Origin of the sequence: Xylanibacter rodentium (genome assembly GCF_013166575.1) — a bacterium.
In the GTDB taxonomy this organism is placed as follows: Bacteria; Bacteroidota; Bacteroidia; order Bacteroidales; family Bacteroidaceae; genus Prevotella; species Prevotella rodentium.
This window is the reverse complement of the sequence record NZ_JABKKE010000004.1, coordinates 1-57,671: the sequence shown is the minus strand read 5'-3', so window position 1 is coordinate 57,671 and position 57,671 is coordinate 1. Positions and strand designations below refer to the sequence as shown.

Genomic DNA, 57,671 nt, shown 5'->3' with positions numbered 1-57,671 from the left:
CTCAAACAGAATCCGGGTTATTAATATATAAAAATGTATAAGAATATGAACAAGATATTTTCAAACATAATGTTATTTGCGGCAGGAGTACTCTCGATGACTTCCTGCAGCGATGACCGCGACTCAAACCCGACACTGCTACAGCCCACCGAGTTTAAGCTCAACGCTCCTTCCGTTGCCAACGGCACTGTTGACCTGTCGCGCACAGAAAGCATCAACCTAACATGGTCACAGCCGCAATACACTGCCGACAATGCACCTGTCATAGCCACATATTATGTCCAGGTATCCACAAAAGGAACTTTCGAAAAGGTATACGACATTGCTGCCGAAGACAACACAGGTGCCGACTACGTCACTCTCGAAGAGACAACTACAGAATGTAAGACCGGCATCTTGGCGACATCCCTCGCCAAAGCCCTACAGCAGCTCAATGTATGGGAGGAAAATGCTGTTCCGGGAAAGGTGGAACTCAGCATCCGTTTGAAGGCGGCCGTAATTGACGCCGGTATGAACGCTTTTGGCGAAGTGGTGTCAAACGTGATCAAGATCAACGCCATTCCTTACTATGTAGAGCTTAAGGATGCCGATCCCGACTGGTGGTATCTTATCGGTGGTGACATCGCAGACGGCAAGTGGGCCGATGACGTACCTACAAGTCTCTTCCCGATGCAGCCACAGAAAGACTACGAATTTGACAAGAAGACCGGCGACGGCGAACTTGTATGGACCGGTTACCTCGCAGGCAACGGCTTCAAACTCAAGAAAGCTCCCGGCGACTGGGATCATCAGTGGGGTATGAACGGAAGCGACTTTGTAGAGAACGACGGAGGCTCGGGCAACATCACAATGGCTCCGGGATATTACACCGTAACTCTTAACACTGGCAAACACGAACTGAAGGTCGAGCCTTATGCAGAGAGTGTTACGACAAGAGCACAAATGTATATTCTCGGTGACTTCAACGGTTGGTCACAAGACACACCGATGAATCCTGTAACAACGGTTGCCGGCGCAGACAATCACGACTGGTGGATCGAGATGGAACTGCCGGCCGGTGGTGTAAAATTCAACCAGGGTGACTGGGACTTCAACATCGGCGGTCCGGTAACGACTCTCAGTGACGGCTTCTACGGATACGGAACACACAACGGTGAAAACATCACAATTGAAACTGCAGGCAAATACCTCATCATCCTCAATGATATCACCGGCTACTACCGTTTCATCTTAAAATAATTCAATAAAAACAGATTTTTATGATTAAGAAAATATTATTCGGATTTGCCTTTATTGCCACTGTAGCATCATGCACAGATGATGACTACACTGACTGGGCACAGCCACAAGCCTACCCGGAAACAGAGGCTATAACATTTGGAAACGGCAGCGTTTCCGAAGTCACCCTCATCGACTTTGCCACAATAGCCGAAGAGCAGCAGAACGTGAAAGTGTGCAATGTTGTGGCTCCTACAGCCACAGACGAGGCTTACTCAAAAGTGACATACCGGCTGAACATCGGTTCCGCAAGCTACAACATGACAGCCGACGGCGAGATGGCAACAGCCGACCTCAAGAAGTATGTCGAAGACAACTTCGGCAAGGCTCCCGTAGAGCGCGACATGACAGCCACTGTCGAGCAGTGGCTGTCAAACGGCGAGACAACCGTCAAGACCGCCACGTCGGGCGAGTTTGCCATCAAGGCCAAGCTAACGGCTCCCGACATCTCCGAGCATTACTACATCATCGGTCAGCCGTCGGCATGGGAACCCGCATGCACCACTCTCCCGTTCACTCACAGCGAACAGAATGTTTACGACGACCCGATATTCACCGTGATGTTCGACGCTTCATGCGTAAACGCCGAAGGTGACATATGGTTCGCCATAACCGACGACAAGACTGTTGCCTCCAACGACTGGAGTATGGTACTCGGCATCAAGGAAGGCAATGGCAACAACAAGCTTGGTGAGGCCGGATTCCTGGCACGCCGCAACGAACTCACCGATGACGGTTCGTTAAAGGTACATCCCGGTGACGCACGCTTTGTGAAAGTGACCCTGAACATGATGGAAGGCACATACGTCGTAGAGCTTATCAACTTTCAGGAATATCTCTACGTGGCAGGTTCCGGCAACGGATGGAGCCAGAACGACGTCATTTCCTCACAGGCTTTCGACGGCAATTACAAAGGCTTCATGTGGCTCGGCAACGAGTTCAAACTCTGCTCACAGCAAAACTGGGACGGCCTCAACTATGGCAAAGACTTCTCCACTGCCGGTGATGCCGCCAACATGACTCTTCCTGAAGGAATCGGTGAAGGCTACTGCATGCTTGAGGCAAGTCTGGTTGACAAGACCATCACGGTCACTCCTATAACAACAATCGGTGTTATCGGTGACGCGACCGCCGGCGGATGGGACGCAAGCACTCCTCTTGAATATAACAAGGACAAGCGTTGCTGGGAAGGCGATGTGACCTTCACCTCAGGAACTTTCAAGTTCCGCGCCAATGACGCTTGGGCCATCAACTGGGGCGGCCCCACGGAAAACCTGACAATGGGAGGTGACAACATCACGGTGGAAGCCGGAACATATCACGTCGCTATCTATCCTAATTGCCCGGGGAAGGCCATGTGCACTCTCGAGGCTAAATAACATTGGAAGACAGATATTGTAATAGCTTTTTAAGGCCGTGTCAAAATCCGGCCCATCAGACTTGCAGGGACATATTCTTGTATTTGTCCGTTTTTATAACATGTTGATATTCAACATTTATTTGGCGGCCAAATACAAGAATATGTCCCAACTTCATGTAATATTCATATTCTGACACACCATCCTCATTGTTGTCTTCGCAGTCGGATTTTTCCGGTCCGGCATAAAAGTTTTGGAACCGGATGCAATCGTTTGCGCAGCAATATCCTGATGATTCACAACAATACACGAAAAAGATAACAAATAATGATGTATCTTTGCATAAGATAAACTACACTCGGCAATTTGAAAACAAGTTTTCATTGCGCTCGTTTGTACTATCTTTGCATAAGATTGATTTAATAACTAAAACTTAAAACATGAAGAAATTTTTATCACTCTTTGTTGCACTCATCACAACAATAAACATACAGGCGCAGGGATGGCCGGCACAATATGGCGGAGTGATACTGCAAGGATTCTCCTGGGACAGTTACGACTACTCACAATGGACAATACTCGAGTCACAAGCCACCGACATGAAAGGATTCATCGACTTCGTATGGGTGCCGCAAAGCGGCAAATGCCTGGAGACGACACAGGTGATGGGGTACATGCCTTACTACTACTTCCGGCACGACTCCAGTTTCGGAACAGAAACCGAGTTGCGTTCCATGATCAAGACCTTCAAGGAAAACGGTATCATGACCATGGCCGATGTTGTGGTCAATCACCATCAGACTGACGGATGGTTCGATTTCCCCGCCGAGACCTACAACGGTGTCACATACCAGTTTATGAGCACTGACATCTGCAAGAATGATGACGGCGGCAACACGCTGAAACAGGCCAACGCCCAAAGCGTCAGCCTCAGTCCGAACAACGATGAGGGCGAAGACTTTTCGGGTGGCCGCGACCTCGACCACAAGAGCGAAAACGTGCAACGCATCGTCAAGGCCTACGTTAAATATCTGAAAGACGATCTTGGCTATGAGGGGTTCAGATATGACATGGTGAAAGGCTTCGACGCCAGTCACGTAGCCGACTATAACGACGCTGCCGGCATTGAATATTCTGTAGGCGAACACTGGAGCAGTGTGTCGGAAACATCATCATGGATAAAGGCTACCGACTACAAGAGTGCCGCTTTCGACTTTCAGTTCCACTATGCCATGACCAATGCCATCAAGCAAAGCAACTGGCAACAGCTCAACAACCACAAGACGCTGATGCACGACGCAGACTTCAGGCGTTACGCAGTGACTTTCGTAGAGAACCACGACATACAGGACCGTGGTGTGCCCGACGGGCAATACAACACCAAAGATCCCATCGCCGAACCGTACATCCTCGCCGCCAATGCCTATCTGCTGGCCATGCCCGGCACACCGTGTATATTCCAGCCTCACTGGAGAGCATACGAGCAGGAACTGAAGAGCATGATCGAAGCCCGCAAACTGGCCGGTATCACCAACACGAGCGACTTCGGGTCGTATCTCTCCAACACGGCCTACTGCCAGACATTCGCAAAGGGCGAAGATAACAAGCGGCTTATGGTTGCCGTCGGCGACGAAACGAAATTCTCTGTACCGAACAACTACACCCGTATATTGGGTGGAAGCCACTACGCCTATTTCCTTACAAAGAATGCCGAGACGGCATGGACAAACAAGCCTTCGGGCACATACGGCGAGGCGTTTGACGTCACGCTGACGGCTGTGAGTGAAGACGCCAACGCGAAACTGGTGTACACACTCGACGGCACTGACCCCAAGGCGAACAGCACACAGGTGAACAGCGGCGCCACTGTCAGAATAGACAAAGCCTGCACCTTGAAGGCGGCTCTGCTGACAGGAGGCAAGGTGACGGGCTTGACAACAAAGGAATATGCCATCAAGGCGTTCGAACCTTATTCGTTCAAGGTGTACGTAAGCACGGACCATGTGGGATGGAAAGACATCAACTTCTATTCGTGGGGAACCAACAGCAAAAACAGTTCTGCCAAGTGGCCTGGCGACAAGATAACCACCACGGAGACCGTCAACGGCAAGACATGGTACTGCAAGGAATACTACATCGACAGCAAAAACGATCTTGTGAACTTCGTATTCAGCACCGGTTCCGGCTCACCGCAGACAGTAGACAAGACCGGGATCAACAAGACTGCCTATCTTGAGATTTCCACTACCATGAGCAATGGCAAATACACCATAAACGATGTGACCAAAGATATGACCACCGGCATTCATGCAACGGCCATCGACACCTCCGGCAACGACAACGGGTGGTATGACATCAACGGAAGACGCTACAACAAACGTCCAGCCAACCGCGGACTATACATCCACCAAGGCAAGAAATACGTCATCAACTAACCAACCGGCAAAATAAAACAACTCATGAACAAGAACATCAGAAACATTCTGGCAACAGCATTGCTCATTGTGGGCAATGCTGTTGCCGTTTCGGCACAGAACAAATATGTGGGTGGCGACATTTCACTGCTGCCCACCAATGAGACTTGGGGCGCCCGCTATCTTGACAAGGACGGCCGGGCCATCGACGACCTTCTCTCTTTCTTCAAGCAAGAAGGAGGCATGAACGCCATGCGCGTCCGACTGTTTGTGGCACCGGAGAAATATAATGGTTCCGACAAGGATGCAAATGCCTGTCAAGACCTGGAATATGTAAAGGCACTGGGCAAGCGCATAAAAGATGCGGTGCTTGACTTCATGCTCGACTTCCACTACAGCGACACGTGGGCAGACCCGGCCAAGCAGTGGACTCCGGCCGACTGGGCACAGCTCTCCGATGACGAGTTGCAAACCAAGATCTACGAATACACCAAAGAATGTCTCACCACCCTGAAGGAAGCAGGTGCCGAACCGGACATGATTCAGACTGGCAATGAGATAAGCTACGGCATGTTGTGGGGACCGTATCAGGCCGACGAGTCACAACTCAAGAAATGCTACACCAACAGTCCTGCCGCCAACTGGACACGCTTCACCAATCTGCTGAAACAGGCAGGAAAGGCCTGCCGCGAGGTGTGTCCGCAGGCCAAAATCATTCTGCACACCGAGCGGGCTACGCAAGTGAACGTATTGACCAACTTCTATGACATGATGAAACAGGCAGGCGTAGATTACGACATAATAGGTCTGAGCTACTACCCCATCTGGCACAGTACGATAGCAACTCTGGAAACAGCCATCAGAACTCTCGAAACGAAATACGCCGACAAGCAAATCATGGTAGTGGAATTAGGGTGTCCTTATTCCTGGTTGCCTTCCGACAAGGAATATACTCCCGCTTACGATGCCACGGAAGCAGGCCAGCAACAATTCACCAGCGACCTTATCACCATGCTGAACAGACACACCGGCGTGACAGGCTTGTTCTGGTGGTGGATGGAATATAACGCTTATCCGTGGGAGACTACCCACAGAAACAACTGGTGGTATGCCCCGCTCTTCAACAGCAACACAGGCAAGGCAATGCCGGCTTTCTACGAGATGAAGAACTTTTCTCCCAATACAGCCAATATCCAACAGTTATCCTACACCTCCCGACCGGATGACTGGTACACATTCGACGGCATGAGACTTTCGAAGAAACCTATCAAACGTGGATATTACATTAATAACAAGATGAAGGTGGCTGTCAAATAGCCATCTTTTTAGTTAAACCAAATGAGGGGCTGTGTCAAAATCCGGTCCATTTTGCTTGTAGGGACTTTACCTTTTGCAATATCTATATTTTGACACAGCCCCATGGCGAGAAAACGGGGAATGAAATCCAACTTTCAGCTTCATCAATCTGTCTTCAAATCCACGACCCGATATTCATGGCCTGTTGCCGGTACGACTTTACCGAGCAAATCGCCCAACAGCAGCTTCAGGGTAGCCGTGTTCACACAAGGATGACAACCGATGAAGTCCGATGACAGTAAATCACGGTCAACGACCGGCAACACTTTTCCCTGCTTGTCATTAATCAGTCCCATCGGAGATACTGCACCGGGATGTATGCCAAGCAATTCTATCATGTGGCTCTCATCGGCAAAAGACAGACGGGCGCAACCTAATTCAGATGACAGATATTTAGTCTTGAACACCTTGTCACCGGGAAGCATCAACAGATAAAACTGTGTATGCTGTCTGTTGCACAGAAACAAGTTCTTGCAAACCGGTGCTCCGAGATGCTTCTCCACCACGGCACATTCGTCCATGGTAAACGCCGCGCCATGGCACAGTGTCTCATACATGACACCGCGTCTGTCAAGAAAATCATACACACTCCGCTCCACATCGCTCATCACCGCTGTATATGGCGGATGTCCTGAGAATAACTCCATTGGCTTCATAAATTCAATACAACGTATTTATCACACGTCAACATTAATTATATTCAGTACAAAAGTACATAAAAAGCATGAGTTTTTACACCGGCATAATAAAGAAATCATTTTTTCTTTAAAGGAAAGAAATCTATTTCATACGAGAATCCAACATAAGTTGGTTAATAAAATTAAATTGGCCAACAAGATTAAGTTGGCCAACAAGATTAAGTTGGTAAACAAGATTAAGTTGGTAAACAAGATTAAGTTGGTAAACAAGATTAAACTACATTATTGTCCTGGCATAGGATGGATGCGCCTTGATGGATGCGCCTTGAAAAGGCAGCAAGCACATAGCCCGGGGCAGAGCGAAGCGGCACCCCGGGAACAACACGATTGCACGCATTCGCCCTGTAGGGGCAAAAGCAGTAATTATCAGATATTTACGGTTTCATATTGTATATATATTTATGCTTTTGCCCTTGCAGGGCGCGGGGATTGTCAATGTATGATTCCCGGGGTGCCGCTTCGCTCTGCCCCGGGCTATGTGCTTGCTGCCTTTTCAAGGCGCATCCATCAAGGCGCATCCATCCTATGCCAGGACAATAATGTAGTTTAATCTTGTTGACCAACTTAATTTTGTTGACCGACCTAATCTTGTTGACCGACCTATTTATCCAGGCTTTATTTGTAACTGTCCGTCAGAGGCGGTTAAAGTCAAATGATTGACAATCAACGGGTATTAAACGTTGTCAATAGCGTATTCAATACCAATCAACTGATTTAAATGGTTTCCTAACATTTTTATAAGATACAATTTGCTGAAAATCAGATTCGATTGTCCGCTGAACAGTTAGCGTTAATTTGCCTTTATGTGAAAAGTCCCGAGGCTTCACAGCTTCGGGACATTTTTATACTATAAATAGTAAGTAATAATGATTATATATGTAGTCAGTAGTTGTTTTTTCTTTTTTATAGTTATCTCGGCAGATTGAAAGCCTTTGTCATCTCGGCCATCTGTCCGTCGCTCATGCCCTCGGGCTCATACCCCATGCACTTTGCGTTGATGTAAATCTTTGCGCTCTTCGAAAGCACATCGATTTGGTCGAAAGCATCCATCACGTCAAGCCCCTTGGCAAACACGCCATGCTTTTCCCATAGCACCACGTCATAATCCTGAAGTTCCTTCAGAGTGGCATCAGCCAATTCGTTCGAACCGGGCAGAGTGTAAGGCACTATGCCAAGCCCTAACGGACAGAAAGCCTTTGTCTCGGGAATCATCGACCAAAGTATCTTCGTCAGCACATCCTTGCCAAGGAACTCACGTTTGTGGCTCATGGCCACAAGCTCAATGGGATGGGTATGCACCGTTGCCGTATATGGCGAGCCGCTCTCAATCAGGTTGGCATGTACTGTAAGATGTGAAGGCAACTCACTGGTAGGCATCACAGCATTGTCGGCAATGATAACATAACTTGCACAGTCGTCAAGAATGCGTATCACGGAGCCGTTGTCCATCGGCCGGCGGGCCAGGTCGCGCATACGTTTGCCTGTACCCTTGCAATAGAAGTAGCAACCCTTCAGTTGCGGCAGTGTAACACCAATCTGCTTCACCTCGCTGATAGCCGGCATGGTGCGTATCTCGTCGTCGACATGAGCCGTCACATTAACCGTTATATTACCACCGTTACGCTCAGCCCAACCGTTCTGCCAAAGATATCCGGCTACTTCCGCTATCTTCTCCACCTCTGCGGCAAGCGCAGGGCGGCCTTCCAGTATACTTTTCATTATATTGTGATGTATTAAACTTTCGATTGCAAAGTTATACTTAAATATCGGTAAAAAACATTATTATTTGATTTACGAACCAATATAAATGACAAACTTATTGATTTAAATCAATTTTTCGTTAATCCGGCATGTATCTCTTAATTCTTATCTATATGATATACACATAAATACAGATGTTTCGTGCCTCGTACTCGGCAAACAATCCGCTTTAACATACCACTACCTGCAATGCGGCTTAAATCCATCAGAGGCTATAGGGAGATGTAAATCCCTTAAAATTCCGCAACCCTAAAAAAACATTACATTAACATATGTTAAGCGGGACCCAAACCGCAAATTCCACACCAAGGTCCAAAAATCGCGTTTTTTACTTCAAATGGGAAGCGCTGACAGTCAGCACGTTACAACGGAAGAACTTTGTCAAGAAAGCAGAGAGGGCCGTTTCGCCTTGCAATAAGGCCGTTATTGCAAGGCGACGGCGGCCTTATTGCAATGCAAAACGGCCGTTGCGGGAGTGTCGGGAGGCCCTTACGGCGGGTTGACACCCCAAAAAATGCCTGTAAAGAAAGCAGAGAGGGCCTAACGGCTTTTCTATTTCGGAAAAAATAAAAAGCGTTTTTTTCAGAATAAATCTTACTTTTCATCACACGGCATATACCCGCCTTGCGAAGCCGCTTTGGTGATGCGGCTTTGCTATGTGACTCCAGAACCAGCGCCATCAATAAATGCAATCAACCGTATACCCGCCATCCTTGCGTTTCCAAATATAAACTAATTTTGTCCACTTAATTATAATTAATGTAGCATTAATTTTGCCGTTCAGCCGAATTGCACTATCTTTGCAATTATGAACAGCTTTGAGAAAAAAGATAAATGGAGCGGAAATGTGATACTTGTCGACGCCGACTACGCTGACAAAGTAGCATTCGACCTCATTGTAAACTTCGAGCGGATGATAGGCCGACGCATCCCCAAGGCCGATATGGCGCGATGGCTGGAATGCGTGGCACTCGACGGCGGGCTGCGTGAGGGACAGCACGAGACACAGGTGGTGCTGATTCACGGAAAGGGAAAGACACGGATGGAAAATTTCACCCCCGGCGAATATGCCTCCGAGCTCGACGGCAAGGCTTTCTACGGAAATCTGGGAGAGTTCACCGTCAGTTCGCTGCCCGTGGAAGAAGACATGGTGACGGCAGCCGACCTGTTCACCGACGCACTCGGAGTCATCTGCAACAGCAAGGACGTGAAACGCCTGATGGTAATCCCCGATGCCGAGACCATATACGACAAGGTGCGCTCCACGCTGCGCCGCTTCGACTGCGGTGAAAAGACTGTCACTGTCTTTGCCATGCAGCCTATGCCGGGCGGCAATTTCCGTCAGGAGATACTCGGCTACTCGCTCATGCAGGCACTCGGCATAAGGGCCGACGAGATAAAATGAAATACGGGACATCCCAAGACCGGAAACAGACATTAATAACAAAAAAACGATAAAGACAAGACAATGGGAAAAGTATTGATGATTGGCGCAGGTGGCGTGGCCACCGTAGCCGCATTCAAGATTGCACAGAATACCGACGTATTTACCGACTTCATGATTGCGAGCCGTCGCAAGGAGAAGTGTGACAAGATAGTCGAGGACATACACAAAGCCGGACTGACCATGAACATCAGCACGGCACAGGTGGACGCCGACGATGTCGAGCAGCTCAAAGCTCTCTTCAACGACTACCGGCCGGAACTTGTTATAAACCTTGCCCTGCCCTATCAGGACCTTACCATCATGGATGCTTGTCTGGCATGCGGATGCCACTATCTCGACACGGCCAACTACGAACCGAAGGACGAGGCTCACTTTGAGTACTCGTGGCAGTGGGCATACAAGGAGCGCTTCGAGCAGGCCGGACTGACGGCCATACTCGGCTGCGGGTTCGACCCGGGCGTGAGCGGCATCTACACAGCCTATGCCGCCAAGCACCACTTCGACGAGATGCACACGCTCGACATCGTTGACTGCAACGCAGGCAACCATCACAAGGCTTTCGCCACAAACTTCAATCCCGAGATAAACATCCGGGAGATTACCCAGAAAGGCCTTTATTACAAGGACGGCGAGTGGCTCGAGACAGAGCCGCTGTCAGTGCACAAGCCGCTCACCTACCCCAACATCGGCCCGCGCGAGAGCTATCTGATGCACCACGAGGAGCTGGAGAGCCTGGTGAAGAACTATCCGACGATACGTCAGGCACGCTTCTGGATGACTTTCGGACAGCAGTATCTCACTTATCTCGACGTGATACAGAACATAGGCATGTCGCGCATCGACGAAATGGAATACGAAGCCCCTCTGGCCGACGGTTCGGGAAAGACGGCACGCGTGAAAATAGTCCCGCTACAGTTCCTAAAGGCCGTGCTGCCCAATCCGCAGGACCTCGGCGAGAACTACGACGGCGAGACGAGCATCGGCTGCCGCATACGTGGCGTGAAGGACGGCAAGGAACGTACATACTACGTATACAACAACTGCAAGCATCAGGATGCCTACAACGAGACGGGCATGCAGGGCGTGAGCTACACCACGGGCGTGCCGGCAATGATTGGCGCAATGATGTTCTTCAAAGGCCTGTGGAGCAAGCCGGGCGTGTGGAACGTGGAGGAGTTCGACCCGGATCCGTTCATGGAGCAACTCAACAAGCAGGGGCTGCCGTGGCACGAGGTATTCGACGGCGACCTAGAGCTGTAATACCGCGCCGGCGCATCGCATATAATATTATAATATAATGTATAACAGATGAAAGCTGTGTCAAAACTTGTAGGGACAAATCTCGTATTTGTCCGCTTGTAAAATGCCGATATTCAACATTTATCGACCGGACAAATACAAGATATGTCCCTACAAGTTTCATGAGTTTAATTTTAACACAGCCACATCACTTAAAACCAAATACTATGGCAAAGAAAGAAGAGACAGGAGCCGCATTGTCTCCCAACGAGGAGAAACTGAAAGCATTGCAGGCTGCCATGTCAAAGATAGAGAAGGACTTCGGCAAAGGCTCGATAATGAAGCTCGGTGACGAACATATAGAGCAGGTGGACGTGATTCCTACAGGAAGCATCGGACTGAACGCCGCACTGGGCGTGGGCGGATATCCGCGCGGACGCATCATCGAGATTTACGGTCCGGAGTCGTCAGGTAAGACAACACTGGCCATCCATGCCATCGCCGAAGCACAGAAGGCCGGCGGCATAGCTGCCTTCATAGACGCAGAGCACGCTTTCGACCGATTCTATGCGGCCAAACTTGGCGTGGACGTGGACAACCTGTGGATTTCGCAGCCCGACAACGGTGAGCAGGCACTCGAGATAGCCGACCAGCTGATACGCTCGGCGGCCATCGACATACTCGTAGTTGACTCGGTAGCGGCGCTCACCCCGAAGAAGGAGATTGAGGGCGACATGGGCGACAACGTGGTAGGCTTGCAGGCACGGTTGATGAGTCAGGCTCTGCGCAAGCTCACCAGCACCATCAGCAAGACCAACACCACGTGCATCTTCATCAACCAGCTGCGCGAGAAGATTGGTGTGATGTTCGGCAACCCCGAAACAACTACGGGTGGTAACGCCCTTAAGTTCTACTCGAGCGTGCGTCTCGACATCCGCCGCGTGACGAGCATCAAGGACGGTGACAACGTCATCGGCAACCAGGTGCGCGTGAAAGTGGTCAAGAACAAGGTGGCTCCACCGTTCCGCAAGACGGAATTTGAGATTACTTTCGGCGAGGGCATCTCGAAAATCGGCGAAATCGTCGACCTCGGCGTGGAGTACGGCATCATTCAGAAGAGCGGCTCGTGGTTCTCGTACAACGGTTCAAAGCTGGCGCAGGGCCGCGATGCCACAAAGGCGCTGCTGCGCGACAACCCCGAACTGTGCGAGGAGCTGGAGGGCCTCATCATGCAGGCCATCGCCGACAGGGAGAAATAAAGCATAACAATATAGCCAAATACCAGTTCATATAACTCGTAGGAACATATTCTTGTATTTGTCCGCTTGTAACATTCTGACGGACAAATACAAGAATATGCCTATATCATGAATCGGATTTTGATATGCCACACACGTCAAAAATCTCCAGCGTGTGTACTGACCGTGATGCCGCACCGCGACACGCCCGTTTTATCGGGATGGTATGCTGGCAACGGTCTGTATGTAAAAGTACAACTAAAAACGGCTGAAAAACGCCCAAGAAACAGCAAAAAACCTTGTTGCTTACAGAATTATGCGCTGTCTTTCCTCCATAAAAGATTTTTTATATCCTTCCGGTGTATGAATCTCACGATTTTTTCCGTATATTTGCATCAATCATTCAAAAAACCCGAAACATACTGTGCGACATGAACATCAACGAAAAATACATCCGTTTCGACTGGGCCGCAAAGCGCATCCTCCGCGACAAGGCCAACTTCGACGTGCTTGAAGGTCTAGTCACCGTGCTGCTAAACGAGCGCATACACATCATCGAGATTCTCGAGAGCGAGGGCAACCGGGAGACGGCCGAAGACAAGTTCAACCGCGTGGACATCAAGGCGCGTAACAGCAAGGACGAGATTATCATCGTCGAGATACAGCTCACCCGCGAGATTTACTACCTCGAGCGCATGCTCTACGGTGTAGCCAAGACCATCACCGAGCACATCTCCCTCGGCGACAAGTACGACAAGGTGAAGAAAGTCTACTCGATAAACATACTCTACTTCGACCTCGGCAAGGGCAGCGACTATCTGTACCACGGACAGACGGTGTTCCGCGGCGTACATACCGACGACACGCTCGTGATAAACACCAAGGAAAACGATGCCATACGTATGAAAACCCCTACGGAGGTGTTCCCCGAATACTTCATCATACGTGTCAACGAATTCAACAAGGTAGCCACCACGCCGCTTGAGGAATGGCTCGACTACCTCAAGAACGGGCATATCAAGGACGACACCACCGCTCCGGGACTCAGCGAGGCTAAGGAGAAGCTGAAGTGCCTCACAATGACACGACAAGAAAAATTAGACTATGAACGCCATCTTGACGCTATTATGATACAGAACGATGTTATCGACACGGCAAAGGCCGAAGGAAGAGCTGAAGGAAGAGCTGAAGGATTGGCTGAAGCGAACATCAGCCATGCTCAAAGCATGAAAGCGCTTGGTGTGAGCAACGAGGTGATATCCACCGTTACCGGATTGTCGTTGGAAGAGATTGAAGGACTGCCATCATCACCGGCAACGCCATGATATAACATAAATACCGTTACTGCATGCCGTTGCCGATTATGCTGCGTGCAAACTCAATTATCGTGTCTTTGCCATCGGCGAAGTCGGCGTCTTTGAGAGCCACCTCGTAATCGGGAGCGATGCCAAACTCAGTAGAACGGCCGCTGCTGTCATACATGGGGCAGGCGGAGAAGCGCACCGCCCATCCGTTGGGCAGCATGCTGCTGAACGGCATTCCGGCACCTCCGCCGGTGCGGTCGCCGACAATCTTCACGTTGGGCAGGCAGCGCATGTACTTCACGAACTCGTTGGCCGCACTGTACACCTTGCGGTTGGTCAGCACACATACCGCTTTCTGCCACCTCAGATTACAGGACGGCTTCAGCCACTGCTCCTCCATCGCCGAGAATGCACTGTGCCCCGGTCCTGTCTTGTGCTGCATATAGCCAACCATCACAGGCCTGTTGACAAAACGTGCTGCAAACCGTTCGGCATTTGTCAGCAGTCCTCCACCGTTGCCGCGAATATCAATTATAATGCCACGGCACAGCATAAAATGGTTAATCACCTCATCAAGATTACCCTCACCTATCCCGTCATTGAAACTTTCATAACGGATATAGCCTATGTTGTCGTCAAGAATCTTATATTTCAATCCTGCCGCAATCTTATAGTCCGTACCAAGATAGCGCCTCAACAATGTGTCGCTGACATTAGACGGATAATCCTCGTACCAGCTCCAGTAGCGTCCGAAATCGTATGATGAGGCAAGATTGACATGACCGTCGCGCAGTTCCGAAAGCATGTCCGACAACACTTCAAACTGTTGTTCGCTTGTCATGCCGTTGTCGATGCGCACACGATACTTGTCATAGACAGCATTCCAGTCGAGTCCATATTCCTGACGCTTATAATCGAAGAAACAATAATGCTCGTCTATAATCTTCCACAGAGCCTCAAAATTGCCTTGTGGTGAATCTTCAAACTCATCCTCGTCAACGCACGATACGGTGGCGAATACGGAAACAAGTGATATTACAATAAGATTGATGTAGATTGGAATGCGTTTCATTGGCGATAATTGATTATACTGAAACGCTTCACTATTCCTATCATGAACCGATGGGAATAGATATGCGATTTCAGATTGTTCACCTTAGCCTGACGATAATCGCCGAGATAGCCGACTCGCAATGCGGTATGCCGGCTCACGCTTATATCAAGCATTATCTGCTGACGGAAATCGGGAGCGCTGACAAATGTTGTCGGCACGATATTGTGATCGTAATTGCCGCGCGAAAAAATCTCATAGTACGACTGCCCGTAATTAGGGCTGAACATAAGGCCGCACAGCGGCAGTTCAAGTTCATAACCTACGGCCATCTGCCGCTGCAAAAGAGAAAAACGCCAAGTTGCCGCCACCGACGGCATTATGTTGACATGAATACGGGCCTGTGCGGGATTGTTGCCGTTGAGAGTGTTGTAAACAAATCCCGCTCCGGCATTCATCATTCCTCCGGCTCTAAGTTGCAGACGGTCGCCGGCAAATGTCCATGTCCGGTATCTGCCCCAAAAGAATTCGTATGCTCCTTCCAGCTCATCGGCATTGCCACTGCGGTCATCTGAAAACGACATACCGGCTTGGTGCTGCATCACCGTACTCCATAGACGGGACGGCCGTTGTCTGTGTACGGCAGACAGGAATGTGATGCCTCCGCCGCTGAAATGCTCCTGCGACAGATATGTGTCAAGGACACGCGTGGGGCCATAGCCTATCGCATACGATGCTGTGGTGATGCAGTGTCCCGTGGCAGCGGCAGAATCGGCCTGTGCCTGCGCTGTCACTACCGTGCCGCACACCGACAAGGCAATGAGCGTTGACGTAATTTTGCGGAATGTATTTCTATTCATTCTCAAACAGTCTTAGCTGACCGGTTATCTCGTCTATCACCTGTTGTTCCGACTTGCCGGCATCCGGATCTTCGTCTTCCGGTGTTCCGGGGGCATCCTGTATGTCGGCATCGTCTTCCGCGCCTTCATCGTCAGCCTGTTCCGGCTGCCTCACAGGCTCCAGTTCCTCTATGCTTTCAACTTGCCACATGGTGATACGTTTGCCTTTGGCCTTGAAACCTTTGACGCCCACAAACTGCTCAGCATCTATCTCCATCGGTTCGCGGGCCGCGTCGCCACCTCCGAATGTAACCATTATGCGCGGATATACCACATCGGTAAGCAGTGCAAGACGGCTTTGCTGATTCTCGCCCAAATAATTCTGCTTGCGCTTGGTGGCCTCCATCAGGAAACGCTTGACGTACGGATATCCGTTGTTGTCGGCATCGAAAAGCACGGCCGTCCATACCTTGTCGGCTTCAAACTTCTCTATGATGCTGATGTTGTCTTCATAATGATTGTTTACGTCGAAGTTGGTCACATAGAAATCTCCGTTGGACAATACCACAAGAATCATGTCGTCGTCATAGAACTCACCGAGCAGACGGCCATGTTCGTCGTAGTTCAGACGGTTCACATCAGGATCGTACCAGACCTTTCGTCCGCCAAGCGTAGAGTGTCCGTGACTCTTCAGTCCGATGCGGGCCACCTGCTTCTTTGTCATGATGTTGCCTTTCGACATTCGGCCCTTGATGGCTATATCCGAGAAATCGCGCTCGAGGAATATGCTTGACTTGCGCTTTGACGAAACCTCCATCGGGTCGAGCGTAATCTTGATTACCTCAGCCTCACCGTTGGAGTTGGCCGTGAAATATATCACCTTAGATCCCGGTGTGCCCTGCGTGATATTATATTCGTGGTCACGGGTGATGCTGGCCACCCAGAAGCGCTTCATATAATAGAAACCTTTCTTTCCGTTGCGGTATACCACATTGTATACTGTACGTCTGTCATTCTTCTTGAACACACCGAGGTATATGATGTTCTTTCCCACGAATATCTTGTCGGCCACGCGCACCACTTTGAACATACCGTCCTTGTAGAATATGATTATGTCGTCTATATCGGAGCAGTTGCATACATATTCGTCTTTCTTGAGCCCCGTGCCGATGAATCCCTCCTGACGGTTGATATACAGTTTCTCGTTGGCCTCTACCACTTTGGTAGCCTCAATGGTATCGAAATTGCGTATCTCCGTGCGGCGCGGATGGTCATTGCCATATTTGTCCTTAAGGAAAGCGAACCAGCGTGCCGTCACCTCCACCATATTGGCAAGGTCGCGGTCGATATCCTCTATCTCAGCCTTTATGCGCGCCATCAGTTCGTCGGCCTTGTCCTTGTTGAACTTCAGTATGCGCTGCATCTTGATTTCAAGCAGCTTCAGTATGTCGTCTTTGGTCACTTCGCGCACCAGCTGCGGATAGAACGGTGTCAGTCTGTCGTCAATGTGGGCGCATACGGCGTCGGTATCAGGAGCCTGCTCGAACTTTCGGTCCTTGTATATGCGCTCCTCAATGAATATCTTCTCGAGCGAACAAAAGTGCAGCTGCTCCATCAGCTCGCCGCGGCGTATCTCCAGCTCGCGACGTATAAGGTCCCTGGTATTGTCCACCGCACTGCGCAGCACGTCGCCCACACGCAGGAACTTGGGCTTGTTGTCCTCTATCACACAGCAGTTCGGCGATATGTTCACCTCGCAGTCGGAGAAAGCATAAAGCGCGTCGAGTGTCTTGTCCGACGACACTCCCGGTGCCAGATGAACCAGTATCTCCACCTCCGCCGCCGTATTGTCGTCCACCTTACGTGCCTTTATCTTGCCCTTCTCTATGGCTTTCAGTATAGAGTCGATGAGCGTCGAGGTGGTCTTTCCGAAAGGTATCTCGCGTATCACGAGCGTCTTGTTGTCTTTCTTTTCTATCTTCGCCCTCACCTTGACTACACCGCCGCGCTGTCCGTCATTGTATTTCGACACGTCGATGCTTCCGCCTGTAGGAAAGTCCGGATACAGCGTAAACTCCTCACCGTGCAAATAGCTGATGGCAGCGTCACATATCTCACAGAAGTTATGCGGCAAAATCTTCGACGACAGTCCCACAGCTATGCCCTCTGCGCCCTGAGCCAGCAGCAGCGGATACTTCACGGGCAAGGTTATCGGTTCTTTGTTGCGGCCGTCATACGACAACTGCCATTCGGTGGTCTTGGGGTTGAACACCGTGTCGAGAGCAAACTTAGACAGCCGCGCCTCGATATATCGCGGTGCGGCGGCACGGTCGCCCGTCAGAATGTTTCCCCAGTTTCCCTGAGTGTCCACAAGCAGATCCTTCTGTCCCAGCTGCACCAGGGCATCGCCTATCGAGGCATCGCCATGGGGGTGAAACTGCATTGTATGTCCCACGATGTTGGCCACCTTGTTGTACCGGCCGTCGTCCATCCGCTTCATTGAGTGCAATATGCGTCGCTGTACGGGTTTCAGTCCGTCTCCGATATGTGGCACGGCACGTTCCAGGATTACATAAGATGCGTAATCCAAAAACCAATTCTGGTACATTCCGCTCAGGTGGTGCACCACCGACGCGTCGAACCTGTCCACCGGCTTGTAGTCGGAGTGCTCTTCACCATCATCGGCCTGTCCGGCGGAAAGTCCGTCTGAAGATTCGTCCGACAGCTCATCTGCGTTACCACCGGCAGGAATCATCTCCTCTTCTTTTATCTCGTCGTCTCTTCTCTCGTCACTCATAGATTGTCATTGCTTTTCGAGCCTCAAAGTTACGGAAAAAATACGAGAATGCAAAATAAACGACGTGTTCGTTAAGTAATGACAGGCAAAAAAGTATTTGCACATATTCTGCCGCACAGAGTTGCCGGATCAAAACATTTCATCGGCTATCGGAAAAAACATCGTTTTTCTGCGACATCTCGAAAAATCATATTTTTACGTAAAAACAAGAAACGTTAACAATCAACAAGTATCAGTTTCTCCACTTAAAGAGCCACATTTTACACAGTAACGACATTGGTGTTAAATCATTTAGTGTCATTTCTCCTTATTCTTGAGGTTATTCCAATATTTATTTGTAATTTTGCATCTATCGGTTTTCTATGTTATATCCATGATAACCAAGACATCAGTGCCGAAAACAAAAGGACAATCACCTAAAGCCACTCTCATGAAAAAAGACATATCAATAGAAAGTGAATATATAGAAACGGAACTGAACTCTCCATCATATAAGGCTATTGTCAGTCCGTTTTCACCAAACGACATTCGCCTTAGCACACCTCCCATGAATATGGGGGATATCATTGATATGATACAATACCACTATATTGACTTTGACACGGAATATCAGCGTGAGCAGAATCTGTGGGACGACACCCAGCAGAGCCGTCTGATAGAGTCGGTATTACTCGGTCTGCGCCTACCAGCTTTCTACTTTGAAGAAGTATCAAAGAAAAAATGGAGAATCATAGACGGTTTGCAGAGATGTTGCACCATCCGCAATTTCTATGTGGACAAGACATTGAGGCTACAGAACATGGAGTTTCTGACTGATTTCGAAGGAAAGACAATAGACGATTTCCCTTTCGAGATAAAGAGGGATATCCGAATGCTTCCTGTTACCGTAAATGTATTGGAGAACGGAGTACCGGACGATGTGAAATATATATTGTTCAAAAGACTGAACACTGGTGGCATAACACTGTCTACACAGGAAATAAGAAATGCTGTATATATAGGAAAGGCCATCGACATTATAAAGGAAATGTCCGTATATCCAGCATTCACCTCGGCTACATTGAACACTATACCCACATTGCGCAAGCAAGATATGGACTTCGTATCACGTTTTGTGGCTTTCTATCTTATAGGGTATGAGAACTATACGGTGCCAGATTTGGACGAATTCATCAACACATGCATGAAAGGTATTAAAAAGGGTGAGTATGATGACAAGACAGAGACAATGAAACGAGATTTTGTAAAGGCCATGAATCTGGCTTCACAGATATTCGGTGACGATGCTTTCAGAAAAAGGACAAGCAAGAAAGACTACAGGAGACCACTGAACAAGGCTTATTTTGAAGTAATTTCAGTGGGGCTGGCCAAACTCTCTGATGAAGAATCCAAAAAATTATTGTTACACAAGGAACTATTCAAAGACAATCTTATAAAGGAGATGAAGGATAACCAGTCGTACAGCGGTGCTTTCTCTAGCGGTACAGCCAAAAAGGAATCTGTAAGAAAACGTTTTTCCGTTTTCAATGAGATTCTGATAAAAAGTATTAACGGCATAAAAATATAACGGGATGATAACAAGGTTAAACATAAAAAATTTCAAGTCGCACAGAGACACAGATATCAGATTGGATAATCTGACTGTACTGGCGGGCACTAATGGCTGCGGCAAGACGAGTGTGATACAAGCCTTCCTTCTGCTCAGACAGACATACCAAAAAGGACGCCTGATAGACGGTCTCGACCTGAACAAGCCGCTATGCAACATCGGCATAGGCAACGATGCACTGTATCGTCTGGCAACAGCAGGAGAACTCTCTTTTATTTTAGATGATAACAATGAGACCTTTTCGTTCATTTTCGATGTTGGAATAGAGTCGCTGACCGACTCTTTCCTTAAAAAGAAATCGTACAGCAGCAATATCACCAGCAACAAACTTGACAACATGTCTCTGTTCAACAATGATTTCCAATATATCAGTGCTTCACGCTGGGGAGGCAGAAGCATATTCCCCAAAGAGACATACGCAGCCGAAACACAAAGACAGATATCATTAGAATGCGGCCAGGGAGAGCTCATAGCCCAATATCTTTATAAGTTCGGACATGACGATGTGCATGACTATACCAACGGACAGGAAACCGACCTGAGTCTACTTAACCAAACAGTCTATTGGGAACAGAAAATCAGCCCCAACATCACGCTTGATATAGAACCGTCGAAAGACAACAATTCATTCTCGATAACTTATGGAGTCGACGGAACTGAGCAACGCAAAGCCATACAAGACCTGAAAGCCGAAAATGTGGGATATGGCATATCGTACACCCTACCTGTAATAGTGGCTTTGCTGTCGGCTCGCCCGGGTGCTCTGATTGTCATCGAGAATCCGGAAGCCCATCTGCATCCTGCCGGACAATCCGAACTGGCCAAACTGATGACAATGGTAGCCGCCACTGGTGTTCAAATTATTGTCGAGACACATAGTGACCATATCATATCCGGCATACAACTGGCATGTAAGGCACATTCCAAGAATACAGCCTGCGGCATAAGCAAAGACGCTGTTTCTATATATTATTTCCACACCATGACAGACAGAACCTTACAAATTGAGAATGTGGAAATATTGGATAACGGCAAACTTGACTACCAGCCAATAGGATTCTTCGACCAAACGGAAAAAGACATGTACAAACTGTTTGAGGAGTGATTATCGTATGTTGAATGTGTATTTCAAAGTTGTAGACACCGTCACTCGACCCATTTTGAACGAATTGAGAGAGAAAAGATACAGGACGGTGAAATATTGGTTCAATGTCAACGATAGAGAACAAATATGCTACTTGCGTGACACAAACTATATCAACCATTCTAACACTGACTATAATCTCACATGCTACAGCTGGGACATAGAACAGTGTGGAATATGTCCGGAATATGACGGACTGGAGCATCTGCTGTGGCGTAGCATCAATGAAGGCACGCAATTTGTTTGTATAGACAGCTGCCGGCACTGTAACAACCGGTTGGTATTGTTTCAGGACGCACAGCATGAAGCCGACTATCCGCAGGAATTTGTAAAGATACCATGCTTTCATACCATCGCCGATCTGATGGGGTATGCACAAGAACAAGGCGTGTTCTTATTTTCACTCAAAAACATCAGCCGTTTTGAAAAATGTACCGGTATAAGCCCGGTACAAGGAGCCGTTGTATATAGAGAGAAAAGCACCGGACATTACTGGTATATGGACATGCTGCACAGAAATCACTATGAAGTATTTGACAGCACAGGCAAACATCATTTGGGAGAGGCGAACATGGACGGTGTGTTGGATGAAAAGAAAAGAGATTCGGATAAAAAGATAAACATATAATTGCTTGACAGCTGTGACATAACATATCAGTTACAACACAGCTGCCTTTAATCGGTAACGCTAAGACATTATAAAGTTGTTTCAGAGAAATCCAATGTATAACAGGATTGTCCATTTTCTGCTCTATTGAAATTTCCCACACAAATCAATTCCGACTTACATTCATCTGTAAAGAACGATACAGAAAAACCAGACTCCGATGAAACTTCTATTATTTTCAACAAATTATCGGCCTCTTTCTCACACAAACTTTTCAACACATCAAGACTGTCTATAGCTTTTCCACATCTGACAATCATCTCTTGATTCATTTCTTTCATTTCTATTGTTACATTTATTTGAGTTTATAAGTCTTCGCCATTAGCACAATTATGTCCATTGTCATAATACATTAAGATTTTATATTCTCCCAAATAATCCGATATCATAAACCAAACCGATTTTTTGGATATATAATCTTTAAAATACAATTCTGTTATCTCAGACTTTATCTCTTCTGTTGGATTAGCTAGTTCCTCTTCATTATACTTATATGCTAAAGATTGAACTATCTCTTTTATGATTTCAGCAAAATCCGTTGCCGGCTTTTGGTAAAAAACGGCTTCATAGCGCTTTTTATGTGCAGCTATTTCATAAGAAATATCTTCTTCGTCCGATAATGTCTGTTCTTCGTTTATTGACATATATTTGGTATTGTTTTCAAACTGTCGGCAAAGGTCATTAAACCTTATTTGAATAGATCTTTCATTGACATAAACATCATCCTGTACCATAATTCTCCAAACCTTATCATTGTTTGTAACTACACTCAATTTCACTTTCCGCCCATTAAATTCACCACTCAGCAAATCTGTTTTAAAATCATACATAAAACCTTTTGCCTTAAGTTTGCGAATCATCTCCGCCTTACTTCCATCAACAGGAATCCCGAGAAACTTTGTCACATCCTTCTCTTGTGCACACAAAACCAATGACAGCATGAGCAGCATTGCAACTGATAAAATCCTTTTCATATTATTCTTTTTGTGTCCTCCAGCTACCACAAAGACCTTATTAAACCACGAAGCGTGGAACTGCAAAATGCCACGTCTTGTATTGGAGGTCCTGAGAAAACCTTAGTGTATAAGATGTAGTAATAGCAGCCCACGCCATAGCGTGAGAACCACTATGCCTTTTCTCATACACTATTTGAAAGTTTCTCAGGTTTCCAAATACGAGATAAGCATAACGCTTCTTTATCTTCTAAAATGTCTTGGAAAGGAATTATCCTATCCGGCTACAAAAGTAATAATAAACAATTAGAATCATCTATTTATCTAAAACTTTTTTGATTTATAAAAAAAACAAAAAATTCCAATCTGACTGAAACATGATAATTTAAGCCATAAAATATCGTTTCCACGAGAATAATAACTGACTTCTCTCTAAAGAAAAATCATTTTCTTTATCATGCCGGTGTATAATCTCGCTATTTTATTGTACATTTGCATCCCCGTACAATAAGCGCATACGAACAACATTCAGGATAACAAAAAAAACGAAATCAACAATGAAGAAAAGTCTCATCGCACTGGCTTTGGGGACATTGGCCTTGGGCATCACCGAGTTTGTAATGATGGGCATACTGCCCGATGTGGCAACGAGCATGGGAGTGAGCATACCCGAAGCTGGACGGCTGATATCGGCCTACGCCATCGGAGTGTGCTGCGGAGCGCCTATGCTCACCGTAGTCCACAAGTATCCGCCCAAAAGCATACTGCTGTTTCTCGGCGCGCTGATGCTGGCCGGAGCCATGCTGTCGGTAATGGCACAAAACTATTACATGCTGCTCGCCGCACGGTTCATATCCGGACTTCCCCACGGTGCCTACTTCGGTGTAGCCTCGATTGTAGCCGTACGATTGGCCGACGACGGTCACAAGACGGGGGCGGTGTCGATAATGATAGCCGGCATGACGGTGGCCAATCTGCTCGGCGTGCCGTTGGGCACGGCACTCAGCTCGTCAATTTCATGGCGTTGCCCGTTTGTGCTTGTCGCCCTATGCAGCCTGCTTGTGATTTACTATCTATGGAAATGGGTGCCATATGTAGAGCCACTGCCCGACAATGGATTCCGCCGTCAGTTCGCTTTCCTGCGCAGCAGTGCGCCCTGGCTGATTCTCGGCGCCACAATGTTGGGAAACGGTGGTATATTCTGCTGGTACAGTTATGTTACTCCCCAACTGATACACGAAGGCGGATTCACCCCCAACGTTATATCAATGCTCATGATAGCCGCCGGATTCGGCATGGTGGCGGGCAACCTGACAAGCGGCCGCGTATCGGACAAATATGGTCCGGGGCATGTCGCCCGCTTCACACTCATGATTACGGTGACATCGCTGCTGCTTACTTTCGCTCTCGCACAGTACGGGTGGGTTTCGGCCATACTGATGGTTGTGTGCACCGGATGTCTTTTCGCCGTAAGCAGTCCGCTGCAGTTTCTTATCCTCAAGCATGCTCCCGGAGGAGAGATGCTCGGCGGCGCGAGCATACAGATGGCATTCAATTTTGGGAATGCTGTGGGGGCGTTGCTCGGCGGACTGCCCATCGAAATAGGATTGGGCTACAGCTATCCCGCACTGTTCGGCACACCGCTCGCCATTGCCGGCCTTATATGTATGATTGTGTTCTGCAGAAAGTACGAACACACGAAATGATATAAGACGCCAAGCCCCAAAACAACATAAAAACGATATACAGCAACGCACAGACCGGCCCTCTGTAAGTCCATGACGCCCAAAGTGTCGCCATCGCAACCACCGGATTTACAGGCACCTTCCTCATTCCCACTCCGATACAAGGCCGCTGTACTGTCAGTACAAAGCCTCTGTACCGCCAGTACAACGGCCCTGTACTGGCGGTACAGGGCCGTTGTACTGGCTTAACTACGATCTACACGTTGCCCACACTGATGAGATATTCAGCTATCTGCACTGCATTGAGGGCGGCACCTTTACGAATCTGGTCGCCGCTGAGCCAGAAAACCACCAGTGGAACATCGTCGTACATTCGGAAAGCGCTTGATTATGTAGATGCTTATCGTTGTTTCTTTAGGTTGCTGTTTATCGCACGGCAACCAACATCAGAATTTGCTTGATTTGTCACTCTGCAAACAAGTCGTCAAGTATCACCTCACTTTGCACGGTTCCACTGTACATATTCTTCTTTATACCGTATGTCGTAACAAATGTCTGATGAAGTGATTTCCTTGTTTTGGTTGCTTTTCTGAATATTTCTGTCCGTTCCCGCAAACGTTCATCATATTGCTTGGTTATTTCAAACTCCCCTTGCGAAAATTTCATTTCACAAAGATTGATAGTCTGATCTCTGCGGTCTATCAGCAAATCTATCTGCGCCCCTTCTCCTTTCCATCCGCAAACATCGCTTTGTATACCGCTTATACCCAATTTTTGCTTGATTTGACGAATATGGTGCAGACTCAACTGCTCAAACGAATAGCCGCTCCAAGCCCGGCGCGATGGGGAGTCTATCATATTTTGCCAATGACATTCGTCTTGCCCGCGATAACCTTTGACATAACGCAAATGGAACAGCGTGAACAAGTCTGTCAACTGAAATATTGTTCCGCGTTCGCTTTTGCCAAATGCCGTATACTGGCGTATGAAATCACAATCACACAAGTTGCGCAGCGCTTTTGTCAGAGCCCCGCCGTCCTCAATCTTAGTTACCGACATAATTTCAGTGCGCGTCAGTCCGGAAGCCTTGTTGGCCAACGCCTCTATAATCTGTTTATGCAGTGTCGCCTCGTTGAAGAGCGAACGAAACAGGAAATTATATTCTCGCGATAACGGAGCATTTTGCACAAAAAACAGATTATCCACATTCTGTGCGAGACTCAGATGCCGTTCAAGCATTTGCAGATAGAGAGGCGTACCGCCAAGAATCATATAACACTCCGCTATCTGATAGCGGCTCCAGTTTATGCCGTGCGAAATGAGATATTGCTCCGTTTCATACAATGAGAAAGGAGAAAGATATATGCTGCGCGTGGTCCGGTTGTACAATCCGCCCTTATCAGAAAGCACGTTCTCCCGCATCCATGTGGTAGCACTGCCACAGACTATAAATTTCAAACGGCTGTTTGTTGCGCCCCACGAATTCCAGAAATACTCAAATGCCTTTACAAACCGGCTCTTCTGTGTGTCTATCCACGGCAATTCATCAAGAAATACGACAATGGGTTTGTCGCCGCCTATGGATTCCAAATATTCGCGCAACTGCGCAAAAGCGTCAAACCAATCCTTTGCTACCGGCCACTTATATCCCGAATAATACGCCAACTGGCGGTTGAACTCACCAAGCTGTTCTTTTTTCGTACCTTGATAGATTCCGGTGGAATAGAAACTGAATGTATCATTAAAATAATTACGCACAAGAAAGGTTTTGCCAATACGGCGACGACCGTAAATTGCAATCAGCTCCGGCGATTTGGATTCAATTCGCTGGCGCAATATCTCCTGCTCTATTTTTCTACCTATGATAGTATCAGCCATAACAAAAAATTGGGTTATCTGCCACAAAGATACACAAAAAAGTGCGATTCTTGGTCGGTAACTCACTTTTTTTTCGAGTTACCGACCAAGAATCGCACTTTTTTGAGGAAGTATATCAATGAAGAATCATCATGAATTGTATAAAATGTCCATTTCTTTCTTAATTTTCTGCACTTCTTTTTTCTCATTCCGGAAAAGCAGGGAGGCCCTCTCTGCTTTCTTTACACGCATTTCGGGTGTGGCGAAGTTGCCGTAAGGGCCTCCCGGGGTCGCCATTACGGCGTAATGAGAGAGCAACGGCACCGTAACGGGAGAGCCGGGAGGCCCTTACGGCAAGGTCGGGAGGGCCTCTCTGCTTTTATTACAAGGCGCTATCAAAGAGAAAAGAGCGTAACCTGCTGATTATCAGCGCATCCTATTTTACACGAAAAATCGCGTTTTTCGGCCTCTTGGCTGAAAAACGCGATTTTGTAACGGGCGACGAAGTGATTTGTAAAGATAATTAGGAGAGGCTGATTTTTATTTCAGGTCATATAACTTGTAGGGACTTATTCTTGTATTTGTCCGCCATACACGATTAAATATCAGTATATTATAAACGGACAAATACAAGAATAAGTCCCTACAAGCTACATGAATGAATTGAAATCAAGTTACATGAACTGAATTTAGGTACAGCCCACTTCAGACTGATTATTTCACATTCCCCACCTTGATGAGATACTCGGCTATCTGCACAGCGTTGAGGGCGGCACCCTTGCGTATCTGGTCGCCACTGAGCCAGAATGTCAGGCCGCAGTCATCGGCCAGATCCTTACGTACACGACCTACAAAAATGTCGTCCTTACCGGCAGTATCAAGCGGCATGGGATATACGAGGTTGGCCGGATCATCGTGCAGCGTCACTCCGGGAGCGGCAGCGAGGGCCCGCTGCGCCTCTTCGACCGAAATGGGGCGCTCTGTCTCTATCCACACCGACTCGGAATGAGCGCGCAACGACGACACACGCACGCACATGGCCGAACAGCGCACATCGCTGTGCATTATCTTGCGTGTCTCGTTGAACATCTTCATCTCCTCCTTGGTATATCCGTTAGGCTGGAACACATCAATCTGCGGTATCACGTTATAGGCCAACTGATGGGGAAACTTTTTCACCGTTACGGGCTGCCCCGCAATTATTTCGCCATACTGCTGCTGCAACTCTGCCATGGCCGCAGCTCCGGCACCACTCGCACTCTGATAGCTTGCCACGTGAATACGACGGATATGGCTGAGATTCTCCAGCGGCTGAAGAGCCACTACCATCATTATGGTGGTACAGTTCGGGTTGGCTATGATACCCCTCGGACGGTTGAGGGCGTCACCGGCATTACACTCCGGCACCACCAATGGCACGTCGTCATCCATTCGGAAAGCGCTCGAATTGTCTATCATCACGGCACCGTAACGCGTAATATCACCGGCATATTCCTTGGAAATACCCGCTCCGGCCGACGTGAAAGCAATGTCTACCCCCTTGAAGTCGTCGCCATGACGCAGAAGTTTGACTTCATATTCCTTGTCGCGGAATTTATACGTACGCCCGGCACTACGTTCCGAACCGAAAAGCACAAGCTCGTCAATAGGGAAATCTTTCTCTGCAAGTACACGCAGAAACTCCTGCCCGACGGCTCCGCTCGCTCCAACAATTGCTACTTTCATAAGTCTGTCATTTTTAAAGTTGTGAATATTTCCACGGCAAAATTACAACTTTTAATGCTATTATCCGTCACGAATGATATTTTTTGTGTCCGCAAGCCATGAATCTGACATTTTTTTCGCACCTTTGCACCATAAAACAGTGACCGCGACTTGATGATTATGCCCGATATATCACATTATTTCCCTATTACCGACCCGACACTGATATTCTTTGTCGTGCTATGCATCATCCTTTTTGCGCCCATCATCATGGGCAAGCTGCGCATTCCGCATATCATCGGAATGGTTCTGGCTGGAATTGCCGTGGGACGCTACGGACTGAACATCCTCGAACGCGATTCCTCATTCGAGCTGTTCGGCAAGGTGGGCGTGCTCTACATCATGTTCCTCGCCGGTCTGGAAATGAACCTGCAGGACATCATGCGGCGCAAACTGCGGTTCATGATATTCGGTCTGCTCACGTTCACGATACCTTTTGCCATGGCCTACCTCACAGGAATATATCTTCTGGGATACTCGCCAACGACATCGTTGCTGCTGTCATGCATACTTGCGGCAAACACCCTTATAGCCTACCCTATCGTGTGCCGCTACGGACTGCAGCGACATCCGAGCGTGGCTCTGAGCGTGGGATCGTCGATGATAGCCCTCGCGCTGTCGCTGCTCGTTCTCGCCGCCATTGTCGGAGCACACAACGGTGAGGCAGGAGGAATGTTCTGGGGGCTGTTCGTCATCAAGGTGGCGCTCTTCTGTGTCGGTGCGTCAGTGCTGCTGCCGCGGCTCACCCGGTGGTTTTTCAGACGCTATGCCGATGCGGTGATGCTATATATATACGTACTTTCGGTGCTGTTTCTCAGTGCGGCCGCATCCGAGATGTGCGGCCTGGAGGGCATCTTCGGTGCATTCATCGCCGGACTGATACTCAACAGGTTCATCCCCAGGCTGTCACCGCTGATGAACCGCATCGAGTTCATAGGCAACGCGCTCTTCATTCCATATTTCCTTATCGGTGTCGGAATGCTCATCAACATACGCGTGCTGTTCGACGGACTCGATACATTGTGGGTAGTGCTGTGCATGGTAGTGGTAGGCACGCTGAGCAAGGCCATAGCAGCATACGTGTCGTGCATATCGTTCAAGAAGCCGCTGCTGTCGGGACACATGATGTTCGGACTGACCGAGGCCCACGCCGCCGGCGGAATAGCCATGACAATGGTGGGCATGCACCTGAAGATGGACGACGGCAGCTATCTCGTAGACGCCAACATGCTCAACGGTGTGGTGATGATGATTCTGTTCACGTGCATCATCAGCTCTGTCGTGGTGGAGAACTCGGCACGCAGGATTCTGCTGCGCGAGAAGATGCAGCCCGAAGAGACGGAAAAGACGGGCGACGACGAGAAAATACTGCTGCCGCTGCAACATGCCGAGGATGCCGACTCGCTGGTACATCTGGCAATACTGACAAGCAACAGGAAACTGAACCGCGGGCTGATAGGTCTGAACGTGGTTTACGACAATATCTACAGCGGGCGCAACCGCAACGCAGGACTGAAACTGCTGGCACATGCCGAGGCTGTGGCAGGGTCGGCCGACGTGCGGATGCAGACACAGAGCCGTCTGGCCATAAACATAGCCAACGGCATAAAGCACGCTTTCAAAGAAAACGACGCCTCCGAGATAATCATGGGACTGCACCGGCGTACCGATCCCGGCGACAGTTTTTGGGGAGCATATACGCAAGGACTCATCACAGACATCAACCGACAGATAATGATATGCCGTATTATCCAACCTTTGGGCACACTAAGACGCATTCATGTGGCAGTGCCGTCGCGGGTGGAGTTCGAGGCTGGGTTCTATCGGTGGATAGAACGACTGTCGAGGCTGGCATCCAATCTGGGATGCCGAATGATATTTCACGGGCGGAAAGAAACCATGACGCTCATAAACGAATATATACAGAACCGCCATCCCGACGTGCGTGCCGAATATGAACTGATGCAACATTGGAAAAGCATCACGCAACTCGCGACACAGATCAACAACGACCATCTGCTCGTAGTAATCACGGCCCGTCCCGGCACTGTGTCATACAAGCCCGCTTTCGAAAATCTGCCCGAAGAACTGACTGCATGTTTCCCGTCATGCAATCTGATGATTGTATATCCCGACCAGAACGGACAGCCTCAGGATGCCATGACATTCACGGCACCACAACATCAGGAACAACAGGAAAGCGCATATTCGTCAATAATGAAGTGGATAAACAACAAGAGAGGCAGGGCATGAAACGACAATAGTCCTTAAGCCGGCAAGACAAAAAGTATTGTCCGGACTTTGCAATGGACAGGAAATATATGCGTAACTCAATAAAAATAAAGAAAAAACAATGATAAAAATCCAAGGTATCAAAAAGAGTTTCGGTCAACTGCAAGTACTCAAAGGCATCGACCTCGAAATAGGCAAAGGCGAAGTGGTGAGCATAGTCGGACCGAGCGGAGCCGGCAAGACCACTCTGCTGCAGATAATAGGAACGCTCGACAGGCCGGACAGCGGCACCGTTGCTATAGACGGCATAGATACAAGCAGCATGAGCACAAGAAAACTGGCTGAATTCCGCAACCGCCACATAGGGTTCGTATTCCAATTTCATCAGCTTCTTCCGGAGTTTACAGCCATTGAAAACATCATGATTCCGGCATATATCGCCGGACGTTCCACCAAAGACGCCAAGGCCAGAGCTACGGAACTGCTTGAATTCATGGGGCTGTCCGACCGAGCCGGCCACAAGCCCAACGAGTTGTCGGGCGGTGAAAAGCAGCGCGTGGCTGTAGCACGTGCGCTGGTCAACAATCCGGCCGTGATTCTGGCAGACGAGCCTTCAGGCAGCCTCGACTCAAAAAACAAACAGGAACTGCATCAGCTGTTCTTCAATCTGCGCGACAAGTTTGGACAGACTTTCGTCATCGTAACACACGACGAACAGTTGGCTGCCATCACCGACCGCACCATAAAGATGCGCGACGGAATGGTCATATCGATATCAGACTCTGACAAGTCCGAACCCGCGGCTGGGCCGGACAGAGACTCTATGCAGGAACAAAACTCGGACACCATAACAAACTAACAACAGAACAAAACGGTCTTTAACCATGAACAGAATAAAATTAGGAGACTACAACTTGCTGAAAGTCTCAAGAAAAGTAGACTTCGGACTTTATCTCAACGGAGGCGACGAAGGTGACATACTGCTTCCCTCACGATATGTTCCGAAAAACGCCCGACCGGGCGACGAACTGGAAGTTTTCATCTATCTCGATCAGGACGAACGTCCGGTTGCCACCACTTTGGAGCCGTTGGCACGCGTAGGCGAGTTCGCACATCTTGAAGTGGCATGGGTCAACGAATACGGCGCTTTTTTGAACTGGGGCCTTATGAAAGACCTTTTCTGCCCGTTCCGCGAACAAAAGAAACGTATGACGCTCGGTTCGTCATATATCGTATATGTTACAGTCGACGAAGAAAGTTACCGCATCATGGCTACAGCAAAGGTTGAACGCTATCTTGACAAAGAAAGACCTGAATACAAGCATGGTGACGAGGTGGAACTGCTCGTGTGGCAAAAGACCGACCTCGGATTCAAGGTCATCGTAGATAACCGTTTCTCTGGCCTCATATATAAAGATCAGATATTCCGGAACATCAGAACCGGTGAACGTCTGCATGGTTATATAGACCACATACGTCAGGACGGAAAGATAGACATAACACTGCAACCTACCGGGCGCCGTCATACAGAAGACTTCTCCGATATACTGTTAGAATATCTCAAGGCCAACGACGGACATTGCAATCTGGGCGACAAAAGTCCGGCCGAACTGATTGCCGACCGATTCAAAGTAAGCAAGAAAACGTATAAGAAAGCCGTCGGAGACTTATACCGCCGGCGACTTATCACCATCACCGACGATGGAATCACACTTACAGACAACAAATAGGTCCACATCGGTCATATAACGAAAGTAGGGATATAATCTTGTTTTATCTGATACACCATTGATTGCCAACAGTCAACAGACACGAACAAGATTATATCCCTACTCCTGTTATATATCTTCCAACGGTATTAGAGGATGCGTCCTACAAGACGGAAACTAAGACATGGATAAACCGTTATCTTACTTAACGTCTTTACGAGACCTCCATCATCACCGTCAAGATCTGTCTCCTCAAGTTGCTTGTCCTGCAGATATATTTTGGGACTTCCCCAAAACTGTACTCCAAGGTCAAACTGAAAACCTATACGATTCTTTGGCACCGCACGCCCCCAGCCCAAACCAAGGTACGGCCGGAAACCGTTGACCTTAATACAGGCATCGGCATTGCCATTTTCATCCGGCTCAATAAAATAATCACCAAGTACAAGTCCGAGTTTGTCTTCACTGGTTACATGTCCGAATTGCTCGATGTTTTCAAAAACACCTCGTCTGTGATTGAAATCATAAATGTTTTTCAGAGCACCGTCTTCCTTATTATATACGCTCACGATGTCCGACGAACCGAAATAGGCGCCCACCGTAAGATGTATCTTTGAATGCTTTGAAGGATAAAGGTCAAAAAGCACATGCCCCGAGGTGAGGTTGGGTTTGCCCTGCACATCGAACGTCTCCGGCAATTTTTCATTAAGAGCGCTCTCATAAACCGTCCGGATATTCTCGTTAAAATCAAGATCGAGTTCGGTGTTCACCTTGATTTTTGGCAGAAAATTCACACCGGCACGCACTCCGACATACGGAGTAATCGTGGTAGATGCGTCTATCGTGATTCCTGTAGTACCCACCCCGGCTCCAACTGCCACATGATTAAACAACATTTTGTCTTCCTGAGCGAACACCGTAGTAACACCTAACAGCAATCCGCATGCTAATAAAAATTTTTTCATCTCAATTCTACAAATTGGTTTGTTTATAATCTTTCTTTAAAACATTTTATCCCCACAGAACAAGAGGCTTTCACAACTCTTATTTGCAAATATAATACAATTTTATAAAAAAGCAACTATAAAAACGTACTTAATTTTAAAAAGTGTAAATACTCCGGTTTATTTGTCACTATATGGGATTAAATGGAAAAAGGCATCGCCTCGTATTTCAGAAGCAATGCCTTGGATATTGTTAAAGTGCACTACGATACAATCAGAATTCGGCCGTCTTCGGTGTACGCGGGAACGGTATCACGTCGCGGATGTTCTGCATGCCAGTGACAAAGAGTATGAGCCGCTCGAAACCGAGACCGAAACCACCGTGCGGACATGTTCCGTACTTACGTGTGTCAAGATACCACCACATATCCTTCATCGGGATGTTGCGCTCCTCGATTTCACCCATCAGCTTGTCATAGTTCTCTTCACGCACGCTACCGCCGATTATCTCGCCTATCTGCGGGAACAGCACATCAGTGCCCTGAACGGTACGTCCGTCCTCGTTAATCTTCATATAGAACGCCTTTATCTCCTTAGGATAGTCAGTCATGATAACCGGCTTCCTGAAGTGCTCCTCAACCAGATAACGCTCATGCTCACTGGCAAGGTCCATGCCCCAGCTTACGGGGAACTCAAACTTACGGCCTCCAGCCACAGCCTCCTCCAGAATCCTAATGCCCTCGGTGTAAGGCAGACGGACAAACGAATCGGCAACCACCGACTTCAATCTTTCAATCAAAGTCTTGTCGACCATCTTGTTAAGGAATTCAAGATCGTCCTGACATTTGTCGAGAGCCCACTGCACACAATATTTGATGAAGTCCTCCTCAAGGTCCATCAGACCGTTGAGGTCGATGAAAGCCACCTCCGGCTCTATCATCCAGAACTCGGCCAAATGGCGCGGTGTGTTGCTGTTCTCGGCACGGAATGTCGGGCCAAAGGTGTAGATGGCTCCCAATGCCGTGGCACCGAGCTCACCCTCGAGCTGTCCGCTCACGGTGAGCGAAGCCTGCTTGCCGAAGAAGTCGTCGTCGTAGATAATCTTTCCCTCGTCGTCCTTCTTGAGGTCATACAGGTTCTTCGTCGTTACCTGAAACATCTGGCCGGCTCCCTCACAGTCGCTCGCCGTAATCAGAGGCGTGTGGAAATAGAAGAAACCATGCTCGTGAAAATACCGGTGTATGGCAATGGCCATGTTGTGGCGTATACGCATCACCGCACCAAATGTATTGGTGCGCAGACGCATATGGGCATATTGACGCATATATTCAAAGCTCTGTCCCTTCTTCTGCATGGGATAGTCGCTGCCGCAGAGACCGTAGACCTCTATCTCACGACATTGTATCTCCACTGTCTGACCGGCTCCCTGGCTTTCCACCAATTCACCGTTCACACTTATGCAGGCTCCTGTAGTTATCTGTTTCAGAGTATTCTCGTCAAACTTTGCCGGGTCCACCACCACCTGTACATTCTTTATGGTCGAACCGTCGTTGAGTGCAATAAAATCGACAGCCTTGCTGCTACGGTGCGTACGCACCCAACCTTTCACGTTCACGACAGCCCCGAAGTCAGTACACTTCAGCACGTCGACCACTTTCGTTCTGCTTATCTTCTCCATATCTGTATAAACTTTATTCATAAGCTCCCATGCGCAGACGGTCCACCTCTTCCTCTGTGAGGTAGCGCCAGTCTCCGCGACGGAGATTCTTCTTTGTAAGACCGGCAAAGAGCACGCGGTCGAGCTTCGTAACCTTGTATCCAAGACTTTCGAATATACGGCGCACGATTCGATTCTTTCCGCTGTGAATCTCTATTCCAATCTGCTTCTTGTCCACCGGGTCGGCATATTCAACAGCATCGGCCTTTATCTCGCCGTCGTCGAGTACTATTCCGTCGCGTATCTGCTGTATGTCGTGTGCTGTAACATTCTTGTCAAGATATACGTGATATACCTTTTTCTTCAGGAACTTGGGATGCGTCAGCTTGCTGGCCAAATCACCGTCATTGGTGAGCAGAAGCACACCTGTGGTGTTGCGGTCAAGACGCCCCACAGGATATATACGCTCGCGGCAGGCGTTCTTCACGAGGTCCATCACCGTCTTACGCTGCTGCGGGTCGTCGCTTGTAGTAACATGATCTTTCGGCTTGTTGAGCAGCACATAGACCTTCTTCTCCAGTGCCACAGGCTGGTCGTGGAACTTTATATCATCGGTGCGCAACACCTTTGTTCCGAGTTCCGTCACCACGTTGCCGTTCACCGTCACCACACCTGCCTGTATGAATTCGTCGGCCTCGCGACGGCTGCATACTCCGGCATTGGCCAGGAATTTGTTCAGACGCACGGGCTCCGTCGGATCATAATTCTCTTCCTTATACTCTATGCGCTTCTTCATGCTGTACTTGGCATTCGGATCATAATCGGCCGTTCGCGGGCGATAACCGCCACGGTTGTTGTAGCCGGAGTTATATCCGCCACGCTGCTGACCGTAGCCTCCACGATTGTTGTTATATCCACCACGTTGCTGACCATAGCCTCCGCGGTTGTTGTACCCGCCACGTTGCTGGCCATAGCCTCCGTTGCTATAGCTGTTGTAACTGCTGCGCGGCTGGCCGTAGCCGGTCTCCTCGCCTTCGGCTCCACTATTACCGCCGTTGTAACGCGGACGATAGTTGTTCTGACGTTGCTGACCGTAACCTCCGTTGTTGCTATAGCTGTTGTAACCGCTACGCGGCTGGCTGTATCCGGTCTCTTCGCCTTCGGCTCCATTATTGCCGCTGTTGTAGCGCGGACGGTAGTTGTTCTGGCGTTGCTGGCCGTAGCCTCCGTTGTTGTTATAGCTGTTGTAGCCACTGCGCGGCTGACCATAGCCGGCGCGGCTGTTGTAACCCCCTTCTCCATTGCTGTTGTAGCGCGGACGATAGGCTGAACGCTGTGATGCATTCTGCAGACCGGCTCCGAAACCTTCGGGACGGAAACTGCTTTCATCGCTAACGCTCTTTCTGTTGAAACCTGAACGTTCGGTCGTATAGGCCCGTGTCTGCTGTATACGCGGACGCGGTGAACGACCTGTTGCACTTCGATAGCTCTGATAACTTCCTGTCTGTTCCGACTGCGTATAACCTTCGCGGCTACCGGCATTCTGCTCGGCAGACATCTCTTCTGTTTTCTTTTCGTTCTCTAAATCCATAACTCCAATTTTTTAATGCAAGCCTCACGGCCTGTCTTTGTTTTACTACTTCTGTTGATTTAATTTAAATATTTAATGATGTGTTTATAATATCCTGTCGTGAAAGTGCCATTACCAACTTTTTCCGCCGGCTGTCTTTATCATATTCCGGTGTATGTATGCGGAGTGACAGCCATAATCTCTGCTTTCACACTGTCGCTGACAGCAAGCCCTTTTACAAATTCATGTATCGTCTCCTCTGTCATCTTGCTGTTTGTGCGTGTCAGAGCTTTCAAGGCTTCGTACGGATGAGGATAAACCTCACGGCGAAGTATGGTCTGTATGGCTTCGGCCACCACGGCCCATGTATCGTCAAGATCCTCGTTTATCTTACTTTCGTTGAGTATCAGTTTACGCAGTCCCTTGAGCGTGCTTTGGAAAGCAATCAGGCCGTGTCCCATCGGCACACCAACGTTGCGAAGCACCGTCGAATCGGTAAGGTCGCGCTGCAGACGGCTCACAGGCAATTTCTGTGCCAGGAACTGCAACACAGCGTTTGCCATACCGAGATTACCCTCGCTGTTTTCAAAATCAATGGGGTTTACCTTATGAGGCATAGCGCTTGAGCCCACTTCGCCGGCCTTGATTTTCTGCTTGAAATATTCCATCGAGATATACATCCAGAAATCACGGTCCAGATCGATGACAATGGTATTGATGCGCTTCATGGCATCGAATATGGCTGCAAGATAGTCATAGTTGCTTATCTGAGTGGTGTACTGCTCACGCTGCAAGCCAAGTTTATCGCTCACGAATCTGTTGCCGAACTCGCGCCAGTCATACTGCGAATAGGCAACATGATGGGCATTATAATTGCCCGTGGCACCACCGAACTTTGCCGTAACGGGCACATTCCGAAGTGCCTTCAGCTGCTCTTCAAGACGATAGACAAACACCATAATCTCCTTACCCAGACGTGTGGGCGATGCCGGCTGTCCGTGGGTCTTGGCCAGCATAGGAACATTTTTCCACTCTTCGGCATACTCGCGCAGCTGCGCTATCAGCTCCTCCACCGCAGGGCAGTAAACATCGGCCAACGCCTCCTTCACAGAAAGCGGCACACTTGTATTGTTGATATCCTGTGAGGTCAGTCCGAAGTGTACAAACTCCTTGTAATCGTCCAGCCCACCTATCTTGTCAAACTCTTCCTTGATAAAATACTCCACGGCCTTAACGTCGTGATTGGTCACTTTCTCAATGTCTTTCACACGCTGTGCATCGGCCACGGCAAAATTGCGGTATATGTCGCGCAGACGCTCAAACATATTCTTGTCGAAATCTCCAAGCTGAGGGAGCGGCAACTCGCAAAGGGCGATGAAGTACTCTATCTCCACCCGTACACGATAGCGGATAAGGGCATACTCCGAAAAATATTCTGCCAAAGGTTCAGCCTTACCTCTGTAGCGGCCATCTATCGGAGAGATGGCTGTCAGTAATTCTAAATTCATGATCATTATTCAAAATCGATTTTGCCCGCAAAGTTAATCATTAAATCCGATTTAACCGAAAAAGTTAACGTTAAAGTTTCAACGGAGGCTAAAACTTTGGGAAACGGAAATACACCGCGGAATGCCTTATAGGGTTCTTCTTGATTTTTATCCTTGTTTTTCATTAATATTAAGGTATAAAAGACTGGCTTTTAAATTTTATTCGTATCTTTGCATCCGGACTGTCATTGGCCTTAAGCCTGGTTGCTAAAGTCAGACGGGGTCTTTCACAAGCATAAGGCAAGGCTGCTCACGCCATGCAGAGTGTGGTCAAGGCCAGAAGCTATATCTACACGAAGCGGCTTGGGTGGGAAGACGGTCCGGACATAATGAAGGCGTTTACTTGACGCTGTATTTGAGACACACTGAAATCTTGCAAACTCTCAGTATCTAAGTCTCGGATATAGTCAACGGTAGATGTCCCGGGTGTGATTATATCCATCCCGCGGAGACCTTGTAAGCACGGCGTGCATCCCGTAGCAGGACGCAAGCCTTTGTTTATACAGGTCTCTTGGCGGTACGATGATTCATATCGGCGTGGGCTCTGACGTTGTCTGTTCGACTTAGATAGGCAATGCAAGAGCCTCAGTGTGTGGAACGGACAGCAGAACGGTTCCACGCTTTTTTATCGTCACGTACCCAGGTCAAGTCTTTGACAAGGTATCATCGGGATATGGATTTATATTGCGCCACATCAGATGTAAAAGATTCCAGAGGCGGCCGCTCCCCCTCGCCCCGCGCCGGACTTGCCTCCGACGTCCTCCCCGAAGCTCGAACGCCGGCAACGGCATGCAGCTCACACACTGGGGTGTCCACAGAATATGCGTTGTCCGGAACAGACCAAGAGCCTCAGCCCGGAAAGACAGAAGCAGCCCGGCACTGGTATGCCTTGCGCACAACATACGGCAGGGAGAAAAAGGCATACGACTATTTCGTGGCACACGGCGTCAAGGCTTTCCTGCCCACCGTCAGGAAGGTACGGAAGACAGACGGCAGGACAACGACGGTGGAAGTTTCGCGCATACCCAACATCTTCTTCGCCTACGGAACGGAAGAAGAGATGAAATCTTTCGTCTACGACAACGTAAACCTGCCCTATCTCCGCTTTTATTACCGCCACACACATGTCGGCAACAAGATTGTCAAGACTCCGCTCACTGTGCCCGACAAACAGATTGACAGTCTCAGGATAATCTGCAATGCCGGGGAAGACAATGTAATTGTCGCCACCGGAGACATCGGCAAGTTCAAGGAGGGCCAGACCGTACGCATCACCGAAGGCAAATTCGCAGGAGTAACAGGGAAAGTGGCCCGCTATCATGGACAGCAGCGCGTGGCCGTGGTCATCGACAGTGTGCTCACGGTATGCACCGCATATATACCGAGTGCTTTCCTAAGAAGAATTTAGGGTAATAGGATGCTCATGTATATAGAAACCAATCATCCGGATTATCAAAAACTCACATACAAAAACAATAAAACAACAATATAACAAACTTATACTACAATGACAAAAATCTGTGGTGAACCTATGCCGTGGCCCAATGCCACATCTGAAGAGATACAGCAGCAAAGTATAGACACTTGTGCTGTCAAATCCCAACAAATCGTTATGAAAACTTTTGGTATGAACATTCCGGAGGATGTACTTGCTTTAGAGAGTGAGATTAAAAACTACTATCATCCCGGATACGGCTCAGATCCGGAACAAGTTGGCAAATTACTTAACGACCATGGTATTCCGACTCATACACAAATTAATGCCAATGTATATGACCTTGTCAACGAACTGGCACAAGGTCACAAAGTAATTGTTGGAGTTGATGCTGATGAATTATGGAGACCATCTTTCTTCAACGACTTGTTCGGAGAGGAGGCCAATCATGCCATTGTGGTTACAGGCATTGATACGACAGACCCGGATAATGTGAAAGTAATAGTTACAGACCCAGGGACTGGTGATGTGGCAAAAACTTACCCACTTGACCAGTTTTTAGACTCTTGGCATGATTCAAACTGTTTCTACGTCGCAACAGACAATGCTGTACCCGTCAAGAACAATCCGGAAATGAGCGGGTTCAATTATGAAATTGGTCATATACCTTTTATATGCAACATACCTTACGACAATTACGAACCGCTTGTAAGTGAGTTTTCAATATTCCATGACGACATCATTAAAAATATGAACAGGTGCATCAACAATTTAAATTCAGACAAGAACGTACATGATGATGCCACCAATATATCAGAACATATTAAAACCCAGTTTGAACACATGTTCAATGTAGAACAATTAATGCAGAACAACTGGGATGTTTCTTCCCAACACAACCCATCAGACATCTGCCACTCTTTACTGAACGACTGTTGGAATTGGGAAACAAACAGTTCTACACTGCCAGACTGCATAGATATACTATAATACAACAACCATTACCAGATTGATTTTATGAACGAAACGATAAAAGACCTTGCCACAAGAATCAGAAAGGAAATGACAACCCTTTGCAACCAAGTCATTGAATATTCAAAAACAGACGATTTTCCCAATGCTGACAAAGATTTGGACATAGCTCTTGATATGCTCAACAACGGAATTTACAATGTTGTTGTATGCGGTGAAGTAAAGAAAGGCAAATCGTCATTCATTAATGCCATAATAGGAAAAGACATACTACCTGTAGATACGAGAGTGGCCACATCCCAAGCCTTTCGCATCATCAACTCTGACACGGAATCCTACTATTTGGTATACACTGATGGAACAAAAGAGCCTGTTGGCAGAGAAGACCTTGACAGATATGGTTCACAGGCCAGAATAGATAAAGACGGGGAACCTATCACATTTGATAAAATTGTGGATTATATGGAAATTCACACTCCGATTCCTTTTCTGCCCAAGTCTATAGTTCTGGTCGACACTCCGGGGCTGGGAGCTCTCTATGCCAACCATGCTGTAGTGACAGAACGGCATTTGGCTAAAGCATCTGCTGTTGTCTTTATATTAGACCCATCCAATCCAATAACCGAGCCGGAAATTGCATATCTCGAAAAAATAACAGATATCACTTCCAATGTCATGATAGTAATGACAAAGCAGGACAACTATGACGGTAATTATATCAAGACACAGATAAGGCGTAATACAGAAATACTTACGGAAAAAGGTATTGCAGAAAAACTCAGCAATACCCAAATAAACATTTTACCCATGTCAAGCGCTTTACTCAAGGATGTCTCCGATACAGATTCATACGATAAAGAGGAACGAGAACTATTCTACGATATAAGCAGTTTCGAAAACGTGAAAAAAGAGTTGTTGAACATGCTGGAAGCAACCATTGCTTTATCAAAAAACGTTTTTGCTTATAATGCTGTCAACGCCTATAACAACAAAGTGATGGCAGAAGTTGCAGAAAGAGACAAAATATTGAGATCTCCAAATGAAGCAAATGCCTTATCCGTACAGAAGCAGCAAATAAAAGCTGATTTTCAAAGCAAATGGGGACCCAACGGGAAAGAACAAAAAAGCATCATTAATGATGTCAATGCTATTGTCAATGCCTTTTCAACAAAAGCAATGGCTCTGTTCAACCCTGGAACAGACATATATAACAAACTGATGCAAGAAATAGACAGCCTAAATGATTATGACGAAACAAAAACTTATGCCGAACTCTTTCCCAAAAAGATAATGACTGAATATATGCAAGCATGGCAAGGGTTGAATGAAGAATGCTTTTCAAAGATAGTCAAATTAATATCAAATGCGCGTGAACAAATGACTATAGACCGCAATGGTGACACAGCAAATTTAATGGATACATTGCCTCCATTTTCCATACCCAAAAGAAAATTCCTGGATGTATTCAACGACACAAAAGCCGGATGGCTTACACTGTTCTTCGCAGCAAATGTCGTTGGTTTATCTCTTACGATTTTCGCTTTGCCAATAGCTGCCGTTATCGGATGGTTTACAGGAAACGCAGCAAGAACAAATAGAATGAAAATGGAATTGAAAAGTTACCTGAATTCAAATCTGTCATCTCTTCGCAATCAAGTCCTAAGCAACCCGATAAACAAGGATGACAAACTTTCCAAAAGTCTGTTTGAAGATTCAAAAGAAAAACATTTGAAACAAGCCCAAAATCTCTTAAGCAATATATATAACGAACAATTAGACATTACCCAAAAGGAGGTAAACCGTATTAATGAGCAAATAACTCTGCTCAATACACAAAGGGCAGCACTAATCACGCGACAAGAAGCCATTAAGGAAAAATGGGATCCGGCTTATACGAAACTAAAGGAACTCAGAAATACTCTGTCCAAATTGGAAAACCTCATAAGAACGAATAAAGCATAACAATGAGCACACTTGGTATTGATTTTGGTACATCATTCAGCACTGCGTCTTACATCACGTCCGACGGCACTCCTAAAGCAGTGAAATTCCCCGGGCATGATACCAAAATGCCGTCATTGGTTTCTTATTACAACAACCAAACCATTGTCGGATATACTGTAACAGAATATCTGAAACAGATATCCATATCCGGACAAGACCAGTTGATGGAAGACTTCATGAAAACTACAATAAAAAGCATTAAAACAAACTTGTCTGTGAACGGTCAGAGATGCGGTCATAGTCACAGAGAAATTGTCACAACAATAATAAAACACATAAAGACTGAATCTGAGAAATCTTGTTCACCAATTATTTTCGACAATCTTGTACTGACACATCCCGCCCAATTTGAAGAATGGAAAAAAGATCTAATCAAAACTGCAGCAATAGCAGCAGGATTCAATAACGTACAGCTTCTGCCTGAACCGGTTTCTGCAGCAATAGGATATCTTCGTTGTTTGGGACATAGCGACTTGTCCAAAACGAAAGGATTGCTTGTCTATGATTTGGGGGCAGGCACTTTTGACGTGGCCTATGTCACTAAGCAAGACGGACACTTTATCGTCCCGTTTCCACCGAACGGTGATGCACATTGTGGTGGGGACAATTTAGATGATGCCCTGTATGAACTCTTAATAAACAAGGCAAGGCCCATTATAGGCAATGGATATCATACAGAAGAAAAAGATTTGGGTTTGCTTTTTCGGTGTAGAGGATGGAAAGAGATGCTTTCTACTTTAGATAAGATACCGATTTCCATATTCTCACAAGACATGTCGAAAGAGTTCAAATATGATCTGACAAGAGATGAATTCGAACAAATAGCTAAACCCACCATCCGGCGCACTATCAATTTAACAAAAGCGATTGCTGACGATGTAAAAAACAACAGATTGCCCCTTGACTTCATACTCTTAATAGGAGGGAGTTCTTGTATCCCTTTCGTCGAGAAAAGTCTGAAGGCTGCTATTCCAGATATAGATATCAGAACAACGGGCGATGCTGATATTGCCGTTGCATTAGGTGCATCCTGCTATGCAATAAGCCCAATAGAAATCAATCCGGAGAAGGAATGGTGCTACTGTATGTATGATGGCAAGAAGATTCTTCGTAGTTATAATTTCTGTATTTATTGCGGCAAACACAATTTTATAAAAACCGGTAAGTTTTGAATCCTATAGAAGAGAGTGAAAAACTCATAAACAAAGCATGGGATTTGTTTCAGGAAATTCCACTTGGACGAGGTTATCTTGAACGTTTGTCCGCCCTTAAAGTCCGTCTTCACCAACCCTGCGAACTGGCTATTGCAGGAAAGGTAAAAGCTGGGAAAAGTTCTTTCTTGAATGCTTTAATCGGTGAGAATCTTGCAAAAGTAGGCGATTTAGAAACAACAGCCACCATCAACCGTTTTTGCTACGGCAAGCCGGAAGATCCAGACAGACCGGTAAAAGTGGTATGGGACGATGGAGCATTCACACTGGAAACACTTGACTTCATGAACAGTCTGCAAGGTCATGACACAGACACACTTGCAAAAGCATCTAAAATCGCTTATTTGGAATATCAAGTGGAAAATCCATTACTCCGCGAGCTCACATTGGTTGATACTCCTGGCACAGGAGCTGTAGTTGAAGCCCACCAGAATGTCGCAGAAAGATACTTCGACTTGCGCGAGAAACATAAAAGGCAAACGCACGATTGTACTTCTAAAGCAGATGCTGTGGTATATCTTATGGGAGCTGTCGCAAACATCAATGACAAATCTTTTTTAGACGATTTCAAAAGCAGCACAGAAGATTGCATTCCAATCAATGCCATCGGTGTATTGTCAAAAGTGGATATTGACATGAATCTGCTTGAAAACAGGCATGAACAATCACAATATCTGGCAGATAGTCTCAAAGAGCAACTATGCACAGTAGTACCGGTCTCTGCCGGTCTACACGAGGTGTTGAAAGAAAAATCACATCTGTTCCCACAATGGCAAAATCAGGTAAAGAGCATAAAAAAACGTTCTTTCAGTATGATGTTGAAAGGCCGAGACATCTTTATGTCCGATCGTTTTTCTGACATTCCCATAGAATCCCGTAAGGAGATGCTTGGCAATATACCTTGGAGCATATTCCGCACAATAGCCAATAGTCTTTACTATGCAGACACGGTTGAGGAATCACTAAAAGAACTGAATGAAATAGCCAACATTGACAATGTGAAACACATTGTGAAAGATTATTTCTTCAGCCGAAGCAAGACTATACGATGTACAAGGATTATGAATGAACTTTATCAACTTGTATTGAAAGTACACTCTTTTGGCTTATTCCAATTAAGGGAAGAGAACTGTCAATTTGAGCAATGGATACAATTCGTTCAACAATTCAATGATCCAGCGGTAACCGGGCTTGTTGAATATCTGCAAAAACGACATAGAAACAGGGATGACATTAAGAGAATAGAAATCGGACTTATCTACGATTTAAAATCCCCGATTGAAATGTTGTTAGTAGAAATAAAACAAACCGATGACGATTTCCAGGCATTACAACTACTACGGAATAACAAAGACTTATTCAAGGATTACGAATTCGAAGAACTCAATACTGTTTTCGGACCTTACCAAGTTATTGATAAGGCAACTGCACAAGAACGTTTGGACTTTTGGCAAGGTAGAGAATTTCTTATTCGAAATGCCATTAAACAACATATTGTCCACCAAGCGATAAACAAATATAATCAAATTATAAAAAATAAATTATGAAACATTGTAGTAAAGGGCACAACAATCCGGATGATGCTGTATTTTGTGCTGAATGTGGAGAAAAACTCGATCAAAGGACATCAGAACTGAGGGAACCAGCTGATTTGGAAACAACACCTACACATCATGAATCAAAATCGTACACAACGAACTCCACCGGTTTTTGGGGAAATTTATTAGTTATAGGTGTTCTTATAGTTGTAGGCTATTTTGTCCTTGGAGCTGTCATAAAAGTCATTGAAACAATTGGAGTTATATTCGCAATAATTTTTTAATAACCAATATGAGAATGGTGGACTTGCCGGCAATAACTTAAGATTGCGAAAACTCTTTTCTTAAATTCCGCCTCCACTCATTATAAAACATTCAAATAAAAGTTTATCATACTCATTTAATCAATACAAACAATATGGATAAGAATAAAAACGAAGACATTGGCAAACAGAAAAATCATTTGGGGAAAGAAATAATCACGAATCTGAGATGGATAGGCAAAAGATGCGGAGAATTTCTTCTGAAAATATCCCAAGACGATTATGAAAATCCGTCTCCTGCCCCAAAAGTAGAACCTGAGTCATGGGATATTGGTGATAATCCGACCTCGTCAGACCCACTGCATGGTGTTGGCAAAAATGATGATATAAAAGACATAAACCTGCCACAAACACCATTGCAAGACCAGGACCGTAATGTTTCAACGGAAAAGCTCATCAAGGAAATCGTACAAACAATAGAGATCTACGACAATCAGGCGGCAAAAGTATCTGATGAAGCCCAGAAAAACATATACAATGAAGCTGCCAACATACTCATAGAGAAACTCATTCTTGCCGGATGTGTTCCTATTAATCCTAAAGAGAATGACAAATTCGATTTCGCAATACACAGAACAAACATTTTCTCACCTTTCAATAATAATAGATATATAAAACGAACTGTAAGAATTGGGGTATTGCAGAACGACACTATTCATATAAAAGCGATTGTTGAACTAAAAGAAGAAAATGAATACGAAGTATTGCAGTAAACGTCATTCAAACCCCGATGATGCCGTGTTTTGCTCAGAATGTGGTGAAAAGCTATCAAAACATTCTATAAACAAAAGCATTAAAATTTGTCCTAAATGCAAACACGAAAATCCCAATGATGCGGTTTTCTGCTCAGAATGTGGATCCAGTCTGTCTGACCGTCCATCACCAAAGCCTAAAATTATACTGGAAGTATCGTCAAGTGCTGAATGTCGAACCATATCAACAAATCCCCGTCATACTCGCTACAGAAAAGTCGGATTCTGCCATGTGTTTGATTTTGAGGAAAAAGGAATAGTTGAAGTCCTTTTTGAAAGAGACGGACATGTATATAAAAAGGTTGTCGACACTGGTATATGCAACAAACTTGAATTGCAATGGGGAAGAATTGCCGCCCAATGCTCGTCACCATGTCAAATTAAGCTATATGGTCCAAACATGAATTTACCTATAATAATAGAGAATACAAGTTATAAAGTATTCTCCGTACCGTATGGGAAATATGTGTTGGAGTATAGTTTGGATGGAAAAATAGAAAAGAAGAATCTGAATCTTGACAGTTCTTCAACTTTGCTTGATGAATCCACATTGCGAAAATCATTTCCTATATTAATTAAGTCTGACGTCAAAATCGAAAAATTTCTAATAAACAATTCTGATATTCAAAAATGGAAAACCAATCATACTGTTAAAATCTCAGATAATACTATTGAGATTCACCTTCCTAAAGCAGAATACGATTTCAGTATCGTTGTCTCTGACAGTCATGGTTACGGTCATATAACAAAACATGTTTCTGTTGAAAAGGCACTAACATTAGATATCCATTGGTGTAAGACAACAATAGAAACAAATGCAGACGAAATAACATGTCGCTTTAATAAATCAACGATTAAATCTGTCTATAAGAACAATATTGCTGCAAAACTATATTTGGCAAGAAACGAGGTTTATGACTTCATGTTTAATGTTCAATCTCAAACTTTCATAGAGAAAATCAAAACAGAAAAAAACGTTTTGATTTTAGAACGGAAATGGAAAGATGTTGAATTTCATTTTGACAGAAATCATTATAAAGGAGTCCCATGTTATTACGAAATATATTCATCAACATCAGAATCAACATTCTTACCAACAGAAGATGGACAAATACCTCCATCTGATATAATCTGCCGAAAACTTCCTTATGGCCCTACAAAAATACAATTCTATATAGGATCTATATATGAATATGAAATAGGAAAGAGGGATTTTTCTGTTACAGACGATACTCCAACCATAAACTGCAATATTCCTATAGAACGGTCATACAAAGCAAAATGGCAATGGCTTAGAAAAACTATTTTCTACGCTATTTGGTTCAGTTGCTTTCTGCCTGTAATTTGTGTTTCATTAATACCATTTTCTCCTTTATTCAGCCATGCCCAATTTTATATTGGATATTACATATTATCAATTTTAGCTTTTGGGGCATATTCGATATCTTCACTTTTTACCCTATATTTTTACTATCGCATACTATTTGATGGGGAAAAAGCATGTAGAAAAGCCTTTGGGGCTGCTATTCTTGTTATAATATTAGGATTTGTATTTATGACTAATCAAAATAAGTATTCTGATAATGAATTATTATTCTTTGGACCTTTAGTATTGTATGTATTCTCTTCTGTTATTTCCCATTATGTTTACAACGCAGAAATTAAAGGGTATAAAATATGGAATACCGTTTTGTGAACAAATCAGTTATGGCAAACAATAAATAAACAAGTGCATGAAATGTATCTATTGTAAGAATGAAATTCCAACGTCAAGCAAATTCTGCATGTGTTGTGGAAAAAGAGTCATCGTCTGCCCAGCATGTCAATACGGTCCGTTACCGATGGTAGCCGTTTACTGTCCAAATTGTGGCAAAAAACCAGTAGAAAAACCGGAAAACGAGAACAGTAACATGACTACACAGAAAACAGTACGGTGAACATGCTATAATGTCATAAAGCAATGTTGAAACTTTATGCAAAATATAACGAAAAAATAATATATAATGAAAATACTAATTAATTTTTCAGAAATCCATTCTCTCGCAATGTCAAAGACAGGACGGGAGTTGGTACTGTCTGTCATGAATGAGCGGACAGTGAAAGCGGAAACCAAAGTGAGTATTAAAGTGCCGCTGCTTGGTGAAATAGAAAAGACCATAGGGTTGAATATAAGTGTAGAACGGATAGAAGGCCATGATGTATATCTGAAATATGATGGCGGTATGGGAACAGACATGATTATCGGTGGCCTGTTCACATTTCTGTCTTCATCCTCAGCCCGGAATATGGTGGAGAAGACACAAGGCAACGGCATTGTAGTGCACCTGAACGAGATTGAAGAGGCATGTAAGATATTGGATATTGTGGAACTGACAGACATCTTGTTCCAAAATGAAAGTGTTGTTGTTGAAGGAAAGCTGAGAAACATTTAATATAACGAAAGCATAAATGTTACTTTCGAATATAGAACTGTAAAATTTAAAAGTTGCGCCCGACACGGATTAGGGTTGGTAATAATGAAATGGAAAATAGGCATTGTGTCGGTTATCATTACTGCAATAGTAGTTTACAATCTCCCTTATTTTAGAGAAATCAGGTTTTTTAATAAGGTTGAGGAAGCCCATAACCTTGTAATGTGTGATAGGTATATATCAAAATATCCTGACGGCAAGCATTTGGATGATGTCATGTACATCAGAATTCAGATTCTAGAACACAACATGCCTTCAGTAACAGAGTATCTTGAGAAGTTTCCTTCAGGAAAGCATGTTACAGAAGTCAATGCCTTGTGTGACATTCTATGGGATAAAGAAATTGAAAGATACAATAAAAGAGACAAGGGTAACGAATCAAAAGCAGCGGTCAAATACATGTCTGAAATGCTTCAGTACATGAAGAAACACCGTATCAACTCCATTCTTGTAGATGTCAACTCCACGTTGAAACTTAAAGATTACAATGAGTATGATACAGATGTACGCAAACTGCTTGAGATATTGAACAAAGACAAGATTTCGATTGCAGATGGCATGATTTCGTTAAAATCAAACTTTACATCAACAGACAATACGACACTTATGGATATCCTCATATCCGGTGTACAGAAAAGCATCAACAAGATATTTTCCCCGAACTTCATAACCGTGGTGAGTTTTTCAGACAATAAAGACCGGATGCCCCATCTGATGTTTAATTATACGATTACAAGCCAGGAAATCAGTAATGGAAAAGTAATCATACCCCATATATGGAAATATACCAACGAATCTGGTGTGACATTAAATTATCTTATGGGTATTTCTGTGGAATTTCAAGCGCACTTCAGTATTCCGGAAAGTTCGACGGTTTTTGATTACATAGAAAAAAGCGAACCCTCTGACAACATCAATGATGTTAAAAACATAAGGGATGGTTATAGACAAATGACCCAAATATGTTTCGCCCTGTTCTCCAACAAAATGTCAAAGAATTTAGGTTTAGAGGAAACATATTTCCAAGGAAATGATGAAGATTAATTGGTTATAAGTTAGTCAGCAGCAATCCGCATATCAAGAATAGTTTTCCCAAAATAATAATTGTAAAATGAAGAGATTAAGTATCATAGCATTTATGTTTCTATGCACAGGCAGTGCTTTTGCACAGGACAGAGTGATAACCAAGGATGGTGACGTGTTTGAAGCTTATCGTATAGATATAGGTGACACGTATTTGTATTACACAAAGGAAGACAAAGATGATACCGTCCTACAAAAGATAGCCAAGACCGACGTGCTGATGGTAAAGAAAAAAGACGGCACCAAGATTGACGTTACAGAGTATGCGCCCGCATCCGCTCCAAAACCAACGGCACAGGCGGAAAGCAATGAACAACCGGGTATCACACAGGTGAAGCCTGATGACTTGTCAGCAGAGACAAAGGCAGCGAACGACGCGCTGATAAAGAAGATTAACGCACCAGTGGAATTTGATGTCAAGGAAAAGCATCAGGAAGATATAGGCAAGAAAGAAGCGACCTTTGGTTATGCCTGTTTGGGGATCGCTCCCAACTCCGTACTTTGCAATGAAGATATTGAAGTGAGTATGGAAATCAGACGCTTATACAAAGCGTCAAAAAAGAGTCCTGCCGGGTGGGATGGAGGAAGATACGCATATAGTTTGGTATCGGAGAACCCGGGAATACGGTTTTCAATAAAGAACAGAACATCCAAAACTCTATATCTGGATCTTGCGAATACATTTTATGTGACAATGGGACAATCCACATGCTACTACATTCCATCATCAACAACGACATCCAACACATCTTCCGGAGGGGGCAGTGTAAACCTTGGGGCGATAACGGGAGCATTAGGCATTGGAGGCACGGTCGGAACATTAGCTAATGGAGTAAATGTAGGTGGCGGTTCTTCAAATACTACGAGCAACACCACGTTTTCGCAACGCATCATTGCCATTGCACCATTGTCAACTGTAAAGTTATCGCCACAATACCTGTTCTGCAATGAGGAAAAGGACATTTCAACAGGATTAAAGTATCGTCTGGTAAAGAGAATGGATAGATCTTACATTTATGGCATTTATGCAAATTTTTCATCGGAGTCACAGGCCGGTACCATGATGTATGGAGATCATTATGTATATAATCCCGAAAACTCACCTGTAAAGATGTCTTTCTTTGTTGCATACTCCAAAACAGAGAACAGCACTTCCACCAATGTTCTTCCATCGTATTTTTATCTGAAGGATATGTTGGGATACAGATACTACTCGGATAATATAAAAAATAATGATATCCTTTTTTTAACAATAGGTATCACCGATAATAAAAGGAGAGATTCTTTCCCAAAACAATAAAAAACATAGAATTATATAAAATGGTCAATATCTAAAATTATGAAACAGATTTCATTATTATTTATGGTAGTGTTCTTTCTTATGAGTTGTGAGAGCACAAAAACCTGTCCCGTGTGTAACGGTGAGGGAAGCGTGATGATAAACGCTGTTGAAGAGATTGAATGTTCTATTTGCAAAGGAGACGGAGAGGTGCCGGCAAAGGATTATGAAATGATCAGGAACACTTGGTTGAAGATAAGATCAGGGCAATTTGACAGTCCCAATACGGGAGGCATGCAGCAAGAAAGCCAAGTGCAATGTCCGATGTGTTCCGGCACAGGTGTTTTTAGTGGCTATGGCAGCAGCCAGACTTGTGGCGAATGTAAAGGAAGTGGATACACAACGGCATCACGGGCAGCACAAATACGGCAGTCCCTGCAACAAATTGACCAAATGACAGGTGGAGGAGGTTATGGCGGCACAAGCATTGACGATGGGAATTATCATCCTGCTCCAAGCAATTCAGGTTCAACCGATGCCCCATCATGCCACACCTGCCATGGTACAGGAGGATGCCAGCACTGCCACGGCACAGGAGTTGTAGAGTACGAAGGACAATACAACACCTCGGACGGTATAATGAAATGCCCCATCTGCAAAGGTTCCGGACGATGCGGCGTCTGCAACGGGAGAGGAAAGATTTAGAGAAATAGCATCTTGTTCATTTTATGAACACAAATATGGAATAGAAACCTAAACAAGAAACTATAACAAAATGATTTATGAAAAATAAGAATAAAATATTATCAAATAGAATAGTAATACTATTGATATTTATCTTTCACTTCCTTTTCATTCCTGCTCAAAACATAAGAGATCTTGAGAAAGTGAATAAAGTATATATAAAAGAATTGAAATCAAAAGGCTATAAATCTGTTGACATCAAGACAGGAGACAATGGCTTTTGGTATTTTTTAGTTGGAAAGAAAATTGAAGGAAAAAAAGTATATGGAGTAATCGACAAAGACAGGAAAGAATTATTTGAATGTAAATATACACAAATAGCATATCTACCGGAAATACCCGATGACGGGTATAGATATCATACTTTCCCATCCATGCAAGGAGGCGAGGAAACAGTATCCATTTATCATTATGCAATGCCAGGACATTTTGTTTTAGAGGACATGGCTGGTCATACGGTCATTGCTCTTATTGATGGCTGTATAATCAAGAATATAAATGATGATTGTTTTATAAGTGGAAGTTGGATAATAACCCACTCTAAAAAAATATATATAAGAAATTATGGTGGTTGTCAACGCCTAATGTTAGTGAACAACGATACAAAAAATATAGGACTCATGACATGGGACGGGAAAGAGATTGTTAAAAATGAAAACTTTTTAATGTACATAACATCAAAAACAAAAGATACATTTAACGCGACTTTCGTTTTTAATACGAAAAACAATGCAGGAGGTTTTTACTGTGAAGATTTAAACGTTATAGTTCCTACAGAATATGAAGAAATAGAGGCAAACTATAAAAAACGCACATTTAATGTAAAGCTATCTCCCATAGATAAGCTTCATGAATATAATCCTGATATTAAAGAAGTTTATATTCCCAAAAATCAAGGTGAACAATATCTAAAGGAGCATAAATACAAAGAGTGTATTGAATACTATTCTAAAACAGGAGTTGATGATTCTGATTCGAAGTTCTTTTCATCATATGCAATGTTTGGTATAGCGACAGGACATATTATGAAATTACAAAATCACCTTTCTGCACCATCTGTTAATTCAAGAAAAGGATATGACTATCAAGAAGCAAAGAGTCTCTTACAGAATGCAATAGAAATACTGAATACAGCCACTATCCAAGATACGATTAGACAAGACATTTACAAAGAAAATATTTCAACTTACAAGAAATATTTAAATATTTTGGAAACAAATAATTCGATATTGAAAAAAATAGTTTTGGTAATATGTTAGAAAAGTCTATTATGAAAGGATTGGCTGATGGTATTACAAAATCAGCTCTTAAGTCAATAAACAATTTGGTTTCTCCTTCAAAAACGTCAAATAATATATCTAATGGTGGCACATCGGTTGGAATTTCAGACAATAGGACCAATTTGTCATCGTCAAGTAAAGAACCCAATTCATCATCATCTCAACCTGCCACCCAATACCGTCAATGCAACAAATGTCGGGGAACAGGTGAAATATTCACAACAAGCACCGTAGCAACTTATGGGAATGACAAAAAAGTCGTATGTCCTGAATGTGGTAAAGAACATTGGCTTTCCACGGTTCATCATCATCGAAAATGTGACAATTGCAATGGTTCAGGGAAAGTTGCAAAATAAATAAAGGATATGTGCATAAAGTAAAAGCGTCCGACAAAAAAGTAGTTCTAATAAACAAAAAAATTAATGCGATAATATGAAACGAATTATTATAACATTTTTATTTCCGCTCATTATGGTGACAGCAGCAATGGCACAAAGCAGTTGTCCGTACTGCCACGGTACAGGAACAGTAGTTAAGAACATCAGTGTATCCCAGTACGGTTTGGCCGATTATAAAGTAAAGTGTCCGACCTGTGGAGCTGTCACTCTCAAGTCTACCGGTCACAGTCATATTCATTGCCAGCATTGTGGCGGGACTGGCAGAAAACAAAGTAGCAGAACACGGGATAATGTAACATACGACCCAGACTCCCCCGAAGGGATGCAGGCAAGAGCTTTGGCTTACACCATCAAATACGGCTTGCCATATACGGATAAAGAGAATGAGGCAGTGAAACGCTTGAAACAAAACGACCCGGCAATGGCAAATAATTGGGAAAGATATCGTCAGATACTAAATCAGGGAACCATACATTTCAATCAAAATAATGCGCTCTGCTTTTATCGGTATGACACAGTACAGAATATTGACGCTGCAAAAAACAGCTACGACCAAGAACTTGCCAAGATAGGCCATCTACTAAAACTTCCCAATGACTTATATGCGGTCTATCAACAGCTTTATGCAAAATACCAATCGGCATACAACGAATACAGAGATATAACAGGAAAAAGCCAGCACTTACGCAATCTTCAGGAACAATTAGACAATTACATTTTAATGAAGAATATGTTTTATTGAAAATTGGAGACAACGGCAAAGTCACATGATTACAAGAAACATGTAATAGCTCTACAGGCAAACTATAAAACCACAAAAAGATTATGAAACGTACATTGATGTTTTTACTAAGTGCGGCAGCAGGGCTGTCGGCCTATTCGCAGGATGTGATTGTCACCAAAGAGGGTGACGCAATGAAAGTGTATGGGGTGGAGATAAGCGGCACTTCCGTGTTCTTCCGGGAGCAGGAGGCCGAAGACTCGCCCATCAGGAAGATGAAGAAAGAGGATTTGCTGATGGTGAAATACCGTGACGGCAAAAAGGTGATAATGGACGACTCGGAAAAGGCCGCGGACGAAGCCCCTGCAAGTGCAGTACAGACACAGCCCGAAGGCAACGTACAGGTGACCGTGGAAAACCTGTCGGCTGAAGGGCAAGCTGCCAACAACGCAATCCTGGAACGGCTGAATGCACCGGTGGAATTGGTTTTGAAAGACAAGGACAAAAGTGATATAGGCAAAAAAGAAGCGGCACGCGCATTGGCCGTATTCGGAGTGAAGAAAAGTTCAGTCATGGCAAACGACGAGATTGAAATATCGTATGAAATGGGGAGATTGACTAAACGTAATAAAAATGCTCCCGCAGTATGGGATTGCATAAAAACTCAATATACCAACTCTAACCCTGCAATAAAGTTCTCCGTAAAGAACAAGACAAACAGGATACTGTATGTCGACCTCGGAACAACATTCTTCATCCGGCTTGAAGAGCCAATATGTTTCTACACCCCATCTTCCACAACCACCTCACATGGCAAAAGCGGCGGAGCCGGCGTGAATCTTGGTGCCGTAACAGGAGCATTGGGCATAGGCGGCATGGCAGGAAGTCTGGCCAATGGTGTGAATGTGGGAGGAGGCACCACAAGCTCAACCACAAGCACCACGTATTCTCAAAGGATTGTTGCCATTCCTCCTATGTCATCCATAGAACTTGCCCCGCAATACCTGTTCGGAAATGAGGAAAAGACCATCTGCGATGGAGCCGAATACCGACATTGGGACGCTTACAGCTATATACTAATTCCTCGCTTTAATTTCTCAAAAGAAAAAGGTGGGGTCATGCTCGTAGGAGACCACTACAAATATTCGGAAGAAAGTTCGCCAATTCAAATGAGTTTTATGCTATCTTACGGTACAGAAGAGAACTGTGCCTCAACGAAAACATTAGCATCACATTATTTTCTGAAAGATCTACTGGGAAGGAAAACTCTTAAAGGAAATCTACTGGGAAACAATACTCTTAAAGGAGATTTAAACACTGATACTGTTCCGTTTACAGATGTTTGGATAGAAGACAAAGGCTCGAAAGCCGTATTTCCCAAACAATAATTACTGACTTTGCTTTATCCGCCTTTTATCCGAATAAAAAAGGCGGATAAGAGCATTCCCGGAAACGGCATACGCACAACATATTGGTCAGTCATCCACGAAAGCCAGAGTCTTTTGTTGAATTTCATCCCACGTTTTCTCGCCATGGCAGAGCTGAAACGAGTTTCACTCTGCTCATTTGGCTTGACGAAAACGTTCTTTTGTGATAGAGCAAGGGTTAATTCAAGCTCTTTATATACATAAACCAATAAAAACGATTGATTATGGAAAACGTAAACAAGAAAAAAGAAATCAGTAAGACACAGGTCTTCAATGTTATTATTCTCGACCGCAGCGGATCGATGGAGAGCATACGCCAGGCTGCCGTGGAAGGTTTCAACGAGACACTTGCCGGCATAAAGAAAGCGCAGAAGAAGTTTGCAGACACACAGAAACACTTCGTGTCGCTGGCTACGTTCTGCAGCTGCGGAACAGAGAATGTATATGACAAGACTCCTGTTGACGAGGTACAGCCTCTGAAAGCGTCAGACTACGAGCCATGCTGCCGCACCCCACTCTACGATGCCATGGGGATTACTATCAAAGCCATATACAAGCATGTAAAGGATATCGAGGATGCCGTGGTCGTGGTAACCGTCATAACCGACGGTATGGAAAACGCATCGAAGGAATACAGCAGACATGACATCAAGGGACTCGTAGAAAGACTCCGTAACGAAGGCTGGACCTTTACATACATGGGGGCCAACCAAAATTCCATAGAAATAGCCGCATCAATATCCATCCGCAACGCCAGCAATTTTGAATTCAGCAACAGAGGCATTGTCAACACTATGACCAAAGATTCGGCCACACGCATGAACTTCTTTGCACGGCTGTCGAAAATGAAAGAGAACGAATCGGCCGACGGATGCAATGACACAATGACGGCTGAGATACGCCGCAGAATCTACACCGGCATGGCCGACGACGCTTTCGATGAAGAAAACGGAAAATGAACGTTTTCGTCAAGCCAAATGAGTAGAGTGAAACTTGTTTCAGCTCTGCCATGGCGAGAAAACGGGAGACGAAATCCGACGTTTAACCGAAAGCAACAATGAGGGTGTATCAAGAAAATCCGATCTTCCCGGCCCATTGCCAACCGGAGAAATCCGCCGTCCCCTCATGGAGACATTGGGCTCAGTAGAAAAATAATGGGGATAGAAATTTTTCTACTGAGCCTGAATATATCATAAAACCATGTTTCCACACATAGCAAAAAATCCTGCTTTCCAATTCTCGGACAGCAGGATTTTTATTTTCTCTTTCGTTGTGTGGGCGCTGACGGATTCGAACCGCCGACCCTCTGCTTGTAAGGCAGATGCTCTAAACCAGCTGAGCTAAGCGCCCTTACTTCTTGTAAGCGGTTGCAAAGGTATGGAGTTTTTTTGTAACCACCAAATTTTTGAGCGATTATTTTTAAGAAATCTCAAAAAAACATTCCTTCTTCATAACCACAATCATAATATATAGAAGTTAGTCAACAGAATTAAACTAAGTTAGTCAACAATATATATAAGTTGGTCAACAGAATTAAACTACATTATCATACGGACATTGGATGGATGCGCCCTAAATGAGCGCCCCACCGGGGCAACGAGCACACAGCCCGGGGCAGAGCGCAGCGGCACCCCGGGATTCAAACATCGACAATCCCTGCGCCCTGCTTTCTATGTAAAAATCCAAATATTTTTCCGATTATTTTTATTTTTATACTGAAATTTTGTATTGTATGTCGTACTTGGTGTTTTTTCTGACCAAGGCAGTGACGATATGTATAAGTTTGTTCTTGACATTGTTGAGTGCGACCTGCTTCTTTTTTCCCCTTTTCAGGAGCCCGTTGTAGTATAGCGCTATTGCGGGATTGTATCTGACGGCAGCCATTGCCGCCATCGTGAGCATGGCCTTTATCTGC

Annotated in this window: 48 protein-coding genes, 1 tRNA gene and 1 pseudogene (1 of these 50 running past the window's edge); 34 read left to right on the top strand and 16 right to left on the bottom strand. The window is 45.5% G+C overall.

What is annotated here, in order from left to right; genetic code table 11:
- The 5 genes from HPS55_RS03660 to HPS55_RS03640 form a co-directional block, all read left to right on the top strand.
- A protein-coding gene (locus HPS55_RS03660) for a RagB/SusD family nutrient uptake outer membrane protein (RefSeq protein ID WP_410543854.1) crosses the window boundary here: on the top strand, positions 1-24 show its 3' portion. The gene continues 1,653 nt to the left of window position 1, outside the view; 24 of the gene's 1,677 nt are visible here — the last part of the coding sequence; its start codon lies beyond the left edge, outside the window; its stop codon occupies positions 22-24.
- A 21-nt stretch (positions 25-45) separates the two neighbouring features.
- Entirely contained in the window at positions 46-1,239 is a 1,194-nt protein-coding gene (locus HPS55_RS03655; protein ID WP_172176470.1) for a SusE domain-containing protein, read from the top strand.
- A gap of 20 nt (positions 1,240-1,259) precedes the next feature.
- Positions 1,260-2,657 (top strand): Outer membrane protein SusF domain-containing protein, encoded by a 1,398-nt coding sequence (locus HPS55_RS03650; protein WP_172176472.1) that lies wholly within the window; start codon positions 1,260-1,262, stop codon positions 2,655-2,657.
- 419 nt (positions 2,658-3,076) lie between these two features.
- Positions 3,077-5,071, top strand: a complete 1,995-nt coding sequence (locus HPS55_RS03645; RefSeq protein WP_172176474.1) for an alpha-amylase family glycosyl hydrolase — start codon at positions 3,077-3,079, stop codon at positions 5,069-5,071.
- 24 nt (positions 5,072-5,095) lie between these two features.
- A complete protein-coding gene (locus HPS55_RS03640; protein ID WP_172176476.1) occupies positions 5,096-6,367 on the top strand; it encodes a glycosyl hydrolase 53 family protein in 1,272 nt (423 codons plus the stop codon).
- 143 nt (positions 6,368-6,510) lie between these two features.
- Here HPS55_RS03640 and HPS55_RS03635 read toward each other — a convergent pair whose 3' ends face one another.
- Together HPS55_RS03635 and rhaD are read right to left on the bottom strand one after the other, a co-directional pair.
- Positions 6,511-7,053, bottom strand: coding sequence for a prolyl-tRNA synthetase associated domain-containing protein (locus HPS55_RS03635; RefSeq protein ID WP_172176478.1), 543 nt, complete (start codon positions 7,051-7,053; stop codon positions 6,511-6,513).
- Positions 7,054-8,013: 960 nt separating this feature from the next.
- The gene (gene rhaD, locus HPS55_RS03630) at positions 8,014-8,823 is read right to left on the bottom strand and encodes a rhamnulose-1-phosphate aldolase (protein ID WP_172176480.1); all 810 of its coding nucleotides are present in this window, start codon (positions 8,821-8,823) and stop codon (positions 8,014-8,016) included.
- Positions 8,824-9,673: 850 nt separating this feature from the next.
- Between rhaD and HPS55_RS03625 the strand changes: the two genes are divergently transcribed.
- The 4 genes from HPS55_RS03625 (at position 9,674) to HPS55_RS03610 (ending at position 14,114) form a co-directional block, all read left to right on the top strand.
- A complete protein-coding gene (locus HPS55_RS03625) occupies positions 9,674-10,270 on the top strand; it encodes a DUF6621 family protein (protein ID WP_172176481.1) in 597 nt (198 codons plus the stop codon).
- Between the two features lie 63 nt (positions 10,271-10,333).
- Complete coding sequence (locus tag HPS55_RS03620) at positions 10,334-11,572, top strand: saccharopine dehydrogenase family protein (protein WP_172176483.1); 1,239 nt, start codon at positions 10,334-10,336, stop codon at positions 11,570-11,572.
- 206 nt (positions 11,573-11,778) lie between these two features.
- Positions 11,779-12,810 (top strand): recombinase RecA, encoded by a 1,032-nt coding sequence (recA, locus tag HPS55_RS03615; RefSeq protein WP_172176485.1) that lies wholly within the window; start codon positions 11,779-11,781, stop codon positions 12,808-12,810.
- A gap of 410 nt (positions 12,811-13,220) precedes the next feature.
- Positions 13,221-14,114 carry an Rpn family recombination-promoting nuclease/putative transposase gene (locus tag HPS55_RS03610; protein ID WP_172176487.1) on the top strand — a complete coding sequence of 298 codons (894 nt, stop codon included), beginning with the start codon at positions 13,221-13,223 and terminating at the stop codon, positions 14,112-14,114.
- A gap of 16 nt (positions 14,115-14,130) precedes the next feature.
- Here the strand turns inward: HPS55_RS03610 and HPS55_RS03605 are convergent, their stop codons facing one another.
- Genes HPS55_RS03605 through HPS55_RS03595 form a run of 3 tightly spaced genes read right to left on the bottom strand, consistent with a single transcriptional unit; the run spans position 14,131 to position 18,780 of the window.
- Complete coding sequence (locus HPS55_RS03605; protein WP_172176489.1) at positions 14,131-15,165, bottom strand: S41 family peptidase; 1,035 nt, start codon at positions 15,163-15,165, stop codon at positions 14,131-14,133.
- Positions 15,162-16,004 (bottom strand): DUF3316 domain-containing protein, encoded by an 843-nt coding sequence (locus tag HPS55_RS03600; RefSeq protein ID WP_172176491.1) that lies wholly within the window; start codon positions 16,002-16,004, stop codon positions 15,162-15,164. The genes HPS55_RS03605 and HPS55_RS03600 overlap by 4 nt, the downstream gene beginning before the upstream one ends.
- Positions 15,997-18,780 (bottom strand): DNA gyrase/topoisomerase IV subunit A, encoded by a 2,784-nt coding sequence (locus tag HPS55_RS03595; RefSeq protein WP_172176493.1) that lies wholly within the window; start codon positions 18,778-18,780, stop codon positions 15,997-15,999. The genes HPS55_RS03600 and HPS55_RS03595 overlap by 8 nt, the downstream gene beginning before the upstream one ends.
- 430 nt (positions 18,781-19,210) lie before the next feature.
- Between HPS55_RS03595 and HPS55_RS03590 the strand changes: the two genes are divergently transcribed.
- Genes HPS55_RS03590 through HPS55_RS03580 form a run of 3 tightly spaced genes read left to right on the top strand, consistent with a single transcriptional unit; the run spans position 19,211 to position 22,161 of the window.
- Positions 19,211-20,347: a DUF262 domain-containing protein gene (locus HPS55_RS03590; RefSeq protein ID WP_172176495.1), complete on the top strand. Its 1,137-nt coding sequence runs from the start codon at positions 19,211-19,213 to the stop codon at positions 20,345-20,347.
- Positions 20,348-20,351: 4 nt separating this feature from the next.
- A complete protein-coding gene (locus HPS55_RS03585) occupies positions 20,352-21,494 on the top strand; it encodes a DUF3696 domain-containing protein (protein ID WP_172176497.1) in 1,143 nt (380 codons plus the stop codon).
- Between the two features lie 55 nt (positions 21,495-21,549).
- Positions 21,550-22,161, top strand: coding sequence for a hypothetical protein (locus HPS55_RS03580; RefSeq protein ID WP_172176499.1), 612 nt, complete (start codon positions 21,550-21,552; stop codon positions 22,159-22,161).
- 68 nt (positions 22,162-22,229) lie between these two features.
- Here the strand turns inward: HPS55_RS03580 and HPS55_RS03575 are convergent, their stop codons facing one another.
- Positions 22,230-22,481: a hypothetical protein gene (locus HPS55_RS03575; RefSeq protein WP_172176501.1), complete on the bottom strand. Its 252-nt coding sequence runs from the start codon at positions 22,479-22,481 to the stop codon at positions 22,230-22,232.
- Between the two features lie 24 nt (positions 22,482-22,505).
- Entirely contained in the window at positions 22,506-23,174 is a 669-nt protein-coding gene (locus tag HPS55_RS03570; protein ID WP_172176503.1) for a hypothetical protein, read from the bottom strand.
- 536 nt (positions 23,175-23,710) lie between these two features.
- Between HPS55_RS03570 and HPS55_RS03565 the strand changes: the two genes are divergently transcribed.
- Positions 23,711-24,859: an MFS transporter gene (locus HPS55_RS03565; RefSeq protein WP_172176505.1), complete on the top strand. Its 1,149-nt coding sequence runs from the start codon at positions 23,711-23,713 to the stop codon at positions 24,857-24,859.
- A gap of 444 nt (positions 24,860-25,303) precedes the next feature.
- Here the strand turns inward: HPS55_RS03565 and HPS55_RS03560 are convergent, their stop codons facing one another.
- Both HPS55_RS03560 and HPS55_RS03555 read right to left on the bottom strand, forming a co-directional pair.
- Entirely contained in the window at positions 25,304-26,716 is a 1,413-nt protein-coding gene (locus HPS55_RS03560) for an AAA family ATPase (protein ID WP_172176507.1), read from the bottom strand.
- A gap of 693 nt (positions 26,717-27,409) precedes the next feature.
- Complete coding sequence (locus HPS55_RS03555) at positions 27,410-28,420, bottom strand: aspartate-semialdehyde dehydrogenase (protein WP_172176509.1); 1,011 nt, start codon at positions 28,418-28,420, stop codon at positions 27,410-27,412.
- A gap of 159 nt (positions 28,421-28,579) precedes the next feature.
- Here HPS55_RS03555 and HPS55_RS03550 point away from each other — a divergent pair, with 159 nt between their 5' ends.
- The 3 genes from HPS55_RS03550 to HPS55_RS03540 all read left to right on the top strand — a co-directional run bounded on the left by HPS55_RS03550 (position 28,580) and on the right by HPS55_RS03540 (position 32,421).
- Positions 28,580-30,712 carry a cation:proton antiporter gene (locus HPS55_RS03550; protein WP_172176511.1) on the top strand — a complete coding sequence of 711 codons (2,133 nt, stop codon included), beginning with the start codon at positions 28,580-28,582 and terminating at the stop codon, positions 30,710-30,712.
- Positions 30,713-30,812: 100 nt separating this feature from the next.
- Positions 30,813-31,550 carry an ABC transporter ATP-binding protein gene (locus HPS55_RS03545; RefSeq protein WP_172176513.1) on the top strand — a complete coding sequence of 246 codons (738 nt, stop codon included), beginning with the start codon at positions 30,813-30,815 and terminating at the stop codon, positions 31,548-31,550.
- 25 nt (positions 31,551-31,575) lie between these two features.
- A complete protein-coding gene (locus HPS55_RS03540) occupies positions 31,576-32,421 on the top strand; it encodes a CvfB family protein (RefSeq protein ID WP_172176515.1) in 846 nt (281 codons plus the stop codon).
- A gap of 128 nt (positions 32,422-32,549) precedes the next feature.
- Here HPS55_RS03540 and HPS55_RS03535 read toward each other — a convergent pair whose 3' ends face one another.
- From HPS55_RS03535 to HPS55_RS03515, 5 genes are all read right to left on the bottom strand, one after another.
- Positions 32,550-33,365, bottom strand: a complete 816-nt coding sequence (locus HPS55_RS03535; RefSeq protein ID WP_172324685.1) for a hypothetical protein — start codon at positions 33,363-33,365, stop codon at positions 32,550-32,552.
- 253 nt (positions 33,366-33,618) lie between these two features.
- On the bottom strand, positions 33,619-35,022 hold the full coding sequence (gene asnS / locus HPS55_RS03530) for an asparagine--tRNA ligase (RefSeq protein ID WP_172176521.1): 1,404 nt from the start codon (positions 35,020-35,022) through the stop codon (positions 33,619-33,621).
- Positions 35,023-35,035: 13 nt separating this feature from the next.
- Positions 35,036-36,592 (bottom strand): pseudouridine synthase, encoded by a 1,557-nt coding sequence (locus HPS55_RS03525; protein ID WP_172176523.1) that lies wholly within the window; start codon positions 36,590-36,592, stop codon positions 35,036-35,038.
- Positions 36,593-36,732: 140 nt separating this feature from the next.
- Complete coding sequence (purB, locus tag HPS55_RS03520; protein ID WP_172176525.1) at positions 36,733-38,079, bottom strand: adenylosuccinate lyase; 1,347 nt, start codon at positions 38,077-38,079, stop codon at positions 36,733-36,735.
- 5 nt (positions 38,080-38,084) lie between these two features.
- The gene (locus HPS55_RS03515) at positions 38,085-38,243 is read right to left on the bottom strand and encodes a hypothetical protein (protein ID WP_172176527.1); all 159 of its coding nucleotides are present in this window, start codon (positions 38,241-38,243) and stop codon (positions 38,085-38,087) included.
- Positions 38,244-38,791: 548 nt separating this feature from the next.
- On the opposite strand from HPS55_RS03515, the gene HPS55_RS03510 reads away from it, so the two are divergent.
- From HPS55_RS03510 to HPS55_RS03425, 18 genes are all read left to right on the top strand, one after another.
- The gene (locus HPS55_RS03510; protein WP_172176529.1) at positions 38,792-39,526 is read left to right on the top strand and encodes a UpxY family transcription antiterminator; all 735 of its coding nucleotides are present in this window, start codon (positions 38,792-38,794) and stop codon (positions 39,524-39,526) included.
- Between the two features lie 99 nt (positions 39,527-39,625).
- Positions 39,626-40,543, top strand: a complete 918-nt coding sequence (locus HPS55_RS03505; protein ID WP_172176531.1) for a C39 family peptidase — start codon at positions 39,626-39,628, stop codon at positions 40,541-40,543.
- A 27-nt stretch (positions 40,544-40,570) separates the two neighbouring features.
- Positions 40,571-42,487, top strand: a complete 1,917-nt coding sequence (locus tag HPS55_RS03500) for a dynamin family protein (RefSeq protein WP_172176533.1) — start codon at positions 40,571-40,573, stop codon at positions 42,485-42,487.
- 2 nt (positions 42,488-42,489) lie between these two features.
- Complete coding sequence (locus tag HPS55_RS03495; RefSeq protein ID WP_172176535.1) at positions 42,490-43,701, top strand: Hsp70 family protein; 1,212 nt, start codon at positions 42,490-42,492, stop codon at positions 43,699-43,701.
- Positions 43,698-45,287, top strand: coding sequence for a dynamin family protein (locus HPS55_RS03490; protein ID WP_172176537.1), 1,590 nt, complete (start codon positions 43,698-43,700; stop codon positions 45,285-45,287). The genes HPS55_RS03495 and HPS55_RS03490 overlap by 4 nt, the downstream gene beginning before the upstream one ends.
- Positions 45,284-45,562 carry a hypothetical protein gene (locus HPS55_RS03485; protein ID WP_172176539.1) on the top strand — a complete coding sequence of 93 codons (279 nt, stop codon included), beginning with the start codon at positions 45,284-45,286 and terminating at the stop codon, positions 45,560-45,562. The genes HPS55_RS03490 and HPS55_RS03485 overlap by 4 nt, the downstream gene beginning before the upstream one ends.
- A 134-nt stretch (positions 45,563-45,696) precedes the next feature.
- Positions 45,697-46,314: a hypothetical protein gene (locus HPS55_RS03480; RefSeq protein ID WP_172176541.1), complete on the top strand. Its 618-nt coding sequence runs from the start codon at positions 45,697-45,699 to the stop codon at positions 46,312-46,314.
- Complete coding sequence (locus HPS55_RS03475) at positions 46,292-48,049, top strand: zinc ribbon domain-containing protein (RefSeq protein WP_172176543.1); 1,758 nt, start codon at positions 46,292-46,294, stop codon at positions 48,047-48,049. Before HPS55_RS03480 ends, HPS55_RS03475 begins: the two co-directional genes overlap by 23 nt.
- Positions 48,050-48,086: 37 nt before the next feature.
- On the top strand, positions 48,087-48,290 hold the full coding sequence (locus tag HPS55_RS14355; protein ID WP_172176545.1) for a double zinc ribbon domain-containing protein: 204 nt from the start codon (positions 48,087-48,089) through the stop codon (positions 48,288-48,290).
- A gap of 66 nt (positions 48,291-48,356) precedes the next feature.
- Positions 48,357-48,785, top strand: a complete 429-nt coding sequence (locus tag HPS55_RS03465; protein WP_172176547.1) for a hypothetical protein — start codon at positions 48,357-48,359, stop codon at positions 48,783-48,785.
- An 84-nt stretch (positions 48,786-48,869) separates the two neighbouring features.
- Complete coding sequence (locus tag HPS55_RS03460) at positions 48,870-49,868, top strand: outer membrane protein assembly factor BamD (RefSeq protein ID WP_172176549.1); 999 nt, start codon at positions 48,870-48,872, stop codon at positions 49,866-49,868.
- 67 nt (positions 49,869-49,935) lie between these two features.
- Positions 49,936-51,207, top strand: a complete 1,272-nt coding sequence (locus tag HPS55_RS03455; protein WP_172176551.1) for a hypothetical protein — start codon at positions 49,936-49,938, stop codon at positions 51,205-51,207.
- 39 nt (positions 51,208-51,246) lie between these two features.
- Complete coding sequence (locus HPS55_RS03450) at positions 51,247-51,891, top strand: hypothetical protein (RefSeq protein WP_172176553.1); 645 nt, start codon at positions 51,247-51,249, stop codon at positions 51,889-51,891.
- Between the two features lie 77 nt (positions 51,892-51,968).
- Positions 51,969-53,189: a hypothetical protein gene (locus HPS55_RS03445; protein ID WP_172176554.1), complete on the top strand. Its 1,221-nt coding sequence runs from the start codon at positions 51,969-51,971 to the stop codon at positions 53,187-53,189.
- Positions 53,183-53,566 (top strand): hypothetical protein, encoded by a 384-nt coding sequence (locus HPS55_RS03440; protein ID WP_172323499.1) that lies wholly within the window; start codon positions 53,183-53,185, stop codon positions 53,564-53,566. Before HPS55_RS03445 ends, HPS55_RS03440 begins: the two co-directional genes overlap by 7 nt.
- Positions 53,567-53,642: 76 nt before the next feature.
- Positions 53,643-54,350 carry a hypothetical protein gene (locus tag HPS55_RS03435; RefSeq protein WP_172176558.1) on the top strand — a complete coding sequence of 236 codons (708 nt, stop codon included), beginning with the start codon at positions 53,643-53,645 and terminating at the stop codon, positions 54,348-54,350.
- An 83-nt stretch (positions 54,351-54,433) separates the two neighbouring features.
- Positions 54,434-55,717, top strand: a complete 1,284-nt coding sequence (locus tag HPS55_RS03430; RefSeq protein ID WP_172176566.1) for a hypothetical protein — start codon at positions 54,434-54,436, stop codon at positions 55,715-55,717.
- 263 nt (positions 55,718-55,980) lie between these two features.
- On the top strand, positions 55,981-56,715 hold the full coding sequence (locus HPS55_RS03425) for a VWA domain-containing protein (RefSeq protein WP_172176568.1): 735 nt from the start codon (positions 55,981-55,983) through the stop codon (positions 56,713-56,715).
- Positions 56,716-57,031: 316 nt separating this feature from the next.
- Here HPS55_RS03425 and HPS55_RS03420 read toward each other — a convergent pair.
- Both HPS55_RS03420 and HPS55_RS03415 read right to left on the bottom strand, forming a co-directional pair.
- Positions 57,032-57,106 (bottom strand) — tRNA-Val (locus HPS55_RS03420).
- A 360-nt stretch (positions 57,107-57,466) separates the two neighbouring features.
- Positions 57,467-57,671 (bottom strand): annotated as a pseudogene (locus tag HPS55_RS03415) (IS110 family transposase); the annotation flags it as partial.

What these genes read in the sequence shown, in the direction of transcription:
- HPS55_RS03425 (WP_172176568.1), top strand. Translation starts at nt 55,981, where the DNA reads ATGGAAAACGTAAACAAGAAAAAAGAAATCAGTAAGACACAGGTCTTC.
- HPS55_RS03515 (WP_172176527.1), bottom strand. Translation starts at nt 38,243, where the DNA reads ATGAAAAACAAGGATAAAAATCAAGAAGAACCCTATAAGGCATTCCGC.
- HPS55_RS03545 (WP_172176513.1), top strand. Translation starts at nt 30,813, where the DNA reads ATGATAAAAATCCAAGGTATCAAAAAGAGTTTCGGTCAACTGCAAGTA.
- HPS55_RS03610 (WP_172176487.1), top strand. Translation starts at nt 13,221, where the DNA reads ATGAACATCAACGAAAAATACATCCGTTTCGACTGGGCCGCAAAGCGC.
- HPS55_RS03565 (WP_172176505.1), top strand. Translation starts at nt 23,711, where the DNA reads ATGAAGAAAAGTCTCATCGCACTGGCTTTGGGGACATTGGCCTTGGGC.
- HPS55_RS03585 (WP_172176497.1), top strand. Translation starts at nt 20,352, where the DNA reads ATGATAACAAGGTTAAACATAAAAAATTTCAAGTCGCACAGAGACACA.
- HPS55_RS03430 (WP_172176566.1), top strand. Translation starts at nt 54,434, where the DNA reads ATGAAACGTACATTGATGTTTTTACTAAGTGCGGCAGCAGGGCTGTCG.
- HPS55_RS03465 (WP_172176547.1), top strand. Translation starts at nt 48,357, where the DNA reads ATGAAAATACTAATTAATTTTTCAGAAATCCATTCTCTCGCAATGTCA.
- HPS55_RS03480 (WP_172176541.1), top strand. Translation starts at nt 45,697, where the DNA reads ATGGATAAGAATAAAAACGAAGACATTGGCAAACAGAAAAATCATTTG.
- HPS55_RS03650 (WP_172176472.1), top strand. Translation starts at nt 1,260, where the DNA reads ATGATTAAGAAAATATTATTCGGATTTGCCTTTATTGCCACTGTAGCA.
- HPS55_RS03575 (WP_172176501.1), bottom strand. Translation starts at nt 22,481, where the DNA reads ATGAAAGAAATGAATCAAGAGATGATTGTCAGATGTGGAAAAGCTATA.
- recA (WP_172176485.1), top strand. Translation starts at nt 11,779, where the DNA reads ATGGCAAAGAAAGAAGAGACAGGAGCCGCATTGTCTCCCAACGAGGAG.
- HPS55_RS03600 (WP_172176491.1), bottom strand. Translation starts at nt 16,004, where the DNA reads ATGAATAGAAATACATTCCGCAAAATTACGTCAACGCTCATTGCCTTG.
- HPS55_RS03475 (WP_172176543.1), top strand. Translation starts at nt 46,292, where the DNA reads ATGAATACGAAGTATTGCAGTAAACGTCATTCAAACCCCGATGATGCC.
- HPS55_RS03555 (WP_172176509.1), bottom strand. Translation starts at nt 28,420, where the DNA reads ATGAAAGTAGCAATTGTTGGAGCGAGCGGAGCCGTCGGGCAGGAGTTT.
- HPS55_RS03635 (WP_172176478.1), bottom strand. Translation starts at nt 7,053, where the DNA reads ATGGAGTTATTCTCAGGACATCCGCCATATACAGCGGTGATGAGCGAT.
- HPS55_RS03620 (WP_172176483.1), top strand. Translation starts at nt 10,334, where the DNA reads ATGGGAAAAGTATTGATGATTGGCGCAGGTGGCGTGGCCACCGTAGCC.
- HPS55_RS03440 (WP_172323499.1), top strand. Translation starts at nt 53,183, where the DNA reads ATGTTAGAAAAGTCTATTATGAAAGGATTGGCTGATGGTATTACAAAA.
- HPS55_RS03655 (WP_172176470.1), top strand. Translation starts at nt 46, where the DNA reads ATGAACAAGATATTTTCAAACATAATGTTATTTGCGGCAGGAGTACTC.
- HPS55_RS03450 (WP_172176553.1), top strand. Translation starts at nt 51,247, where the DNA reads ATGAAACAGATTTCATTATTATTTATGGTAGTGTTCTTTCTTATGAGT.
- HPS55_RS03505 (WP_172176531.1), top strand. Translation starts at nt 39,626, where the DNA reads ATGACAAAAATCTGTGGTGAACCTATGCCGTGGCCCAATGCCACATCT.
- HPS55_RS03550 (WP_172176511.1), top strand. Translation starts at nt 28,580, where the DNA reads ATGCCCGATATATCACATTATTTCCCTATTACCGACCCGACACTGATA.
- HPS55_RS03435 (WP_172176558.1), top strand. Translation starts at nt 53,643, where the DNA reads ATGAAACGAATTATTATAACATTTTTATTTCCGCTCATTATGGTGACA.
- HPS55_RS03535 (WP_172324685.1), bottom strand. Translation starts at nt 33,365, where the DNA reads ATGAAAAAATTTTTATTAGCATGCGGATTGCTGTTAGGTGTTACTACG.
- HPS55_RS03455 (WP_172176551.1), top strand. Translation starts at nt 49,936, where the DNA reads ATGAAGAGATTAAGTATCATAGCATTTATGTTTCTATGCACAGGCAGT.
- HPS55_RS03570 (WP_172176503.1), bottom strand. Translation starts at nt 23,174, where the DNA reads ATGAAAAGGATTTTATCAGTTGCAATGCTGCTCATGCTGTCATTGGTT.
- HPS55_RS14355 (WP_172176545.1), top strand. Translation starts at nt 48,087, where the DNA reads ATGAAATGTATCTATTGTAAGAATGAAATTCCAACGTCAAGCAAATTC.
- HPS55_RS03510 (WP_172176529.1), top strand. Translation starts at nt 38,792, where the DNA reads ATGGATTTATATTGCGCCACATCAGATGTAAAAGATTCCAGAGGCGGC.
- HPS55_RS03485 (WP_172176539.1), top strand. Translation starts at nt 45,284, where the DNA reads ATGAAACATTGTAGTAAAGGGCACAACAATCCGGATGATGCTGTATTT.
- HPS55_RS03640 (WP_172176476.1), top strand. Translation starts at nt 5,096, where the DNA reads ATGAACAAGAACATCAGAAACATTCTGGCAACAGCATTGCTCATTGTG.
- HPS55_RS03445 (WP_172176554.1), top strand. Translation starts at nt 51,969, where the DNA reads ATGAAAAATAAGAATAAAATATTATCAAATAGAATAGTAATACTATTG.
- HPS55_RS03595 (WP_172176493.1), bottom strand. Translation starts at nt 18,780, where the DNA reads ATGAGTGACGAGAGAAGAGACGACGAGATAAAAGAAGAGGAGATGATT.
- HPS55_RS03525 (WP_172176523.1), bottom strand. Translation starts at nt 36,592, where the DNA reads ATGGATTTAGAGAACGAAAAGAAAACAGAAGAGATGTCTGCCGAGCAG.
- HPS55_RS03605 (WP_172176489.1), bottom strand. Translation starts at nt 15,165, where the DNA reads ATGAAACGCATTCCAATCTACATCAATCTTATTGTAATATCACTTGTT.
- HPS55_RS03560 (WP_172176507.1), bottom strand. Translation starts at nt 26,716, where the DNA reads ATGGCTGATACTATCATAGGTAGAAAAATAGAGCAGGAGATATTGCGC.
- HPS55_RS03625 (WP_172176481.1), top strand. Translation starts at nt 9,674, where the DNA reads ATGAACAGCTTTGAGAAAAAAGATAAATGGAGCGGAAATGTGATACTT.
- rhaD (WP_172176480.1), bottom strand. Translation starts at nt 8,823, where the DNA reads ATGAAAAGTATACTGGAAGGCCGCCCTGCGCTTGCCGCAGAGGTGGAG.
- HPS55_RS03590 (WP_172176495.1), top strand. Translation starts at nt 19,211, where the DNA reads ATGAAAAAAGACATATCAATAGAAAGTGAATATATAGAAACGGAACTG.
- HPS55_RS03495 (WP_172176535.1), top strand. Translation starts at nt 42,490, where the DNA reads ATGAGCACACTTGGTATTGATTTTGGTACATCATTCAGCACTGCGTCT.
- HPS55_RS03540 (WP_172176515.1), top strand. Translation starts at nt 31,576, where the DNA reads ATGAACAGAATAAAATTAGGAGACTACAACTTGCTGAAAGTCTCAAGA.
- HPS55_RS03460 (WP_172176549.1), top strand. Translation starts at nt 48,870, where the DNA reads ATGAAATGGAAAATAGGCATTGTGTCGGTTATCATTACTGCAATAGTA.
- HPS55_RS03645 (WP_172176474.1), top strand. Translation starts at nt 3,077, where the DNA reads ATGAAGAAATTTTTATCACTCTTTGTTGCACTCATCACAACAATAAAC.
- purB (WP_172176525.1), bottom strand. Translation starts at nt 38,079, where the DNA reads ATGAATTTAGAATTACTGACAGCCATCTCTCCGATAGATGGCCGCTAC.
- asnS (WP_172176521.1), bottom strand. Translation starts at nt 35,022, where the DNA reads ATGGAGAAGATAAGCAGAACGAAAGTGGTCGACGTGCTGAAGTGTACT.
- HPS55_RS03500 (WP_172176533.1), top strand. Translation starts at nt 40,571, where the DNA reads ATGAACGAAACGATAAAAGACCTTGCCACAAGAATCAGAAAGGAAATG.